General features: G+C 68.4%; 48 protein-coding genes and 8 pseudogenes (2 of these 56 only partly in view). 23 read left to right on the top strand and 33 right to left on the bottom strand.

Annotation, left to right across the window (positions count from 1 at the left end; genetic code table 11):
- A protein-coding gene (locus tag OG842_RS01495; RefSeq protein WP_443063954.1) for an IS701 family transposase crosses the window boundary here: on the top strand, positions 1-585 show its final stretch. 681 nt of this gene lie to the left of the window's left edge; the window shows 585 of its 1,266 coding nt (coding positions 682-1,266); its start codon lies off the left edge, out of view; its stop codon occupies positions 583-585.
- A 259-nt stretch (positions 586-844) separates the two neighbouring features.
- On the opposite strand, the pseudogene OG842_RS01490 reads toward OG842_RS01495, so the two are convergent.
- The 3 genes and pseudogenes from OG842_RS01490 to OG842_RS01480 all read right to left on the bottom strand — a co-directional run bounded on the left by OG842_RS01490 (position 845) and on the right by OG842_RS01480 (position 5,101).
- Positions 845-2,264 (bottom strand): annotated as a pseudogene (locus OG842_RS01490) (transposase).
- 169 nt (positions 2,265-2,433) lie between these two features.
- Positions 2,434-3,387 carry a DUF5996 family protein gene (locus OG842_RS01485; protein WP_266726724.1) on the bottom strand — a complete coding sequence of 318 codons (954 nt, stop codon included), beginning with the start codon at positions 3,385-3,387 and terminating at the stop codon, positions 2,434-2,436.
- 580 nt (positions 3,388-3,967) lie between these two features.
- Positions 3,968-5,101: an IS630 family transposase gene (locus OG842_RS01480; RefSeq protein ID WP_266726723.1), complete on the bottom strand. Its 1,134-nt coding sequence runs from the start codon at positions 5,099-5,101 to the stop codon at positions 3,968-3,970.
- A gap of 268 nt (positions 5,102-5,369) precedes the next feature.
- Here OG842_RS01480 and OG842_RS01475 point away from each other — a divergent pair, with 268 nt between their 5' ends.
- Entirely contained in the window at positions 5,370-5,780 is a 411-nt protein-coding gene (locus OG842_RS01475; RefSeq protein WP_266726722.1) for an SMI1/KNR4 family protein, read from the top strand.
- A 515-nt stretch (positions 5,781-6,295) separates the two neighbouring features.
- Here OG842_RS01475 and OG842_RS01470 read toward each other — a convergent pair.
- The 17 genes and pseudogenes from OG842_RS01470 to OG842_RS01390 form a co-directional block, all read right to left on the bottom strand.
- Positions 6,296-7,006, bottom strand: a complete 711-nt coding sequence (locus OG842_RS01470; RefSeq protein ID WP_266726721.1) for an enoyl-CoA hydratase/isomerase family protein — start codon at positions 7,004-7,006, stop codon at positions 6,296-6,298.
- A 326-nt stretch (positions 7,007-7,332) separates the two neighbouring features.
- Entirely contained in the window at positions 7,333-7,938 is a 606-nt protein-coding gene (locus tag OG842_RS01465) for a GOLPH3/VPS74 family protein (protein ID WP_266726720.1), read from the bottom strand.
- 608 nt (positions 7,939-8,546) lie between these two features.
- Positions 8,547-9,292: pseudogene (locus OG842_RS01460) on the bottom strand (SDR family oxidoreductase).
- A 249-nt stretch (positions 9,293-9,541) separates the two neighbouring features.
- The gene (locus OG842_RS01455) at positions 9,542-9,787 is read right to left on the bottom strand and encodes a hypothetical protein (RefSeq protein WP_266726719.1); all 246 of its coding nucleotides are present in this window, start codon (positions 9,785-9,787) and stop codon (positions 9,542-9,544) included.
- Entirely contained in the window at positions 9,784-10,152 is a 369-nt protein-coding gene (locus tag OG842_RS01450; protein ID WP_266726718.1) for a hypothetical protein, read from the bottom strand. Before OG842_RS01450 ends, OG842_RS01455 begins: the two co-directional genes overlap by 4 nt.
- 639 nt (positions 10,153-10,791) lie before the next feature.
- A complete protein-coding gene (locus OG842_RS01445; RefSeq protein WP_266726717.1) occupies positions 10,792-11,361 on the bottom strand; it encodes a hypothetical protein in 570 nt (189 codons plus the stop codon).
- A 270-nt stretch (positions 11,362-11,631) separates the two neighbouring features.
- Positions 11,632-12,720 carry a hypothetical protein gene (locus OG842_RS01440; protein WP_266726716.1) on the bottom strand — a complete coding sequence of 363 codons (1,089 nt, stop codon included), beginning with the start codon at positions 12,718-12,720 and terminating at the stop codon, positions 11,632-11,634.
- 1,404 nt (positions 12,721-14,124) lie between these two features.
- Positions 14,125-14,592 (bottom strand): MarR family winged helix-turn-helix transcriptional regulator, encoded by a 468-nt coding sequence (locus OG842_RS01435; protein ID WP_266726715.1) that lies wholly within the window; start codon positions 14,590-14,592, stop codon positions 14,125-14,127.
- Between the two features lie 401 nt (positions 14,593-14,993).
- Positions 14,994-15,297 (bottom strand): annotated as a pseudogene (locus OG842_RS01430) (NADH:flavin oxidoreductase/NADH oxidase); the annotation flags it as partial.
- 234 nt (positions 15,298-15,531) lie between these two features.
- Positions 15,532-15,951 carry an SRPBCC family protein gene (locus tag OG842_RS01425; protein ID WP_266726714.1) on the bottom strand — a complete coding sequence of 140 codons (420 nt, stop codon included), beginning with the start codon at positions 15,949-15,951 and terminating at the stop codon, positions 15,532-15,534.
- A 50-nt stretch (positions 15,952-16,001) separates the two neighbouring features.
- Positions 16,002-17,012 carry an aldo/keto reductase gene (locus OG842_RS01420; RefSeq protein WP_266726713.1) on the bottom strand — a complete coding sequence of 337 codons (1,011 nt, stop codon included), beginning with the start codon at positions 17,010-17,012 and terminating at the stop codon, positions 16,002-16,004.
- Positions 17,013-17,381: 369 nt separating this feature from the next.
- Positions 17,382-17,684 carry a hypothetical protein gene (locus tag OG842_RS01415; protein ID WP_266726712.1) on the bottom strand — a complete coding sequence of 101 codons (303 nt, stop codon included), beginning with the start codon at positions 17,682-17,684 and terminating at the stop codon, positions 17,382-17,384.
- A gap of 62 nt (positions 17,685-17,746) precedes the next feature.
- Positions 17,747-18,514, bottom strand: a complete 768-nt coding sequence (locus OG842_RS01410; protein WP_266726711.1) for an LLM class flavin-dependent oxidoreductase — start codon at positions 18,512-18,514, stop codon at positions 17,747-17,749.
- Positions 18,515-18,582: 68 nt separating this feature from the next.
- Positions 18,583-19,407 carry an aldo/keto reductase gene (locus OG842_RS01405; protein WP_266726710.1) on the bottom strand — a complete coding sequence of 275 codons (825 nt, stop codon included), beginning with the start codon at positions 19,405-19,407 and terminating at the stop codon, positions 18,583-18,585.
- A 15-nt stretch (positions 19,408-19,422) separates the two neighbouring features.
- Complete coding sequence (locus OG842_RS01400) at positions 19,423-19,779, bottom strand: nuclear transport factor 2 family protein (protein WP_266726709.1); 357 nt, start codon at positions 19,777-19,779, stop codon at positions 19,423-19,425.
- Entirely contained in the window at positions 19,779-20,201 is a 423-nt protein-coding gene (locus OG842_RS01395; protein WP_266726708.1) for a GlcG/HbpS family heme-binding protein, read from the bottom strand. Before OG842_RS01395 ends, OG842_RS01400 begins: the two co-directional genes overlap by 1 nt.
- Before the next feature lie 102 nt (positions 20,202-20,303).
- Positions 20,304-21,515, bottom strand: a complete 1,212-nt coding sequence (locus OG842_RS01390; protein ID WP_266726707.1) for an MFS transporter — start codon at positions 21,513-21,515, stop codon at positions 20,304-20,306.
- Positions 21,516-21,664: 149 nt separating this feature from the next.
- On the opposite strand from OG842_RS01390, the pseudogene OG842_RS01385 reads away from it, so the two are divergent.
- A pseudogene (locus OG842_RS01385) lies at positions 21,665-21,946 on the top strand (MarR family winged helix-turn-helix transcriptional regulator); the annotation flags it as partial.
- 11 nt (positions 21,947-21,957) lie between these two features.
- On the opposite strand, the gene OG842_RS01380 reads toward OG842_RS01385, so the two are convergent.
- Together OG842_RS01380 and OG842_RS01375 are read right to left on the bottom strand one after the other, a co-directional pair.
- Positions 21,958-22,404 (bottom strand): SRPBCC family protein, encoded by a 447-nt coding sequence (locus OG842_RS01380; RefSeq protein WP_266733371.1) that lies wholly within the window; start codon positions 22,402-22,404, stop codon positions 21,958-21,960.
- 1,601 nt (positions 22,405-24,005) lie between these two features.
- On the bottom strand, positions 24,006-24,434 hold the full coding sequence (locus OG842_RS01375; RefSeq protein ID WP_266726705.1) for an ester cyclase: 429 nt from the start codon (positions 24,432-24,434) through the stop codon (positions 24,006-24,008).
- 468 nt (positions 24,435-24,902) lie between these two features.
- Between OG842_RS01375 and OG842_RS45100 the strand changes: the two are divergent.
- From OG842_RS45100 to OG842_RS01360, 4 genes and pseudogenes are all read left to right on the top strand, one after another.
- Positions 24,903-25,031, top strand: a pseudogene (locus OG842_RS45100) (IS3-like element ISTesp3 family transposase); the annotation flags it as partial.
- Positions 25,032-25,415: 384 nt separating this feature from the next.
- Entirely contained in the window at positions 25,416-29,090 is a 3,675-nt protein-coding gene (locus tag OG842_RS01370; protein ID WP_266726704.1) for a S8 family peptidase, read from the top strand.
- Positions 29,090-29,725, top strand: coding sequence for a hypothetical protein (locus OG842_RS01365; RefSeq protein ID WP_266726703.1), 636 nt, complete (start codon positions 29,090-29,092; stop codon positions 29,723-29,725). Before OG842_RS01370 ends, OG842_RS01365 begins: the two co-directional genes overlap by 1 nt.
- Before the next feature lie 308 nt (positions 29,726-30,033).
- Complete coding sequence (locus tag OG842_RS01360; protein ID WP_266726702.1) at positions 30,034-31,023, top strand: helix-turn-helix domain-containing protein; 990 nt, start codon at positions 30,034-30,036, stop codon at positions 31,021-31,023.
- Between the two features lie 59 nt (positions 31,024-31,082).
- Here the strand turns inward: OG842_RS01360 and OG842_RS01355 are convergent, their stop codons facing one another.
- The 3 genes from OG842_RS01355 to OG842_RS01345 form a co-directional block, all read right to left on the bottom strand.
- Positions 31,083-31,511, bottom strand: coding sequence for a cytochrome P450 (locus tag OG842_RS01355; RefSeq protein ID WP_323185793.1), 429 nt, complete (start codon positions 31,509-31,511; stop codon positions 31,083-31,085).
- Positions 31,512-31,707: 196 nt separating this feature from the next.
- Positions 31,708-32,016 (bottom strand): hypothetical protein, encoded by a 309-nt coding sequence (locus OG842_RS01350; RefSeq protein WP_266726701.1) that lies wholly within the window; start codon positions 32,014-32,016, stop codon positions 31,708-31,710.
- A gap of 208 nt (positions 32,017-32,224) precedes the next feature.
- Positions 32,225-33,130, bottom strand: a complete 906-nt coding sequence (locus OG842_RS01345) for an alpha/beta fold hydrolase (RefSeq protein WP_266726700.1) — start codon at positions 33,128-33,130, stop codon at positions 32,225-32,227.
- A gap of 92 nt (positions 33,131-33,222) precedes the next feature.
- Between OG842_RS01345 and OG842_RS01340 the strand changes: the two genes are divergently transcribed.
- Positions 33,223-33,774: a helix-turn-helix domain-containing protein gene (locus tag OG842_RS01340; RefSeq protein WP_266726699.1), complete on the top strand. Its 552-nt coding sequence runs from the start codon at positions 33,223-33,225 to the stop codon at positions 33,772-33,774.
- 358 nt (positions 33,775-34,132) lie between these two features.
- Here the strand turns inward: OG842_RS01340 and OG842_RS01335 are convergent, their stop codons facing one another.
- The gene (locus OG842_RS01335) at positions 34,133-34,810 is read right to left on the bottom strand and encodes a GAP family protein (RefSeq protein WP_266726698.1); all 678 of its coding nucleotides are present in this window, start codon (positions 34,808-34,810) and stop codon (positions 34,133-34,135) included.
- A gap of 750 nt (positions 34,811-35,560) precedes the next feature.
- Between OG842_RS01335 and OG842_RS01330 the strand changes: the two genes are divergently transcribed.
- The 6 genes and pseudogenes from OG842_RS01330 to OG842_RS01305 all read left to right on the top strand — a co-directional run bounded on the left by OG842_RS01330 (position 35,561) and on the right by OG842_RS01305 (position 41,674).
- A complete protein-coding gene (locus tag OG842_RS01330) occupies positions 35,561-36,151 on the top strand; it encodes a hypothetical protein (RefSeq protein WP_266726697.1) in 591 nt (196 codons plus the stop codon).
- Between the two features lie 118 nt (positions 36,152-36,269).
- Positions 36,270-37,622 carry a Dyp-type peroxidase gene (locus OG842_RS01325; RefSeq protein WP_266726696.1) on the top strand — a complete coding sequence of 451 codons (1,353 nt, stop codon included), beginning with the start codon at positions 36,270-36,272 and terminating at the stop codon, positions 37,620-37,622.
- A 53-nt stretch (positions 37,623-37,675) separates the two neighbouring features.
- Entirely contained in the window at positions 37,676-38,800 is a 1,125-nt protein-coding gene (locus tag OG842_RS01320; protein ID WP_266726695.1) for a catalase family protein, read from the top strand.
- A gap of 328 nt (positions 38,801-39,128) precedes the next feature.
- Positions 39,129-40,085: pseudogene (locus tag OG842_RS01315) on the top strand (ATP-binding cassette domain-containing protein).
- Positions 40,082-40,876, top strand: coding sequence for an ABC transporter permease (locus tag OG842_RS01310; protein WP_266726694.1), 795 nt, complete (start codon positions 40,082-40,084; stop codon positions 40,874-40,876). Before OG842_RS01315 ends, OG842_RS01310 begins: the two are co-directional and overlap by 4 nt.
- Positions 40,877-40,888: 12 nt before the next feature.
- Positions 40,889-41,674: a MerR family transcriptional regulator gene (locus OG842_RS01305; protein WP_266726693.1), complete on the top strand. Its 786-nt coding sequence runs from the start codon at positions 40,889-40,891 to the stop codon at positions 41,672-41,674.
- Between the two features lie 139 nt (positions 41,675-41,813).
- Here OG842_RS01305 and OG842_RS01300 read toward each other — a convergent pair whose 3' ends face one another.
- Positions 41,814-42,161 (bottom strand): hypothetical protein, encoded by a 348-nt coding sequence (locus OG842_RS01300; RefSeq protein WP_266726691.1) that lies wholly within the window; start codon positions 42,159-42,161, stop codon positions 41,814-41,816.
- Between the two features lie 3 nt (positions 42,162-42,164).
- Between OG842_RS01300 and OG842_RS01295 the strand changes: the two genes are divergently transcribed.
- The 4 genes from OG842_RS01295 to OG842_RS01280 all read left to right on the top strand — a co-directional run bounded on the left by OG842_RS01295 (position 42,165) and on the right by OG842_RS01280 (position 46,710).
- Complete coding sequence (locus tag OG842_RS01295) at positions 42,165-42,893, top strand: DUF2625 domain-containing protein (RefSeq protein ID WP_266726689.1); 729 nt, start codon at positions 42,165-42,167, stop codon at positions 42,891-42,893.
- A gap of 46 nt (positions 42,894-42,939) precedes the next feature.
- A complete protein-coding gene (locus OG842_RS01290) occupies positions 42,940-43,212 on the top strand; it encodes a hypothetical protein (RefSeq protein WP_266726687.1) in 273 nt (90 codons plus the stop codon).
- A 431-nt stretch (positions 43,213-43,643) separates the two neighbouring features.
- Positions 43,644-45,773, top strand: a complete 2,130-nt coding sequence (locus OG842_RS01285; RefSeq protein ID WP_266726685.1) for a serine/threonine-protein kinase — start codon at positions 43,644-43,646, stop codon at positions 45,771-45,773.
- Positions 45,774-45,966: 193 nt separating this feature from the next.
- Positions 45,967-46,710, top strand: a complete 744-nt coding sequence (locus tag OG842_RS01280) for a hypothetical protein (protein WP_266733847.1) — start codon at positions 45,967-45,969, stop codon at positions 46,708-46,710.
- Between the two features lie 22 nt (positions 46,711-46,732).
- Here the strand turns inward: OG842_RS01280 and OG842_RS01275 are convergent.
- The 4 genes and pseudogenes from OG842_RS01275 to OG842_RS01260 form a co-directional block, all read right to left on the bottom strand.
- Positions 46,733-47,095 (bottom strand): annotated as a pseudogene (locus OG842_RS01275) (Scr1 family TA system antitoxin-like transcriptional regulator); the annotation flags it as partial.
- Between the two features lie 232 nt (positions 47,096-47,327).
- Positions 47,328-48,512: an IS701 family transposase gene (locus OG842_RS01270; RefSeq protein WP_266726591.1), complete on the bottom strand. Its 1,185-nt coding sequence runs from the start codon at positions 48,510-48,512 to the stop codon at positions 47,328-47,330.
- Between the two features lie 72 nt (positions 48,513-48,584).
- Positions 48,585-49,516, bottom strand: a protein-coding gene (locus OG842_RS01265) for an IS5 family transposase (protein ID WP_443063955.1) whose coding sequence is annotated in 2 segments (ribosomal slippage) — positions 48,585-49,138 and positions 49,138-49,516 — 933 coding nt in all. Because the reading frame shifts where the segments join, the coding sequence is not laid out codon by codon here.
- A 219-nt stretch (positions 49,517-49,735) separates the two neighbouring features.
- Positions 49,736-50,920, bottom strand: a complete 1,185-nt coding sequence (locus OG842_RS01260) for an IS701 family transposase (RefSeq protein ID WP_266726591.1) — start codon at positions 50,918-50,920, stop codon at positions 49,736-49,738.
- Between the two features lie 126 nt (positions 50,921-51,046).
- On the opposite strand from OG842_RS01260, the gene OG842_RS01255 reads away from it, so the two are divergent.
- Together OG842_RS01255 and OG842_RS01250 are read left to right on the top strand one after the other, a co-directional pair.
- On the top strand, positions 51,047-51,526 hold the full coding sequence (locus tag OG842_RS01255; protein WP_266733370.1) for a hypothetical protein: 480 nt from the start codon (positions 51,047-51,049) through the stop codon (positions 51,524-51,526).
- Positions 51,523-52,203, top strand: a complete 681-nt coding sequence (locus tag OG842_RS01250; protein ID WP_266726681.1) for a vitamin K epoxide reductase family protein — start codon at positions 51,523-51,525, stop codon at positions 52,201-52,203. The genes OG842_RS01255 and OG842_RS01250 overlap by 4 nt, the downstream gene beginning before the upstream one ends.
- Here OG842_RS01250 and OG842_RS01245 read toward each other — a convergent pair.
- Positions 52,154-53,485 (bottom strand): globin domain-containing protein, encoded by a 1,332-nt coding sequence (locus tag OG842_RS01245; protein ID WP_266726679.1) that lies wholly within the window; start codon positions 53,483-53,485, stop codon positions 52,154-52,156. The two genes, OG842_RS01250 and OG842_RS01245, sit on opposite strands and share 50 nt — an antisense overlap.
- Before the next feature lie 325 nt (positions 53,486-53,810).
- Between OG842_RS01245 and OG842_RS01240 the strand changes: the two genes are divergently transcribed.
- A complete protein-coding gene (locus tag OG842_RS01240; RefSeq protein WP_266733369.1) occupies positions 53,811-54,488 on the top strand; it encodes a response regulator transcription factor in 678 nt (225 codons plus the stop codon).
- Between the two features lie 27 nt (positions 54,489-54,515).
- On the opposite strand, the gene OG842_RS01235 is transcribed toward OG842_RS01240, so the two are convergent.
- On the bottom strand, positions 54,516-56,189 hold the full coding sequence (locus OG842_RS01235) for a sensor histidine kinase (protein WP_266726677.1): 1,674 nt from the start codon (positions 56,187-56,189) through the stop codon (positions 54,516-54,518).
- Between the two features lie 768 nt (positions 56,190-56,957).
- Between OG842_RS01235 and OG842_RS01230 the strand changes: the two genes are divergently transcribed.
- Both OG842_RS01230 and OG842_RS01225 read left to right on the top strand, forming a co-directional pair.
- Positions 56,958-57,125 (top strand): hypothetical protein, encoded by a 168-nt coding sequence (locus OG842_RS01230; RefSeq protein ID WP_323185688.1) that lies wholly within the window; start codon positions 56,958-56,960, stop codon positions 57,123-57,125.
- A 91-nt stretch (positions 57,126-57,216) separates the two neighbouring features.
- Positions 57,217-57,291, top strand: a pseudogene (locus OG842_RS01225) (ATP/GTP-binding protein) (its annotated part continues 120 nt past the right edge of the window); the annotation flags it as partial.

Genomic DNA, 57,291 nt, shown 5'->3' with positions numbered 1-57,291 from the left:
GTGGTGGGCATCTCGACCTCGACCACCGCACAGCCCGAGGACGCACAGCCGTCTGCCCCGGCCTGCACAGGCCGGGGCAGACGGCCGGTTCCTGCCTACCCCGAGCCGGCCCGGAGGGTGAAGAGCCTGGTCATCGCGGCCGGAAAGTCTTCCGCGCGGCCGGTGCAGTGGAGGGAGGGATCACGGCCGGGCAGTGGCCGCAGCGGGCACAAACGCATGTACTCGCGCTTCGTGGCCCTGCGGATCCGGCCCGCCGGACGCGAGATCCGCAAGGCCACGGCCGCCACCGAGCTTCCGGTCCGCTGGTTGCTGGCCGAATGGCCCGCCGACCAGGACGAGCCCGTGCAGTTCTGGCTCTCCAACCTGCCCGCAACCACCCCGTTGCCCGTCCTCGTGCGCACCGCGAAGCTCCGCTGGCGCATCGAGAACGACTACCGCGAGATGAAACAGGCCCTGGGCCTGGCCCACTTCGAAGGCCGAACCTGGCCAGGCTGGCACCACCACGTCACCCTCGTCTCGGTCGCCCACGCCTTCTGCACCCTGCAGCGACTGAGCCGATCCCCAAAAGAGACGGCGTCGGCCTGAGCCTCTACCGAGTCGTCCACGAGCTGCAGATACTCCTCGCGATCTGGACCGGCGCCTGCCCCACCTGTCACCGCAACATGCCAGACCCCGCACCAACATGACCAAGCACTACTAGGAGCGTGTCTCAGTACCGAGTGAGCGGGTCTGCTCGATGTATCGGTCGCGGCCGTCCCCTCGGCATCTGTGAGGCTCTGGCGGGTCCTGCCCGTCAGGTTTCCGGCGGGTGGGGCCTGTGATGTGACCGGGGAGGCCCGGCCGGTCAGCCGGCCAGAGCGGCGAGTCCGGCGGTTCCGACGTGTCGGAAGATCTTGCGGAGTTGTGGTAGCCGGCGAGCAGGCGCTACTCCGCGCGGGCGCCGTCTTTGCCCCGGAGGAGGAGCTGGCGGCCGTGCTGGCAGGTCATGATCTGGCCGAAGACGGGTTCGACGATGGCCTTGCGGCGACTGTAGGCGGCCTTGCCCGGTTTGGTCCGCAGTTTGCGGGCCATCCGTCCTTCGACGTCGCGTCCTTGGGGGATGCGTCCGCGGGGTGCGGGTGGGACCTGCTCGTCGTGGGCGAGTCGGCCCGTGGCCATGAACGTGTCGGTTCTGCAGGCGAGTTGGCGGTCCCGTACTGCTTCGAGGTTGGTCTCGGAGCAGTAGCCAGCGTCGACGAGTACCTGCTTGGGAGGGGTGCCGGTATTGGCGGCGGACTGGTCGAGCGTGGTGGTGTAGTTCAGGGTGTCGGAGGCGATGGTCGTCACGTCGGTGGCGGTGATGATCTGGTGGGCCTCGTCGACGACGGCCTGAGCGTTGTATGCCTGTATGTAGGCATCGTCGCTGTTCTTCATGATCCGCGAGTCGGGGTCAGTGAAGTTGGCCTGGGCCTTCTGCTTCGGGCGTGCCTTGTTGGCGGCCTGCTCGCCGGCGTCGGTGACGGCTTGTTCGTTGTTGTGATGCATGTGCGCTGCTGGGTGCGGCGTTCTTTGTCCTCGGCGTGGAGGCGCGCTTTCTCGGCGGCCTCGGCCTCAATTTGGGCGCGTGCGGCTTGCAGCCTGGCCAGGCGCTTCTCTCGGCGGTCGAGTTCGGTGGGCAGGTCGGTGTCCTGCCGTCGACGCCGAACCTGGAGTCCTCGTCGGTGTCGGTGGCATCGGCGAGCAGGGCGGCGGCCTTCACCTCCAGGAGGGCGATCCCGGCCTCGATCCGCTCCTCCCTGTCGACGACGGCCGTCGCTCATCGCCTTGTGCTTGTAGGCGTTGGCCTCCAACTTGGCGCCGTCCGGGGCAACGCGGCCCATCTTGACCACGCCCGGTTTCTGTGCGAGGTGCAGTGACCGGGTGAACAGATCGGCGAGCGCGTTAAGGTGGCGGCGGCGACAGCGGGCGATCGAGCGGAAGTCCGGGGCTTGGTCGGCGGCCAGGAATCGGAACGCGACGTCCTCGACGCACTTGCGCTCGATCGCCCGGGAGGAGCGGATGCCGGTGGTGTAGCCGTAGATCAGCAGTCGCAGCATCAGCCTGGGGTCGTGGGGCGGGTGGCCGCGCCTTTCGGTGTAGTCGGCAAGGAGTGGGGAGAGGTCGAGAACCTCGTCGACCAGGTCCGTGACGAACCTGGCGAGTTGGTCCTGAATCAGCCAGTCGTCCAGCGAAGGTGGCAACAGCAGGACCTGGTGCGGGTCGAACGCTCCGAAGGGCCTGTCCACCGCCGCCGGACGGTCCTGCCGTCGTTTCGCCTCGACCGGCTCGATCTCGAACAGCCCATCCTCACCACGCATACCGGGATCATCCCGTACGAAAGATCACGAGACGCGGGCGGGTTGCCCGTTGCTGAGACAGGCTCCTAGTCTTCCGGGTCGGGAATCTTGACCTGAGTCAGCCGTGCTGGTGCTGGACGAGCGCGGGCGGTGTCCTGCTCATGTACCAACCCTCGACGCGAGGTCCGACGAGGTCGGACGGCCATCCTGCCGTCTCGACGGCGGCATGGTAGACGGCGTCACCGAACGCCACAATGGCCTGGTGCGGGTCCGCTGTCTCCCTGAGCTTGGCCCAAGGCAGACGCACCAGACCAGCGTCGGGATGCCAGGCGGCGCCCTCGACACCCCAGGACCGGCCCTCGAGACCGTCCGGCTGGGGCCAGATGTATGCGTACATGCCCACGTTCGGCGCCTTGGCATCTCCGAAGGAGAATCCCACCGACACGTAGGCGTCGAGCTGGGCGTTCTGCATGAACGGCGGCTGGTGGGGCGGCGGCACTGTGTGCCGCGCGCGGTAGCGCGTGGCGGACAGGTCGAAGCCGCCCCACATCACACCGACCCGGGGGCGGTGTCCCAGGAAGGGGGCCTGCCACGCCTCGAGCCCGTCAGCGGCGAGGTTCAACGCTGTCCAGATCAGCCGGGCCGCGTGGCCGTCCCAGGTGCGTTCGACGTCATCGTCCTCAAAGCGCGCCGGGGCATCCGGAATCTCGCAGATCAACGAGCTGCGCGGTCGGTGTATGCCGAGCTCGTCTGCCGCATCGCAGAAGGACGCATAGAACGTGGCGACTGATCCCTTGGTCATTGGCACCGTCCGCGAGCCGTTGTCGGCCTCGATGACCACGCCACCGTCGAGCAGGTTGTAGTGCACTGTGAAGGTCACGCCTCGCTGCCGAAGGGTTGGCGTACTGAGCCCCCGGGGGGTGACACCGAGGACGATGTTTCCCCAGCCGACTTCGAAGGGCTCGTCGAGGGTGTACTTGCCTGCGACCTGTACCACCCGGTTCACGTAGTCAACCATGGGCGCCAGGTCCTCATAGACCAGCGTCGGCCACGCATTGAGACGTTCGCTCATAGAGAGCCTCCCAGCGTGTCGATGGGATCAGTAGGAGGGACGTCAGGTGATGCGCCCGCTCCCTAATCCAGCGACGGGCGGGCCTCGTACACCGAACTGTGATCCAGTACCCAATTTTCACACGCAGGTCAGGGTCCTGCCCACTCGGTGGCGCCGGGCGTCCGACGTGCTGGGCCAGCAGCCAGGATGCGGTGGACGATCGAAAACCCCGCCGAACCGCGCCGCTTCTTTGCAGGTCAGCTTCCTATCAGACGGTGGAACGCGGTTCACGGAGGGTAGAGCGCCGTCGATTCGAACGGGGTGGAGGCCGACGCCGCGGCCGTCGTCGTCCTGCTCACGGCCACGGCGTCCTCGGTCTGCAGGGACACGGCGGCTCCCGCCCGGGCCTGACCGAGCCGGCCCGCCGCACCATCGTCAGACTCGGCGTGGAGCGGCCCCCGCTGGCACGAACATGGATGCGCCGGGCACAGTTTGGTCCGCCTCGGCACGGGCGCGCTGCATCACGAAACCTAGGTTACTGAGCTCCTAGCTGGTAGGGCTTTGTGTCAGGTCGATGGCCGTTGGGCGTTCTAGTGCCGGATCAGGCAACGTTTGCCCTGTTGACGACGGCGCGTAGGCGTTGGTCGTCGGCGTGACGGTTTCGCCAGATGATGTAGCGGCGGATCATGCTGCCCTGTTCCTTGTGGGCGGCATGGTCGGTGCCGTCGAGGGTGAAGTAGCGCAGGGCCGTGAACTGGGCCTCGATCCGGTTGAGCCATGAGGAGTTCGTCGGGGTGTAGGCGATCTCGACGTTGTTAGCCGCGGCCCAGGTGCCGACCCGTTGGCACCTCTTCGTGGTCAGATGCGGGGAAAAGTTGTCGCAGACGATCGCGATCCGCACCGTCGACGGGTACAGAGTGCGCAGGTAGCGGCAGAACTCGAGGAACTGCGTCCGCCTCTTGATCGGCTTGATGTGGCCGTAGAGCTTGTCCTTGGCCAGGTCCAGGGCGGCGAACAGGTGCCGCACTCCGCCGTAGCGGTTGTAGGTCGCCCGTCGCCGCCGGCGTGGTTCACGGTCGGGGCTCTTGTGCTTGCCGCCGCGTTCGGCCCACTGCCGGCCCGGGTGGGGCATCAGGTTGAGCGGCCCGAACTCGTCCATGCAGAAGATGACTTCGGGTTCGCCGTCCTCGGGTATGACCTCGCCGTCGGCGATGGCGTACGGGTGCTCGACGCGCGCTTTCTTGGCCGCGTAGTCCGGATCACGGGAGGTCTTCCAGGTCTTCAGGCGTTGAAAGGAGACTCCCTCCTCGCGGAGCAGGATGCGCAGGCCCTCGTGGCTGATGTCGTCGACCACCCCCTCGGCGACCAGGAAGTCCGCCAGCTTGGACAGGCTCCAGGTCGAGAACGGCAGGTCGTGCTCGGTGGGCTTGGACTTCGCGATCTTCTTGATCTCACGGCGCTCCGGCAGCGTGAACGTCTTCGGCCGACCACCGGCGTACTTCGGATACAGAGAGTCGAAGCCGTCGGCGTTGAAGTTGTGGATCACGTCCCGGACCCGGTCGTCGCTGGTGAACGACACCTCGGCGATCTTCGCCACCGGCATGCCCTGCGCGGAGAGCAGCACCATCTGGGCCCGCCGCCAGGTCACCACCGACCCGGTGCCTCTGCGGATAATCCGCAGCAGCCGCCGCCCGTCATCGTCATCGATCTCTCGGACACGCACTCGTTCTGCCACCCGGACAGAATGACGCCCACGCTCCGTCCACCACAGCACCCGGACGGCGCGTCACATCACAACAGGGCAAACGTTGCCGGTCACGGCACTAGCTCCCTCCTGCCGATATGAGTCCAGGTGAACCCGCGGCGTGCCGGGGCTCCGAGGGGAACCGCCGTGCCGGTGGGCGGGGAGGCGTGCGGCTGTCATCCCGCCCATGAAGGAGAAGCCGAACGCCTCGGGGACGGGCCGCGGCGACCGGAGCCGGGGTCCGTCGCAGAATGGGGCCATGGAACTGGAACAGGGGGAGCAACCTGTAACGGATGACGAACTCGACGCCTTCGAGCGGTTCGTGGGCCGGCCCCTGCCGCAATCGTTCCGACGGTACTACCGGGTGAGCAACGGCGGGTGGTTTCCCGCGGGGGCCCCGAACTCGCTGGGGGTTCACGGCTTCAACGCGATCGCCCGCGGCGCGCTGCCCTTCTGCTTCGACGCGGGCGGGAACCTCTTCATGCTGGTCCTGGACGCCGAACGGTACGGGTGCGTCGATCTGTGCTTCGCCGACGGATGGACCCAGGAGTCGACCGGCCTGGACGCCGAGAAGTTCTTCCGAATCCTGCACGCGGACCTCGGTCCACAATCGGGTCCGGACTCCGGGAAGGCGGGCCTGGACCTGAGGAAGGTCGGGGGCCGGTCATGAGGGGTGAAGGGGAGCAGGAAATCACCAGAACGCTCACCCACCCATAGACCTGACCAGGTCCGCGAGGACGCGGTCGTCGCGCTGCCGGGTCGGGCGGAGGCCGCGGTCTGGATGTTCTGGTCCAGCGGGTGGGTTGGCCCCGCGGAACGTACGAAGTGACCGCAGGACCGGCCCATGAGCGACGTCCTGTCAGGGCACACCTGCCCGACCGTACGAGCGGCAGCGGTTCACGGCCCGGCGAGCTGCTGCATACGTGCTCCCCCAGCCGGCGGGCCCAGCGGGTGAGCCCACGGTTTGCGGGTTGGCCGTTGCTCCCGCAGGACTGCTCCCGGCCGTCCAGGCGTCTTGTTGGTCCTGATGCGACGACGTACGACGCGGTCCCGCTGCCGGCAGCACACCATCGGGTCCGAGCGGCACTGTTCGGCGATCGGCGCGTTTGCGGACGTTGCCGAGCCATGTGCCGAGCCCACGCCGCGGACCAATTGGCGATCGGCGGCCCGTCAGTCTCATCACGCTCACAGCTCCCCGAGCACCGCGCCGTACTCGAGTTCGGTGCGGGAACGCTTCTGCAGCCCGCGCTGCATGAGGGCGCCGACCCGGGCTGCGCTAGCAGGGTCACGTGCCAGGACCTGGAATTGGGCCGCGTCGACCTGGACGTCCTCCTTGGGCGGGAGGCCCGCCGCGTTGATCCGGCGCTTGGCCGGCTGCACGGCCGCCTCCGGGAATCCGGCGATGCGCTCGGCGAGGCGCTCGACGTAGGGGACCAGCTCCTCGTCCGGCACAGCCTTGTTGACCACGCCGATGCGTTCGGCCTCGCGCGCGTCGAGGTCCTCGGACCCCAGGATCACCTGCATGGCCTGGCCGCGGCCGGCGAGCCGCACTGGTTGCTGCACCGCGCCCGCGCCGGGTAAGACGCCTGTGCCCACCTCCGACTGGCCGATCACCGCACGCTCGGTGGACGCGAACCGTATGTCGCACGCATACAGCAACTCCGCACCGGCGCCGCGCGCCCGGCCTTCGAGGACCGCGATCGTCACGGGGCGCGCCTCACTGAGCCTGCGGAACAGCGTGCCGAGGCTGCTGTCGTCGGGCCCACCGGACGTTGCCGCCATCGCCGTGTACTCGGCGATGCGCTCAAGGTCGACGTGCGAGATGAACAATTCGCGGTCCCCGCTGCGGAAGACGACCACCCGCACACCGCCGTGGGCCTCGGTGTCGTCGAGCAACGCGATCAGGTCGGCTACGAACCGTTCGTGATCAGGTTGATCGGGGGATTGTCGATCGTGGCCCAGAGGACCCCGTTACGCAGTTCCGCGCGGATCGTCGAGTAGTTCCAAGGCATGGTCTACGGCTCCTCTGCCCGCGGCTTTCCCGGACCATTCCAGACGGTGATCTTCGTCGGTTCGCGGTTGGTCTCACCTCTGAGGTCGCTGACTGGAGCCGGTCCCTGCCTGACCGGTCTTGGTCCCAGGCCCTCGCCGGGTGAACGGCTGCTGCGAGCCGAACGGTCCTGGTGCTCGTGCACCGAAGAACTCACCGTCCGGCGTCCCGGTCATGGCTGTCGCCAGATGTTGTCGAAGGCCGCCTCTTCGATCTGCCGCTGTTGCCGTACGGCTGCGAGTTCCGTCACTGCTTCGTTGACGGCGGCCAGCACAGTGACGAGTGCGTCGGCACTGGGCCCCCCGAAGTCGTCGGCCGGCTCGTCGTGGACCCCCACTGCAGCCGCGAAGCCCGCGAGGACGGGCTCGCCGGACGTCCAGCGCTCGACCGCGTGGCGACGGGACGGTGAGTCGGCCGGCGCTGTCCGGTCGAACCTGCGGTGAATCCAGCGGTGCCGTTGCCGGGTGATCGTCCCTTCCGCCTCCAGTGCGGCGCGATAGGTCTCGGACAGGCCACGGCCTCGGCGCCACAGCCAGTCCTCGACGGACTCGTACGGCGCCTCCTGGTCGAGCGACGACGCGGCCGCGTCCAGCAGCCGATCGTCCATGGCCCGCTGCGGGGCGGGCACGATGCGGTCGCCGTCAAGGGTGACGGCGCCGGCGTTGACGAGGTCGATGAGTTCCGCTCCCGCGAGGGCCAGCGAGAGGTCGCCCTGTTCGACGGGACGGTCGGAGGTCAGGTCCAAGGCGGCGATCAGCAGGTCCCTGGGTGTGGTCATGTCGGACTCCATGTCAGAGGCACTGGTGGCGACGCGCCGCCGTTCCTGTCCGGGTCCGGGGCACTGGCCACCGGTGCGGGCTCTCGTGACCGGCTCGGTATGTCCCACCATCACCCTGTGCTGGGGGAACCTGATGCGCAGAACAGGGACCGTAGCGGCAACGGAAACCCAGGGCATCGACCCGACCGACCACCACCACCCGCGCAGCCGCGCGCCACGAGGCACGCGTGTGGCTAGGATCGTTCATGCGCTCAAAGTAGCATGCATGTAACAATATGTTACGTAAGGCTCTGTTCTCACGGCCAGTGCCCACCACGGACCACGGCTTCCACGTCACCGCGATGCGTGTCGCGGAAGTGGACGCGTATGTCGACACCACCGACGCAGGGCAGCGGTGGTGTCGAAGGCGCAGTCATCCCTTGCAGTGTGCTTGCGGTTGGGTTTCTCTCCCGGCGCCGGGCTCCCGCGTTGCCCGCCCGCTGCGCTCTTCGCCGCGGTCATTCCGCAGTGCCCCGCCGAACCATCCGCCGCCGTGGTCGCGGCCGGGACTTCCTGAGCCGGAACGTCGAAGAGTGGCATGCCCCTGCGTCGGGGCATGCCACGGGAGCTCATGCCTGCGGGGTGAGCCAGTCGCTGAAGTGGGTGCCGGCGGTCTGCGCGCCGGGGCCGGGAAGGAGCGTGGTCTCCTCCAGTTCGGTACCGAAGTACGTGGCGTGCGGATCGGTCACGACGGTGCGCGGGTCGTTCTTCGCCGCGAGGCCCTTGCGGATGATTCCGGTCAGTCGGAAGGTGCCAGGGCCCGCCACATCCACCACCCCGTTGACGGGGGCGCCGACAGCTGTGCGGCCCACCGCGGCGGTCACGTCGTCGGAGTGGATGGGCTGGATCTCGACCGGGGCCAGACGTACGGTGTCGCCGTCGGTGGCCTCGGCGGCGATGCCGTTCATGAACTCGAAGAACTGCGTGGCGTGGACGATGGAGTACGGAATCCCGGACGCCTTGATCAGCCCCTCCTGTGCCTGCTTCGCACGGAAGTACCCGCTCTCCTGGAGGCGCTCGGTGCCGACCACCGACAGGGCGACGTGGTGGGTCACGACGACCTCGGCCTCCACCTTGAGGAGATTTGCGGTCGAGGTACGGAAGAGCTCCATGCCGCCGTCGTACGCGAACGAGGGGGAGTCGGACACGTCCGCCACCGCCTGGGTGCCTTGAGGACTTCGGCGAGGCCCTTCCCGGTCAGCGTGTTGACGCCGGTGCTGGGCGCGGCCGGTACTGCCTGGTGGCCGTGCTCGTCCAGCTTGGCGACCAGCTTTGAGCCGATGAGTCCGGTGCCGCCAATGACTACGACGTTCATGATGGGAATCCTCTCGGGAGACCCGGAGCACATCCCGGGCATGCTGTGCGAGACCGTCATGGTCGGCGGAGAAGTGGTACACCGTGTCTGACGTCCCCCGGGCCGGCCCGCTGTGCACCCGGATGAGGGCGGGCCGGCCCGGGACGGGAGAGTGGCGGAGCAGATGACGTCACGTCAGCGCTCACGCAGGCGTCGACCTTGGCCGCCCCGCTTATTCCCGGTCCCGGTACCGGTGCCGATTCGGCCGCGTCAGCCGACGGAACTGTGAACGAGATCGATGTACTGCTGCGGGAGTTCTTCGAGCGACAGCTTCGTGATGCTCGCCGGTCCCGTGCTGTAGGAATCCTCGCCTTGAATCAATCCGTTCCCGTCGACCGGCCACAGCAGCAGCTGACGGTGGACGATGAGGTAGTCGGCGGATTCGTCGTCGACCGGGAATCCGAGCTGCGCCGCGTACGAGCCGGGATGGATCTGCTTCAGGAACCCCTCGGTCACCAGGCAGTGATCACGAGAACCAGTCGGTCGAGGGCGTACTCAAGGACGTTGCTCCGGGACGCGACGAAGGCCGAGTAGAACGTTCGCACACCGTCGGTGCCTTTCGGTCCGACGTCGTTGCCCCTGGACCAGAAGTGGTACGCGGGTGTGGGGCTCAGGGTTGCCATCAGTCGGTCGAGGTCCGCTGCCGCCTCGGCCTTCATATGTTCGATGACCGCTTTCAGTACCACCCGATGCCGTTCGTCTGTCGTGGTTGCCAGACGCTCTTCAAGTGGCGCCCAGGTGCGATTCGGGTCGTTACGTAACAGGCATGAATTGAGTTCCTTTTCCGTAGCAGGGATGGGGTTTTGAACCCGATGGTCCACGTGATCTCTGCTGATCCGACCTCGGAGCCTCGATTGTGACCCGGCCGCGTTGGACTCACAGCAGACGGTCGTCGGACGATTCCGGCGGAGCGCCCGACTCTTGTCGGGTAGCTGGATGCCGGGCCGCGCGCGGACCATTGACGACGACCGCTATTCAGGAGGAAAAGGGCTCACTGTGCTGCGGGACCCGGCGGCTCAACGACGTCGACGGACTGGCATGAGGGAACGGGTCAGAGATGGGGCATGAGCAGCTACGGATGTCTGAACTGGGAGCCGATCCGGCATCGATCTTGGTGGCCATGCGGTGACTGTAAGGGGCGAACGCGGGCGTTGCGACAGGATTCGGCGTGGCTTGCTCGGGGCGCTGGGCCACTCTGGGCCTCCTGCGGTCCAGCCGAGTTGGGTACGCCCAGCCCGTGTCTTCCGCACGATCAAATATCTGAACCAACCGACACGGCTCCGTGGCATCGGGGCTCTCCACCGAACGGGACGATGCGCGGCCCTGCTCGACTTCTGCACGCAGCTGCCGCAAGCGGTCCTTCATCGCCTGCTCGGCATCAGCCCCATGGCTGCCGAGCGTTGGGCCGCCGAAGCCGTCAGGACCGCCTACGCAGCGGAGGCTGCCCGTCGATCACGCCCCTACGTCGCGCCGATGGCAGCAGCCTGCGTGCGGCAACGTTCCAGCCCCACCATTACCTCTGCACCGCCCGGGCCGTCCCTGCTCGCCAGTAGTTCGCCGGCTGTAGTCATGGCGGCCCAGAAAACGGGCGGTGAGCCTCGCCCGTCCCGGAACCGGGTCTTGGCGAAGTAGAGGAAGATCTTCGTGAGCTCCCCGGTGCGAAACCACCCGAGCAGGCCGCCGGGACAGCCTCCGCGGGTGCCGGCGGCGGTGCCCAGCAGGTCGCGGATGTGCTCCTCGTGCTCGTCAAGCACTCGGTCCACGATGAACACGTGCCCGAACGTGAGAACGAAGGCGAGGTCCTCCTCCTCACCCACCGCGAATTCCACGAAAAGTGGCTCGACCTCGCGGAGTCGGGCCTCGGCGTCAGTCCGGGGCACGCCCAGGGCCAAGCACACGGCCAACGCACAGACACCCCACTCGCCTGTCCTCGTGGCTAGTTCGGCGAAGACCTCCTCCTCGCTCCGCCCTGCGGCGAGCATCTCCTGCGCCTCCGGAACCAGCGCGTCCTCGCCCTCCCCGTGATTCATGGCGAGAGGCTACCGCGAGGTGGGACGGCCGGGGCCGGCCGCGATCCCTCGGTCACCGAGGCAGCATGAAGCCGCCCAGTCAACGGGGGTGTGAAGCGCAGCGGAGCCGGATCACAGCCCTGTTCCGCACACTCGGATGTTCAAAGCTACCGATGGCCCCCTCGGGCACCCGGGCGTTCAGGAGTCCACGAGCGATCCCGATCAGGGCGGCAGGTGGAGGAGACGGCGGGCATGTCGGACCGGGGCCCGGTGGTCGGGGACTGTTTCTGTCTACGGGTGGGAGGTCTGCGGGGGAACGGTGGGGCGGGGTGCGCGGTCGAGGCCGGCGAGCAGGCGTTCGGCGTCGGTCATCAGTGATCCGTATACATGCCAGGCGCCCGGCTCGGTCAGGGTGCCGTGCTCGATCTCGCGGGTCATCTTCGTGTGCCACTGGGCGACGTCGTCGATGGCCCGGCGCAGTCGCTCGCGGGCCTCGTCCTCGGCCGGGCTCTCGGCCGGGCCGGGGACGGCGAAGCACGTCACCGCCTCGCCCGCCGCCTGCAGGGTCGCCGCGTAGCGGTCGAGGAACATCTGCCCCGGGCGGTGGTCGTCGACGGTGTCGGCCAGCGTCCGGGCGATGCCGCGGACCTGGAAGGTGATCCGATGCAGAGCGCGCAGAGCCTCGCCGTGGCCCGAGGGCTCGCGTCGTCCGCGTACCGCGACGCACCGCGTGTTCCAGCGCAGGCTCTCCTGGCTCTCACGGACGTCCTCGTGCGCCCGCACCGCCAGGTCCTCCAGGCGTCTGCCCTTCTCCAGCCAGGTGTGCGCGCGGTCGGCGTGCTGCCGTTCCCTCAGCCCCCGGCCCATGTCGACGAGCAGCTCCCCCATGGCCACGGCCAGACCGCGCACCGCGGAATCGGAGGCGCTCAGGTGCACGGGCGGCAGAACGAGGGCGTTCACCGCGACCCCCACCACCGCTCCGGTCAACGCCGCCAGGGTCAGCGCGACCACATGGCCCACGGGAACGGCCGTCGCCGCGGCCAGGGCCAGCACCGCCGTCGAGGCGACCTGCAGACGGCCGTCCGAACCCCGCCGCCCGGCAACGACCAGCGCGATCGCCGGGATGGCGGCGGCACTTCCCGCGGCCGGACCGAGCAGCCACACGACGGCCAAGGCCACCGCCAGCCCGGCCGCCCGGGCGGCCACGCTGCGCAGCGCCTGCGTCACCGACCGGTAGACGGTGGGGGCGCTGACCATGGCCAGCGCGGTGGCCACGGCAAGATACCGCTGTTCCCCCGGCAACCACCACGAAGCGGCCTGCCAGGCCAGGAGGGCCGCGATCAGGACCTTGGCGGTCCGTACCGCTGTCGGCCGTGCCATCGCGGATCGAATCGCTGCAAGCCGTACCGACCGGACGACTCGCGGCGGCCACCAGGCCCGGCCCGCATTCCGCCACCACACGGCGACGGCCTGACCTCGCGCCAGGACGTGTGCTGTCATGCTTTCGGCTCCTGCTTCATCCTTCATCCGGGACGGCGCTGTGCCGCTCATCCGATCCGCAGCCGCCTGCGTACCCCCCCTCGCGGAGCACTCGGCAGCCCTGCGGTCCTGCGGCCCGGAACGGTGATGCCCTCGCCGCGATGATCGGGCCGCTGTCGTGCGACAGCGGCCCGGCGATACAGGCCGCAATGAGACATGAAGACACTACTGGTAGATATGTTGAAATTTAAACTTCCAGTGTGTGGGGTATGTCATGGCTGCCGAGAGCCCGCAGGGCGTGGTTCGGCCCGGTCGATGCCGCCGTGCTTCGAGAGCTTGGAGCCCACCGCTCGCCGGCGTTTCGCCAACCGGGTCCAGAGTCGACCTCCGAAGCCGAATCGCATCGGCTCGGACCTCTCGAACCGGCATTCGCTCGGGGGCTGATGGCCGTGTGGCGATTCATTCCTCGCTCGCCGGACTTCCGACGGTCCCTCACTCGCGAGAGGTTGCGTATGCGGGCACGTAGATGCGCTTCGTGGTTGTGGTTGTGGGAACGCTCGCCCTGAGGGCGTTCGCCGTACCGACCGCGCAGGCGGCGGACGCCGGCGTCAAGGTACCGAACCTGGTCCTGGGCAAGGGCGAGCCCATCATCGTGCCCAGCCGCAGCGCACGGCGCCCGGCTGGATCGGCGGTACGTACAGGCCGACCGCGGTACCGGCGCTGGGAACAGTCGATCCCCCACTCCGGCCGTGCCGGGGCCTCCAGCCGCGACGGCGCCGCTTCCCGCGTTCGGCTCTGCGCGGGGAGGGGGAACGGGCCAGCACGCCGAGAACAGGGGCTTCGGCGCAGGCGGACGAACCAGACCGGATTCGGTGACACGCTTGCGATCCCGTTTCGATCCGGTCGACCATGGGGCGGCCGGTCGTTTCCGTGCGCGACGGGTGCTGTGACCGCATAGGTGCGCCGGGTAGTGGTCGTGGCGGTTGGGCACGTGGTGAAGCTACAGCGGGTCGTGCGCCGGGGCAAGATTGACTCGGTGCGTCACCGGCGCGTGATGATGCTGCTGGCCTCGGCCTTCGTTCCGGCGCCGAGCCCTGCCATTGGATGTGTCCATCGATCCGTCGGCGCCGCTTCCGGCCCCCTTGAAGCAGATCGCCCGATGCCTGCGGTTGTCCGGCAGGGGTCTGTCGGTGTTCGCGGACGGGGTGCGGGCCGCATGGCCTGGTCGTCGTCCGACCGGTGGCTGTACCGTCCCCGCGCACTGCTGGAGTCGGTCGCGCGGGAAGGCGATCGGGTTGCTCGGCCCTACGGGCGTCGCGACGGAGGTTTCACCGCTTCTACCGCCTTGACCAGCGAGGACAGTTCGGGGTTCTTGGCGGCCTCGTCGAGGGCTTCCCGGAGGGCGGTGTCATTGGTCGGCCGGGCTTCCTCAAGGAGTTTCAGGCCGGCCTCGGTGACGTTGGTGTAGATGCCGCGCCGGTCGGTCGGGCACAGGTATCGGGAGAGCAGGTTGCGGTCTTCCAGGCGGGTGACCAAGCGGGTGGTGGCGCTCTGGCTGAGCACGACCGCGTCGGCGACCTGCTTCATCTGCAGATGCCCGCCCTCGCCGTCGTGTTGGCGGCTCAGTACGTCGAGCAGTGAGTATTCCCGGACGCTCAGGTCGTGCTTGGACTGCAGGGCGCGCTCGATGCGTGCCTCGATCTTGCCGTGCAGGAGGGAGAGGGCGCCCCATCCGCTGGCGAGGGCGGTGAGTGCTGGGTCTGTGGCGGTCACGGGGTCCAGGTCTCCTTCCGAATGTGGCTGGAGTACAGGATAGACCATGAAGTGAAATATTGGCTAGAGCTCATATAGAGCTTATGCAATCATTCGCATCGGTCGCGAGCCGCCGACCACGGTGGTCGGCGCCGTTGTGCGGTCTTCTTCCAGTCGCATCCTCCTCACGGGGTGGCCTCCTGGTGCTGACGGCCGGCCGGACTGTCACATGGCAGCAGCGAGCTGGTCCTCTTGCCGTGCGGCGTCCTGTTCGTCCGAGTGAACGCGCCTGGCGAGACATTGAGCGCGGGGCAGGCCGGGAAGCGATCGGCGGGCCCGCCTGCATGGCGTGTTCCGAGGGGTGTATCCCAACAGGAAAATGGAGAGCGAGCCGGTGGGGCAGGGTGTCGTCCGCCGCTCGGTCATGAGCGGTGGTGCCGGACGGGGTAGGGGGCCTCGCTGCCGAGTTCGGCGGCGGCGTGGCGTGCCCAGTACGGGTTGCGCAGGAGTTCATGTCCGAGGAGGGCGGTGTCGGCCTGGCCGGAGGTGATGACGTCCGGTGCCTGGTCGGGCTCGGTGGTCAGGCCGACGGCTGTCACGGGCATGCCGGTCTCCCTTGCGGACCCGTTCGGCGAAGGGCGCCTGGTAGTGGGGTCCGGTCTCGATCTCCGCGCCGGGTGCGTTGCCGCCGGTGGAGATGTCCATGAGATCGACGCCCGGGTCTTGAGGAGCGAGCGCGCGGTGCGAGCGAGGGTGCCTGGCACTCGGCCTCCGGGGGCGGTTGATCGGGGTGGTGAGCGCCTGGTGGTCCTCCGGCGGCGCAGCGATCCGCTCCGGCGCCGTGTGCGACGTGCCGGCCGTCGCGGTGGGTGACTCTGCGACCCGGGTACACCGCAGCCCGGGTATGCGGGGTGCGTACCCGGGCTGCGCGGTGGGGCCTGGTGATGGATGGCCCCGGTGTCAGGCCGTGAGTGTGTTGTGGAGTGCGTCGAGGCCGTCGCGGTAGATGGAGGTAAAGAGGTCGGTGACTTCGTCGTCGGTGGCGTTGTCGGGGTTGAAGCGACCGGACCACTGGACCTCGGCGATGTCGTCGCGGCCGGGAACGGTGTGGACCCGGATGGTGGAGACGTAGCCGTTGACCGGGAACGGGGCCTGGAGGATGGCGTAGCTGTAGTGGCGTTCGGTTTCGTTGAAGTCCACGAGGCGCTCGATGATGACCTCGCCGTTCGGGTTGTTCAGCCGACGGACCCGGCCGCCTTCGAGCGGGGTGCTCTCGGGGATGTAGGGGAGCCAGTCGGGCAGGGCGTCGAAGCCGCCGATGAGGCTCCAGACCTTGTCGGGGGAGGCGGGCACTATGCGGCTGACGGAGGTGGAGGCCATGGTCTTTCTCCTGGATCCTGGTGCTGTGGTGGGGGTTACGGGGTGCGTGGTCAGGCGCCGTTGGGCAGCGGGGCGGCCGGGCTGACCAGGCCGGCGGTGCGCAGTTCGTGCCAGAACGCGGCCGGGACGGTCTCGTTCAGGGCGGCGATGTCCTCGGCGATGCGGCTGGGCCGGGTCGCGCCGGGAACGGCGGCGGCGGCAACCGGGTGGGCGAGGGAGAACTGGAGGGCGGCGGCCTTGATGGAGACGCCGTGCTTCTGGGCCAGGGCCTTCAGGCGGGAAACCTTCGCGACGATCTCCGGCGGGGCCTGCTGGTACTCGAAGTGGGTGCCGCCGGCGAGGACGCCGGAGCTGTAGGGGCCGCCCACGACCATGTCTACGTTCTGTTCCTGGGCCATGGGCAGCAGCCGCTGCAGGGCGTGCTCGTGGTCGAGGAGGGTGTAGCGGCCGGCGAGGAGGAATCCGTCCGGCTGCGGCTCGTCGAGGGCGAGGGTCAGTTCGATGGGTTCGGTCTTGTTGACGCCGAGGCCCCAGGCCTTGATGACGCCTTCGTCGCGCAGCCGGGACAGCACCCGGAAGGCGCCGGTGCGGGCCTCCTCGAACTTCTGGAGCCACAGGTCGCCGTGGAAGTCCTGGGCGATGTCGTGGACCCAGACGATGTCCAGCCGGTCGGTGCCGAGCCGCTTGAGGCTGTCCTCGATGGAACGCTCGGTGGCCTCGGCGGTCCATACGTGGAGCATCTTGTTGGGATTGCCGTGCTCGAACAGGCCGCCCTTCTCGCCGAGGTCGCGGGCACCTTCCTCCAGTTCGTCGAGGATGACCCGGCCGACCTTGGTCGACAGGACGTAGGCGTCGCGGGGCTTGGTGGACAGGACCTCGCCCAGGCGGGTCTCCGAGAGGCCGGATCCGTAGAAGGGGGCGGTGTCGTAGTAGCGAATGCCCTGGTCCCAGGCGGCTTCGACGGTGGCGCGGGCCTCCTCGTCGGGGATCGCGCGGAACATGTTGCCGAGTGGGGCGGTGCCGAAGCCGAGCTTGCCGGGAAGGATTTCCTTGAGGGTCATGACGGTGCCTTTTCGATCAGTGGATGCGGGGTGCGACGGCATCCCCGGCGTGGGGGGCGAGGCGTGAGCGAATGGATGCCTCCGCGGTCGGCGGCTCTGTCGGCGGAGCCGTGGCAGTGGATGCACGGTGATGTCCTGCCGGAGCCAGGCGTGCGGCACAGATAGATGCAGAAGCGCCTTGCGAGTAAGAACAATAATTGCAGACGCTAGGTAATGCAAGTGGCTGCCACACCGAGACCGGTCGATCCGGGCGCCAGGCCCCGACGGTCCGCCTCCTGGGCCGGCCACGATGATGCTTCTTCAGAGCCTGTGCGGCCGGCAGTGTCCGGCGGGATCCCGGCATCCCGTACTTCGACGAGCGCTGCCACCTCAGGAAGTGGCCGTGCCCGGAGCATCGGTCCCGTCCGCCGTGCCGGGGGAGGGGAAGTGCGGCAGGACCGTTTCGGCGAGCTCGTGGAGGATCTCTTCCACGGGGCGGTTGCCGGGACGGAGGTTGAAGGAGACGTGGGCGACGCCGAGTTCGCCCATCGCCCGCAGATGGTCGATCAGAGCCTGGTGGCCGGTGCGCAGCCCGAGCCGGATCGGGGTCGCCGCAGTGGAGGGGCCCCGGTGAGGTCCAGTCGCATGGGGGTGAGGTACGGCTTGGGCGTGCCGGCGGTCAGCTCCTGCCACTCCCGCGCCTTGAGGCGCAGGGCCCCCAGTGGACGCGGGTGGTTGAGGGACGCGTCCGCGTTCTACGAGATCCACTCGGCCGACTGCTGGGCGTGCCCGGCGATGGCGACAGGCACGGACGGGCCCGTCGGCTTGGGCAGGACATCCAGATGACGTCGGGCGTCGAGGCCGAACTCGGCCAGCTCCATGCCCGCACCGTCGGTGTGCCGGGCCCACGCGGCACGCAGGATCTCCACACTCTTGCGGAACGTGGCACCGCGGCCTTGGAAGTCCGCCCCGAACAGGGAGTACTCGACGGGCCGGTCCCCGCTCGCGAGGCCGAGGACGAACCGGCCGCCGGAGCGCACGTCGACCGTGGCAGCGGACTTGGCGACCAGCAGCGGCTGCCGCAGCGGCAGGACCACGGCCGCGGTCCCGAGCACGGCCCGCTCGGTCACGGCCGCGAGGTGCCCGACGTGCGTGAACGTCTCGAAGACGGAACCGGCGTCGCCGAACTGCTCGGGATCGTAGAGGGGGACGTCCCGCACCCAGAGTCCGGCGAAGCCCAGCTCGTCCGCCAGGCGAGCGAGTTCGGCATGGCGGGTCAGGTCCGGGACACCGAAGGGGCGGCCCGCGGCCCGGTCGGCGCGCAGCCGGGTCGCGCCCCAGTCGTTGTCGAGGGCAGCTCGAGGCCCGGAGTCGGCAGGCCCGCGGCGTTCACGAGCCGGTCCAGGGCGGTGGGGGCGACGGACATGACAGACACAACTTTCAAAAGAGCAGCGACGGAGCGGGGGCGACGCGGAGGTACGGAGTTCGAGTTCGGGCTCGCGCGGGCGGGACCTGCCATCCACGCCCGCGCGAGCTGTGGAAACCCGGCGGGACGGCGTGGAGCATCGCCCCGCCGGGCCGGTCGGAAGGGTCAGTTGAGCTCGTCCGGGTGGGGGCCGGTGCGCAGGTCGCGGTCGAGGGTGGCGATGGTGGCCATCTCGTCGTCGCTGAGGGTGAAGTCGAAGACGTCGAGGTTCTCGCGGATGCGGGCGGGCGTCACCGACTTGGGGATGACGACGTTGCCGAGCTGGAGGTGCCAGCGCAGGACGACCTGGGCGGGTGACTTGCCGTGGCGGGCGGCGATCGTGGTGATCGCCTCGTCCTTGAGGACGGCGCCCTGTGCCAGCGGGCTCCACGCCTCGGTGGCGATCCCGTGCCGGGCGTGCACGGCGCGCAGGTCACTCTGCTGAAGGCCGGGGTGCAGCTCGATCTGGTTGACCGCCGGGACCAGCTCGGAGCCGGCGATGAGCCGGTCGAGATGCGCGGGCTGGAAGTTGGACACGCCCGCGGCGCGGACCCGCCCCTCGGCGACGAGCTTCTCGATGGCCTTCCAGGACTCGCCGTACAGGTCGCGGGCCGGGGTCGGCCAGTGGATCAGGTACAGGTCGAGGTGGTCCAGGCCCAGCTTGGCGAGGCTGGCGTCGAAGGCCCGCAGGGTGGTGTCGTAGCCCTGGTCGGCGTTCCACAGCTTGGTGGTGATGAACAGTTCCTCGCGGGCGATCCCGGAGGCGGAGAGGGCGCGGCCGACGCCGGTCTCGTTGCCGTAGATCGCGGCGGTGTCGATGCTGCGGTAACCGGCCTCCAGGGCGGCGGTGACGGCGGCGGTGGTCTGGTCGTCGGGGACCTGGAAGACGCCGAAGCCGAGCTGGGGGATCTCGACGCCGTTGTTCAGCTTCACGGTGGGGAAGGTGGTCATGGTGCGTGTGGCCTTTCAGACGGTACGGGGTGTACGGGTGGAGAGGGTGTAGTGGACGGTCTGGGCGCTGATGAGACCGTCACGGAAGACGAACGTGTCGACGCCGTCGGTGACCTCGTGGGTGGCGGTGGTGGCGGTCCACTGCAGGAACAGCACGTTTCCGGCGAACCGCGGAGTCAACTGCCAGTCGGCGTCCGGGAGATCGGCCAGGAGCCGGCCGATTCCCTCCCGTACGCCCTGGTGACCCGTCAGGATTCGCTCGGGGGTGACGAAGACGGCGTCCTCGGTGTAGTTCGCGGAGATCAGACCGAGGTCCCCGGTGCCGAGCCGCTTCCCGTGGTCGGTGAACACTTCCTGCGGGGTGCGGGACATCAGGACAGCTTCTCGACGGCCGCGATGGCGAAGCCGTGGTCCTGCTCGGGGGCACCGCCACCGACGCCGATGGCGCCGATGAGGCGGCCGTCGCGGTGGACGGGGACGCCCCCGGCGATGAACAGCAGCGGCTTGTCGAGCGCGGTGGGCAGGGAGTGGAACGGCCCCTCGGGCTTGACGAGGTCGACGAGGTCCGCGGTCGGCGCGTCGAGCTGCAGGGCGGTGCAGGCCTTGCGGGTGCTGGTCTCGCCGGAGATCAGTACCGCCCGGTCGTCCCGGCGGAAGGCGAGCAGGTGTCCGCCCGCGTCGAGGACGGTGACGCTCACGGTGACTCCCGCGGCGTCGGCGGCGCTGCGTGCGGCGGTGACGAGGGCCTCGGCGTCCTGCGTGGTCAGCGGGGCGACGGGGATGGTGGTGCTCATGACGGATTCCTTCACGGGTGGGGGATCGGGCGGGGACCAGACGGGGGATCGGGTGTGGGTGGGAGGGCTCGGGCTGCGGCGGCGCGTCCAGGTCGGTACAGGTCAGTGCAGGACGGTTTCCGGCGTGCTCCGGCGCCCGTCGGACCCTGCGACGACGCGTGTGGCGGTGCGGGTACGGCGGTGGAGGTGGGCGGCGAGAAGAGCGAGCAGCAGGGCTGTGCCGGAGAGGATGGCGCCGACCCAGTTGGGGGAGGTGTAGCCGAGGCCCGCGGCGATCACGACACCGCCGAGCCAGGCCGCGAGGGCGTTGCCGAGGTTGAAGGCGCCGATGTTGGCGGCGGAGGCCAGGGTCGGAGCGGCCGAGGCCTGGTCGAGCACCCATTTCTGCAGTGGCGGGACGGTCGCGAAGCCGAGGGCGCCGATCAGGGAGAGGGTGATTGCGGCCAGCACCTTGTTGTGGGCGGTCGCGGTGAACAGCAGCAGCGCGGCGGTGAGGGCCGCGAGGGTGGTGAGGAGCATCGGCATGAGCCTGCGGTCGGCGAACTTGCCTCCGAGGAGGTTGCCCAGGAACATGCCGATACCGAAGAGGACGAGCAGCCAGGTCACCGCGCCCTCGGTGTAGCCGGCCACCTCGGTCATCATCGGGGTGATGTAGGTGATCGCGGCGAAGACACCGCCGTAGCCGAGGACGGTCATGGCCATGGCCAGCCACACCTGCACGTTGCGGAATGCGGCGAACTCCGTGCGTACGGTCACTGAATCGGGTCGACCCGTTTCGGGCACCAGCTTGGCGACGCCGAGGAAGCCGATGACGCCGAGCGCGGCGACGACGACGAAGGTGACGCGCCAGCCGGCGGCCTGGCCGATGTACGTACCGCCGGGGACGCCGACGATGTTGGCCACGGTCAGGCCCATGAACATCAGGGAGATGGCCGAGGCCTTCTTCTCCGGAGCGACAAGGCCGGCTGCGACCACGGAACCGATGCCGAAGAACGCGCCGTGCGCCAGGGAGGCCACGATCCGGCCGATGAGCATGACGCCGAAGCTCGGTGCGAAGGCGGACAGTGTGTTGCCGATGACGAACAGCGTCATCAGGAACATCAGCATCTTCTTGCGGGACACCTTGGTGCCGAGAACGGTCAGGAGCGGCGCGCCGAACACGACGCCCAGGGCGTAGCCGGAGATCAGCCAGCCGGCGACCGGGATGGTCACGCCGAAGTCGCCTGCGACCTGGGGCAGCACGCCCATGATCACGAATTCGGTGGTGCCGATCCCGAAGGCCCCGATGGCGAGAGCCAGGAGCGCGAGAGGCATGGGGAGCTACCTTCCAAGTGCTTGCGGTGGGCGCTTACGTCACATGACAATAGTTGCATGCGCTGGATAAAGCAAACGCGCACTGACCCGATATGCATCTATCGTCGTGTGCAACTATTGAAGGAGCGGTCCGATTAAGGAGGCCCCCGTTGACTGCTACTGCCCCCGCGCTCACCGCCACGGCTCAGGGCTGGTGCGCGCTGTCTCTGCTGCACGGAAGGATCGAGTCCCACCTCGAACGGGCCCTGCAGGCCGGTCATGGCCTGAGCGTGCGCGAGTACTCGCTCCTCGATGTCCTCGGCCGCCAGCACGACGGGGAGGGCGGACACCTGCAGATGAAGCAGGTCGCCGACTCCGTCGTGCTCAGCCAGAGCGCGACGACCCGCCTGATCACCCGCCTAGAGGACCGCGGACTCCTGGAGCGCTACGTCTTCCGCAGAACTCAGACGTTTCCGCCATGCTCGCGCACCGCGATCCGGGCCAGCTTCGTCAGCATCCATCCGTTGCGGATCCCGACAACGTAATCCACCGGGAGACCGTGCATACGCGTGCCGGGTCCCCGTAGGGGGTGCCAGTCGAGAACGAAGAGAGTGTTCTCGCCCCAGGGGATCAGATTCATGGCAATGCGGGCCGCGCCGAATGGACCGGCTTTCGCCTCCAGTTCGAGGCGGCGCTGCGGTTCACAGATGCGGACGACGCAGGTGTCGTCGAGCGTAAGGGGACCGGCCCCGACGCGGACTTTCAGGCGGGCGCCCACTTCGGGCCAATACGGGTCCGCGGCGAGGACCTGCTGGGTACCAGTCACCCATTCCCCGTAGCGGTGGCTGTCGGACAGCAGGCCCCAGACCTCGGACGGCGAGCTCAGGATCAGTCGGCAGCTCCGGGCCACGCTGATCACGCCCCTTCTGGAGTACGAGGAGTGCGAGGAGTGCGAGGGGTATGAGGGGCACGAGAGATGTTTCCGGTCATGCCTCCTCCGGAACGGGCCGCTCGGCAGGCCCCTTCACTGCTGCTCGTGTGGAACAGCCAGTCGAGCGCACTACGGAACTGCGGAAACCCTTTGACCGACACCGCTTTCACCACACCATGAACGAACTCATCCCTTCACACGGCCTGGTCAACCGCTGCTTCCAGTGAGTCCGGGCCATCGCCTCCCAAGGCGACAGCCCGTGGACACCTCCGCTGCTCAGCCGCGGCCGTCCTCGGCCCGACAGCTGGAAGCGGCCGTGCCGGGCTCCCGGACCGGCCGTACACGGGCTTGGCCTCCAGCCTCATGCCGACCGCACCACCTCCACAATCCGGAAGGCCCATACGGGGCTGAACCGGGCGGACGGGCTTCCCCGGCGTTGACGCACTTGAGGTTGCGGCGGCGATGAAGACCGCAGCCGACGACCGTGCCCAACGCCAGCGGCTGGGGTAGTGCGCCGCCGGAGGCTCGACTACGGGCTACGCGTTTTCCTGAGCATCCAGGAGACGCACGGCGCCCGGTTCCGGACGACCGACGTCCTGTTGCTGCATGACCTCCTCCTGCCGGCCACACCCCTGCTGAGGCTGCTGGCTCAGCTCGATACACCGGATGCGGACCGTACGCCGAACACTGGTTCCGCGAGCGCACAGTCGGCCTCCCCGAACCGATGCTTGGCGAACTCACCACCTGGTTCGAACCGAAGCTGTCCGGCAGCACCACCGCGCCGCGCGCCAAGGCGCGACCGCACCGTTGGATTCAGCGGATGGTGACGAATGCGCTGCTCGCCCTGCGCGTATCCACTGCTGTACGGGGAGGAGCCGTTCCCACCCGAACCGCTGCGCGTGCACCCACCTCCCGAGGTCCTCGCCCTGGACGATGATGTCGCCCGCGGCCGCCGGGAGCGGGCCGCCGGCCTGGACGATGAGGTGGCAGCGCTGCCACCCGGTGCCCTATACCGGGCACCGGCCCGGATCGACCGCATCCAGCTCGTCCTGTGTCGCGCTTCGGTCATCGCGTCGGCTGCCGAGGGGACGGGGCGGCAGGCCGCGCACAGTTCCACGTTCTCCCGCGCACTACGCGCTGCCGCGCGGGCGTTCATCGACCACACCCCGATCGTATGCACCTCCCAGCTCGCGGTGGTCGGAGGGAGGAAATGTCCGTGCACCGGGGTGTGCTCCTTGGCGACGGCGACGGCGACGGCGACTCCGTCCGTCCAGGCCGCCTCCTGGGAGGGGCCGTGCACTGTCGGTTCCTCTGACGTTGATCTTCACATGAAGCTTCGACGGATGACCGCTGTCGTCGCCGTGGTGCTCACGCCGGCCACTGCCGCCTCCGCCCAGGTGCTTGCCGTGGGCGTGCAGCCACGCTTCGGTGTCATCGGCCCGGAACTGCGGGCTCTCGTTGGTGTCGCCGACCGGTGCCGCCGACCGGTGCCGTTCTGGTACGCGGGCGAGCCGGTGTACCAGAACGTCGTGAGACGGACACTGATGAGCAATCGTCAATACCTTGGGGCCGGGCCTGGATCAGTGCTCAGTAGCTGCTTGCTGTAGCTGTGCGGCGATCCCCTGCCGGTCGATCTGGATCCAGTACTCGACAATCAGTCCGTCCTTGACGCGATACACCGCACTGGTCACCGCCGTGACCTGCGCGCCCGTTGGCGGATGGTGGCCGACCGTTCCGACATGCCGCCCGTTTTGGGTCCAGCGGGCGTAGACCCGATCTCCTTCGGCGATGAGCTCGTCCACGGTCAGTGTGAAAGCGCCGTATGCGTCGAGCATCTCCTGCACGTGCTCGGTGTACTGCTGTGGTGTTCGCTCCACAACCACCGGCGCCTCCGAGACGACCTGGTGAGCCTGGACACGGTCGGCCAGGAAGTGGCTGGCTCGGTCAGGGTGCAGCCCCGAGCGCACCTGCAGGAGGAATTGGCGGACGGTTTCCTTGGCATTGACCACGGGCAAAGTCTGACATCCCGTCTATGCTGCGGCAGTCTCGGGGCGCTCGACGCGGCGACCGTTCTCGAAGCCCGACAACCCCACTGGACCGAACAGCACGACGGCCACGCCCACAACGATGCCCCCAACTTCGTGAATGACCGCCCGAAGAATTGGGCCGTCTTGGCTCCGGCGAAGCGGCCGACGACGTACTGGCCGACCACCCGACTCGCCCGATCCCGCTCAACGTCACGCGCCCCAACCCCAACTCGCTGCGCCCCTACGAAGCTCCGGAGACCGCAGCGGCAACCATCCGGGCCGGAGGCCTCGTCACCCTCGGCGCGGGGCCTCTCCTCTTCGGCGGCCCCTGTGCCCCGGGCAGGCAATGAGGTGTGCCTGGAGGCCGGCTGTACCCGCAACAACGGCGACCGCGTAGGCATCTGGAAGTGTGCCGACCACACGAACCAGAAGTGGGTCATCCAGCGGGGCTACCTCGCGACCGACACCGATCGGCAATCACGACGTCTGGCCGGATGGGCGATCACCGACCACATGGGCACAGAACTCGTCACCGAAGCCTTGGCGGCCGCGATCCGGACTCGCGCCAGCTTCGCCGGCCAATCGCCGGCGACACCACGCATGCCTGGACCAGGACGCGGGGAACACCGCCAAGGGCGGCAAGACCTACCACTTCGACGGCATCGGTTCGCTGGGTACACCGCATCATTGGCGCAGCTCCACACTCCGGACGCGGCGCCAGCCGTTCTCCCTTCCCGGCGTTTTGGCGTTCCTCCGCCGGTCTACCGGCCGATTGCCGTGGCGGGTCTGCGACATGGAAGAGATCCGCCACTGCCAATCGGTTGTCTCGGTCCGTGCAGAGCCCGAAAGTAACTGCCGAATGCAGCAAGTACTTCTTTCTCACGAAGAGTAGGAGACGCTCATGCATCCGCCGCGCCATTTTCACGGCGAAACCGAAACCACCGCAGCGCAGGAGGCCTCGAGATGAGGCGTCTCAGGCGACGGTTGGTCACCGCGGCTGTCGGCATCACCGTCCTCGGGGCGGTCATGTCGAGCACCGCAGCGAACGCCTCCAACCCGGCTCCGGCTCCGTCTTCCCCCGCTTCCCTCAACCTGCCCGCGTCGGTCCGCGACAGCCTGCTCAAGGCTGACGCCGGAACTCAGGCGGACCTGTCACTGACGCTGGTGACCGGCGACAAGGTGCAGATCGGCCTCACCAAGGACAGGAAGCCGTTCGTCCGTGAGATCAAGCCCGCGACACGGGCCGGGAAGGAGTCGGTTCTCTTCCATACCGTCACCAAGAACGACCAGGTCTACGTCGTACCGGAAGACGTGTTGCCGCTGCTCCGGGCCGACCTGCTGGACTGGGAACTCTTCAACCTCGCCAAACTGGCCGATTGGGCGGCCGAGGGCAGAACCGGTGAAGTCCCGGTGATCACCGCGTACAGCGGAAAGGCCAGTGCCCGGACAGCGACGACCGCCGCCGGCACGACCGCCAAGACCGTCCTGCCGAGCATCAACGCCCGCTCGATGACCATTCAGGGCAACGGGCAGTGGTGGCGAGAAGTGCGGGAGAAGAACACCGGCAAGTCCGTCGCCTCGCAGGCCACCGGCCCGCTGGCCGGAGTGAAGAAGGTTTGGCTGAACGAGCTGACCACACTTCAGCTCGACAAGTCCGTACCACAGATCGGCGCGCCCGCAGCCTGGGAACGCGGCTACAACGGTTCGAACGTGAAGGTCGCGGTGCTGGACAGTGGCATCGATGCCACTCACCCCGATCTCGCCGGCCAGATCGCCGAGGCGATCGACTTCACCAACAGCCCGAGCGGCCCGGTGGACGGACATGGACACGGTACTCACGTGGCGTCCACGATCGCCGGTACCGGCAAGGCCTCCGACGGGCTGCGTCGTGGTGTGGCGCCCGGTGCGAAGCTCTCCATCGGCAAGGTGTGCGACGACGAGGGCAGATGCGCCGGCGACGCGGTCATCGCCGGCATGGAGTGGGCCGCCAAGTCCGGTGCCGACGTGGTGAACATGAGCCTCGGCGGAGGGGCCAGCGACGGAACGGACCCGTTGAGCAGCTCGGTCAACGCTCTCAGCCGCACCTACGGCACCCTGTTCGTCATTGCCGCGGGCAACAGCGGCCCGAACCCCGAGACGGTCGGATCGCCAGGTGCAGCCGACGAAGCGCTGACCGTCGCGGCCGTGGACAAGAGCGACCAGATGGCTTCCTTCTCCAGCCGCGGACCTCGCGTCGGGGACGGCGCGGCCAAGCCGGACATCGCCGCTCCGGGCGTCGCCATCGCCGCGGCCCGCGCCAAGGGCACCTCGATGGGCAACCCCGTGGACGACTACTACACGTCCGCCAGCGGCACTTCCATGGCCACGCCCCATATGGCCGGTGCCGCTGCGATCATCGCCCAGCAGCACCCGGACTTCACCGGGCGGCAGATCAAGGCGCTGCTGATGGCGACCTCCAAGGACCTCGGGTACGACCTGTATGCGCAGGGCGCCGGCCGGGTGGACGTGGCCCGCGCGATCGATCCGAAGATCATTCCCGACGGAAACCTGGTCTTCGGCCGAGCCGAATACCCGCACTCGCCGGTGTCCAGGACGGTCACCTACAGCAATTGGACCGAAGAGCCGATCACTCTCACGCTCTCCGCCTCGGCTTCCTACGCGGGCAAGCCCGCACCGGCGGGGCTGTTCACGCTCAGCGCCGACCAGCTGACCGTGCCCGCCAAGGGCTCGGCCGATGTGACGGTGACCATGGACGGCAAGGTGGTGGACGATTCGGGGCAATACGGCGCATACGCCGGCGTCCTGACCGCCAAGGACAGCGCGGGGACACTGCTCGGATCGTCGCGGATCTCGACCTTCGTGGAGCCGATCCGCCACGATCTGACCATCAAGGTCACTCCTCCGGCCGGTGCCACCGATGTCTCGTACGGCAACGCACTGATCGTCCCGGTCGACGAGGACAAGCTGAACCTGTACGAAAAGCCGCTGACGGCACCGGGTGGCGAGACGATCAAGGCACGGGTGTTCTCCGGCACTGTCACGGCAGCCATCGCGGTGACGTGGCGGGACGCGGCCGGCGAACTGAACCAGGCCGCACCGATGGTGCCGGAGGTAGAGGTCACCGGCGCGACCACGGTGGAGCTGGACCTTCGCAAGGCCAAGCCGGTCAAGGTGAACACCCCGGAGCCGACTGAGACATACCAGGCAGGCTTCAAGACCGAACGGATCTCCGTGGACCGAGACTGGGGAATCACGGCGCAGTTGGCCACTGAATACGGCCCTGGTGAACCGAACTGGTGGGCACTGCCGACCGCCGGCAAGGTCAGCCTCGGCACACTCAACTTCCACAGCCAGCATGTCCTGGTACCGCCGTCAGTGACGATGCGGGTCACAGGGAATGGTGACTCCTTCGACCTGGGCGCCCGCTACGCGACGCCGGACACCACCATAAACGGCGGCAACCAGAGCTGGACGAAGGACGGCAAGCGCGTATCCACCCTCGTGCGATCGACGATTCCCCGACTGCCCTCCAACGGGAAGAAGCCCGTCGTCTACGCGGGCACCGGCTCGGCCGAGGAACTCGCCGACGTCGATGCCAAGGGCGCGCTGGTGCTGCTGAAGCCGACCGACATCTGCGGGACGACCTGCGACTTCACCGCACTTCGCAAACGAGTGGCGGCGGCCGCCTCCGCAGGCGCGGTCGGGGTGCTGGTGACGGGCGAAACCGATCGGGTCGCCCTGCTGAAGTACGAGTCATTCCGACAGTACAAGTGCGAAAACGGCCCCGACAGCTGCCCGCCCGTCGATCCGTACGCAGCGCTGCCGATCGTGACCGTACCCCCGGCCCAGGCCGCCACGCTGATCCGGCGGATCGAGAGCGGAGCGAAGTCCGGCGTCCAGATCAGACTCGGCGGCAGCCGCGAAGTGTCCAAGGCCTATGCTCTGGCCTTCGACTCCCCTGGTCGGGTTCCCGGCAACCTGCCGTTCCGGGTCCAGTCCCGGGATCTCGACCGTGTCGATCACCGCCTCCACGCCGACCAGCCCGGCGCGATTCCCCACTTCAGCTGGAACCGGATGACCGAGTCCGGTCCGGTGACAGAGGAAACAATGCTGCCCAAGCCGGACAGTCAGCGGCAGTTCACCACGTTGGTCGGGCCGCGGAACGACAACGCGATCGACCGCTTCGAGATGTCCGTAAGGGACTATCTCGCGCCGTCCGTGGCAAGTCCGTCGGGCCCGTCCGAAACTCGGGACCTGGCGTTTGGCAAGAAGAACACGATCGACTGGAACGAGGGTCCGTCCCTTCCCGGCGCGGTGCCCCAGGTCCGCACCAAGTCGGGCTTCACTGCCGACACCGGCCTGCCGTGCGCCGGCTGCCGGGAGGGCGACCGCTTCTGGCCCACCCTGTACCTGACCAGCGGCGGAGGCGGTCGCCAGGCCATGATGGGCATGCTGAACGACACGGGCATCGCCCATTTGATCTACGGGATCCAGGCATGTGAGCCCCCCGCCTGCGGCGTAGGCCTCTTCGACGACGCCGGCCACGAACTCCAGCAAAAGCTCCACCCGGTCGAGTTCGTCTTCGAGCTCGGCGAGCCCGGCAATGTGCCGGACCTGGTGTCGAGGAGTGGGCGGTGATGACCGAAGTGGGAAAGGAGACTGCTCCGATGGACGCGGCAGTGCCACCGAGGTGGCGCCGGAAGGTGAACCTGGGAGCGTCGGCAGCCGTAGCAGTGCTCGCGCTGGCGGGGTGCAAGGCCGACGTCATCGCGTACGACCTCCCTGCGGAATCGGCCCGATACTCGTTCCAGGCGGAGACCAACGGGGTCAAGACCACATGGGAGTACACCTCCGACCGTCCGGCCAAGTCCGACACCCCGACGTCACAGCCGTGCATCGCGGACGCCGTCGTCAAGGAACCCGGCCCGTGCCGTCCGGAACCGCTCATTTTCCTGCGGTACGACCTGGGCCTGGACCTGGACAACACCGCAAAGGCCAACAGGCTTCACCCCATCACCGTCACCGGCTACTACCAGGACCGGCTCAGCACGCCACCGACCGTGACCGAGTTGCGGGCACAGGCCAGCTTCGACGGCGGCAAGACCTGGCAGCCGGTGATCACCAAGGCCGGCGGGAAGAACACCTTCATCGCGCGTATCAAGCATCCGAAGCGTGACCACGCTCCTGGAGGAGTCGCGTTGCGGATCACCGCGACCGACAGCGCGGGGAACAACGTCAAGCAGATCATTCCTCAGGCGTACCGACTGCGCTGAGGCGAACCCGATCCGGAGGGAGCACGGCCGGGGCGAGAAGTGAGCTTCGCACCGGCCGTGACCCCCGTCTTTCGACGCAGCCTGCACCGAATGCGGAGAGGGACTGCGCCCACAGACCGTTCGCGAGCGACTGCTCCGTACGCGTACCGCTTGATCAGGCCGTTGGTCCGGTGCTGCTCGCACCGGACCAACGGCATATCCGGATCCGCATTGCGCTGGCCTCGCCCTGGTGGCAGAGGGTGGCCGGAGAGCGCGTTCCACGACACAGACGCCAGGCCGGAGCACCAACGGACAGACGGAGAGACATCATGCTGTCAGACGTGCTGGGACTTACCCCCGAAGAGGCGGACACCTACCGCATTCTGGTCTCGGTGGCCTCCGCCACACCCACCGGACTCGCCGAACTCATCGGCTGCGACATCCGTCAGGTGGTGGGCATCCTCAACAGGCTCGAAGACCAGGGACTCGTCGCGCGCAGCCTCGGCGACCCCACTCGGTTCGTCGCCGCCCCACCGGCGGCGGCGCTGCGGGCGCCCCTGATCCAGCGACAGAACGAGCTCAATCTGGCGAAACTCGAACTCGAATCCCTCGACGAAATCTACCGCGCGGCCACTCTCGGGCGCGGCGCAGCGGAGGTCGTCGACGTGGTCCACGGCACCGAGGCCATCCGCGAACGCGTCGGACACATACAACTCGGAGCACGGAAAGAGGTCATGAACTTTGCCAAGGCACCGTTCTTTTCGTCCGGCAACATGACCGACGAAGCGGTCATCGAGCGGGGTGTCCGTTACCGCGTGATAATCGAACGCTCGATGCTCGACGAGGGAGCTCCGTCGTTCGAAGAAATCATCCAGGCGCGGGCTGCCGGAGAGGTGGTCCGGATCGCCGAATCAGTACCGCTTAAACTCTTCATCGTGGACAGCGAGTTGGCCATTGTTCCACTCCTCGGCTCCACCAATGCCGCAAAGGCGGGAGCCCTGCTCGTGCACGAGTGCAGCCTGCTCGACGCGCTGATCGCACTGTTCGAGTCCGAATGGGAGAAGGCAACGCCGTTCGTCGCCTCTGCGAGTACCTTGCAGAGCGCACCCGCCACCGATGATCTGGGTGCACAGATACTCAGCCTGTTGCTGACGGGTCTCACCGACCAAGCGATCGCCACCCAACTGCGCACCTCCATGCGTACGGTGCAGCGCCGGATCCGCCAGATGATGGACATCGCGAAGGTGCAGAATCGGATGCAGTTGGGCTTCCGTGCGGCACAGCTGGGCTGGCTCGACGCCGATCAGGACGGCAGCTGACTCCCGGAACACCGGACCCGCCGACCGAGAACATTCACGTTGGTGTGGTGCGCGGCAAATCAAGAGGGTGAGTTGTAACCCTTTCTGGAGTCGCATCCTGGGCCTTCTGCTGTGTCGATCACGCTGTCTGAGGATGTGCGTGCCGAGTCGGCGCGTCGGGCGGGTACGCGGGACCGGAGGGCGGCCATGCGGGCCCGGAGCATTCTGACGTGTGCGGAAGGTATGTCGAATGCCGCTGTCGGGCGGCTTGTTGACGTCCAGGCCGAGACGGCGGGCAAGTGGCGTCGCAAACTCGCGGCCGAAGGACCCCTGAGCGAGGGGAATCGCGTGAACAGCGCCCGGAAGGTCGCCGCGAGTGCCACGCGGGCGAGCTTCGCGCCGATGCAGAGCCGGGGGCCGTGGCCGAAGAACAGATGCGCATTGGGGTCCCGGGAGATGTCGAAGGCGTCCGGGGCGGCGAAGACCGACGGGTCCCGGTCCGCGGCCAGCGGAAAGCGGCGGCCGACTCCTCGTCATGGCGGAGGGCCCAGCCCATCGAGTCGACGCTGGGGCGCGGACAGCCCTGCCAGGTGGTCACCGGCCACGCTGCGCCGCCCGGAAAGTCGACGGCTGTTACGCCCGCACCGTGTGCTTCATGCTTGCCCACTTCTGCCACGGGGCCGCCTGCACCGGGACGGTGGCCCCTCACCACTTGAGGGCCTCCGCCCGGGCGTCGTCGAGCCCGTGCTCGGCCACGGGTACCGCTGGACCGTTCAGGGATCCGTTCTCGTCCTCGGCGGTGCCCTGCGCGTCCTGGTCTTGATCGAGGTCGTCGAGGCTGTCTTCTCCTGGCCCCGTGGCTGCCGTGCTGAGTTCTTCCTTCTGCTCCCGGGGTCCGGAGTGCGGGGCCGGGGGAGTGCGGGCGGGTGCGTTGCGGGGGAGGAGATGCTGCTCCTGGGCGGTGGCCTGTCCGGCGCGGGCACGGTGCATCAGCAAGGCCGAACCGGCGCTCAAGGCACGTCCTGATCGGCGATGGCGATGGGATGCCGTTCCGGCCCGCGCGGTGGGCACTCCACCCGCCTGGGGGGACGAAGGTGGGCTGGTCCGGGTGTCCGCGTGCCTGGAGCCCGTTCTCGCGGTGGTGTCGGTGAGGCCTGAGCGGCGCGGCCGTGGGTGGGGGAGCGGAGTCGGATACAGGGTGTGCGGCAGGTGGGTGGTGCTGTCATCGACGCGCTCTTGCGATGAGGTCGTTGACTGCCTGGATCACCGCGTCCGCCCGCTCCTCGTGCAGCCACCCGTGCCCCGCGTCGTCGAGAACCCGCTGCTCTCCTTGCAAAGACTCGGCGGCCAGCTCGGCGTGCAGGGAGCGCTTGCTCTCGTTGATCTCCCGCAGCAGCTCAGCGGGCCACAAGTGGGCCTGGGTGGCGTCGTGCCCCATGGCCGTGAGCACGATGAGCGGCACGTCGGGGGTGGCCGCGGTCTGCCGGAACTCACGGGCGACCTTGTCGTAGAGGTTTTGGTTCTCGCGCGAGGCGACCCGCCAGGTGGCGAGGTGGCGCGCGGCCAAGGGCTCGCGCACCGGCTCTGGCCAGGCGGCGAAGTGCTGGATCATCTGGGCGTGGGACTGCTCCAGCTGTTCCGGCGTGGGCTCGGCCGTCTCCTGGCTATCCATCTGACCCAGCATCTCGTCGAGCTGCTCCCGCACCTGCCGGGGAGCGCAGTTGGCCAAGTCCTCGTGGAAGGGGTCGAGCAGGAGCAGGCCGGCCACCTCGTCGGGGAAACGTCTGGCGTAGTGGCGCGCGTAGGCCCCGCCCAGGGAGTGGCCGATCAGCAGGTGGGGGCCGGGAAGGCCGGTGGTGTGGAGCAGTTCGCGAAGTTCGTCGGTGACTTCCGCTGCTGTGCGGGGCAGCTCAGCAGGGTAGCTCCAGCCGTTGCCCCCGCGGTCGTAGAGGACGCTCGTGGTCAACTCGGCGACGTGATTGTGGATGTTCAGGTAGTCCAGGCTCATCAGTCCCACCCCCGCCAGGAATACCGCGGTAGGGCCGCCCGCGCCCGAGCGGTGCAGCATCAGGTGCCGATTGCCGCCGATGTCATGCAGGCGTCCAAGGGGAGGTGGTGTGGGTGTCATGGGGTGCTCCTGTGCAAGCGGGTGCGGCGGGCCTGCGCCCAAGGCTTTATTCTCAAACGTGAGAACGGTATCAGCTATGAGACCATGTGCCCATGGACGCGGTCGACCTGCTTCTGCACCCCGTACGACTGCGCGTCGTGCATGCCATGTCCGGCGGCCGGACACTGACCACCTCGCAGTTGTGCGCGCTGCTGCCCGACGTGTCGAAGGCCACCGTGTACCGGCATGTGGGCCTGCTGGCCGACGGCGGCCTGCTGGAGGTCGAAGGCGAGCAGCGGGTGCGCGGCGCCGTCGAGCGCCGCTACCGACTGCGGCGTGAGCGGGCTGTGATCGACGCCGACGCCGCTGCTTCGGTTTCGCTTGAGGACCACCGGCGGGCGTTCGCCGTGGCGATGGCGACCCTGCTGGCCGAGTTCAACACCTACCTCGACCGGCCCGGCGCCGCTCCTGCCGTCGACCTGGTGGGCTACCGCCAGCACGCGATGTGGCTCAGCCGGGACGAACTCACCGCGCTGATCGACGAGATGCGCGACGCCCTGGTGCGCCGTATCACCAATGAGCCCTCACCGGAGCGCACCCGCTACTTGATCAGCCCGATCCTGTTCCCCGCCGAGGAACCACCCGCGGCCGGCGGCGAGAACTAGGGTCTGTTCTTCGGTCACGACCGCAGTCAGATGAGGAGCGCAGCGGCAGAAGTGACGGTGCCGAGGCAGACATACCCTCGCTCGCCCATCGGGTGGCGACGGCTCTGAACTGCTTGAGCTTGCCGATGGCCCGTTCCACCGTGTTGCGATCTTCGTACCGGCCCTTGTCGAAGCCCGCAGACCGTCCACCGCGTGAAGCCCGGCACAGGCGAGCAGCCTTGTGATCGTTCTTCTCCGGGATGACGTGCCGGATGGGGTGCCATCGGCTGACCAGAGCAAATGCCGCTTGCGGACCGTCTTCCATGGTCTCTGTCGTACGTCTGTGATCGGACTGCCTTGCCACGTGTGGGTATGACGTTCAGGAGGCGAGGATGGAAATGCCGTCTCCGAGCAGCTTCAGCCCGAGGACGAAGAACAGGGCCGCCATGACGGCCACATTGTGCTGGGCTGCCCAGTCCTTCCAGCTGCCGAGCGTCGTTTTTGCTCGCTCCCCTCCGAGCAGGAAGACCCCCAAGGGGGCCAGCAGGCCAAGGGTGGCGATCAGGACGAAGATGGCCAGCGATGCGATCTGCTGCCCGACCGGCAGTCCTGCTGAGCCAATCGTGGCGCCCGCAGCGATGGTCAGCGGGGCGTTCTTGGCGTTGAGTGCGGCCAGGGCCGTTCCGAGTCCGAAGACTTTGACCGGTGTGAGGCGATCGATCGCGCCCATCCACTTCGGCAGCTGGGCCTGCGAGGGATCCCTGGGGCGCCGGTGCCACTGCCGGGCGCCGAAAAGGACGAGGAGCAAGCCCAGAGCAAGCTTGAGGGCTCCTACCCAGGTGGCCGGGTGATTGTGGGCGGAGGCGCCGGCGGGGGAGGCGATCAGCAGCATCACCGCGCCCAGTGCCGACAGTCCCAGGATCCAGCCGACGGTGAACAGCAGTCCGTTCAGACGTCCCCGAGGAGTGGCGAGGACAAGGATGATCGCGATGATCGGGAGCGGGCTGATCGCGACGCCGGCCGCGAAGCCCAGTACGTCACCGAGAACCGTGCCCATGATTTCCTCCAGGTGGGGGTCCGGGTGGTGACCGAGTTGAGCAAGGTCAGGCGGGAATTCATGACCCGACCGTCTGCTTGCGCAGCCACAGGACTGGCATGGATGTGTCCGGGGCGTGTCGAAATGGCACCGGAACTGGTTCGCCACCTCTCCGGAGAGTGATCCTCAGCGGTCGGTATCGTCCGCTGCTCGGCCCGATCTCCCGGACCGCTGAGCTTTCGCCGCTCGATTCCGCTCACCGGGCATCCGGAGCAGCGCCGCGGGTGCCTGGCCGGCCATGTCGCTGCCCTCCCCGACCAAGCGGATGGAGCTGCCCAGAACACGACGACGATTTCGGCAGGTCGCTCCGTTCCATGGTCCTGCGCCCTTGCGGATCTGTCCTCGGGAGCCTCTTGGAGCGCGAAAGCCTTGGCCTGCTCGTTTCCGCCGTGGTGCCCATCGGGTTCGACAGCAGACCGGCACCCTGAAAAGCTCTCACCCTGCACCGTGACGGACTGCGGACGAGGCGCCCGGACGGCAAATCGGGCATGGACCGTAGCCGGCCGGAGGCCGGAGTGAGGGCGGCCGAACCGATCAGCCTGAACCGCAGTGCCGGAGTACCGCAACATACCGTCCCCGGGTACCCCCATCGCCCCGGGCCGGGGATGCGACGCGATGCGTATGCGGTAAGGATGAAGAGGTGAGGGCGATGGCGCCCCGTATTCGGGCGCTTGGCGCCCCTCGCACCGATCTGCGGCAGGAGAATCTCCCATGACTGCGACGACGGGTGCAGCCCAGTCGGCCCAGCCCGAGCGCCCGGGCAGGAAAGATGGAGTCTGCAGCGAGTTCACCGTCTTCACCAGGATAAAGCCGGGCCACGCCGATGCACTGCGTGAGGATCTCGCCGCGCTCGCCGACTCGACGGCTGACGACGAAGCCCGTGCGGCGCTGCGCCAGATCGGCACCCTGCACGACGCACGGCACGTGATCTTCGACAACGACACCCGGTTCATGTTCGCCAGCGTCTTCGACGGCTCCTGGGACACCTACATCGACGACTTCGCCAAGACGGTGGTCGGGGCCCGCTTCGACAAGGTCTTCTCGCACACCGAAGGTTTCCCCGGCGTAGCCGATCCCGGGGTGAAGGACTGGTTCGTCTCCCAGCAGGAGCCTGCGGGAGTCTTCGTCAGCTCGTACCCCGACCTGACCGTTCAGCAGATCTGGAAGGACCAGCGCGTGGACGAGGCGTTCCAGGAGGTGCTGGACACCCCCGAGTTCCGGGCAGCGCTGAACAACCCGGCGAACGCCGAGTTGCTGGCCACGCCCGCCTTCCAGAAGCTGATGGAGGAAGCCGCTGCCTAGAACCCGGACACAGCCGACCCTCACAGCCGACCCAACACCGTTGGCCCCGCGTCGATGCACGTTGGTCGACCGCTGTGGAGCTGTCCAGGCAGAGAATGATGCGGAGGCAAAAGCAAACATGAACACGGCGGACAGCAGCAGCGCAGCCGGCGTGGGCGTCGAGATCGACGACGTCCAGAGCGGAGCACTGCGTCCACGGCCGGTGCCGTACGAGGGAAAGTTCATCTTCCTGCGCGTCGACGACCGCCACGCCGGGCGCGCCCTGCTGCGGCGGCTGCTCCCGTTGACCTCGGGTGGCCTGTCCGGCGTGGACGGGAGCCAGAACGCCTGGGTGGCTGTGGCGTTCACCTACCAGGGCCTGAGAGCTCTGGGGGTGCCACAGGAGTCGCTGGACAGTTTTCCGCGGGCGTTCCGCGAGGGCATGGCCGCCCGGGCGGAGCTGATCGGCGACACGGGCGAGAGTGCACCGGCCCACTGGGAGGCACCGTTCGGAACGGGCGACGTTCACATCGCCCTGAGCGCCCTCTCCTCCGATGCAGCCCACTTGGACAAGGAGCTGGAACGCGCCCGCGTCGCCTACCAGGACACCCCCGGTGTCCAGGCGATCTGGCAACAGGACGTCCACCAGCTCCCGACCGGGCGTACCACCTTCGGATTCCGCGACGGCATCAGCCACCCCAACATCGACGGAGTCGGGCTGCCCGGCTCCAACCCGCAGGAAGCCCCCATCAAGGCCGGCGAATTCATCCTCGGCTACCCCGACGAAACCGGCAGCCTGCCGCCCATGCCCAGCCCCGACGCGCTGGGACGCAACGGAACCTACGCGGCCGTACGCAAGATCCACACCAACGTGGCGGCCTGGCGCCGATACCTGCGCGCGAACACCTCCAGTGCCCAGGAGGAGGCACTCCTGGCAGCAAAGATGGTCGGACGCTGGCCCAGCGGAGCGCCGCTGACGCTGACCCCGGAACACGATGACCCGGAGCTGGCGGCCGATCCGCACCGTGTCAACAACTTCCTGTACCGGGAGAACGACGACCGCGGGTTCCGGTGCCCCGCCGGTGCGCACATCCGGCGCACCAACCCCCGCGACTCCACCATCATCGGCGACGCAAGAATGCACCGCCTCATCCGCCGTGGCACCACCTACGGCCCACCGCTGCCCGAGGGCGTACTGGAGGACGACGGCGCCGAACGGGGCCTGGTAGGAGTCTTCATCGGAGCCCATCTGGAGCGACAGTTCGAATTCATCAAGGCCGAGTGGGTCAACGACGGCAACTTCATCGGCTATCCGGGCGAGAAGGACCCGGTTGCCGGGCACCACGACGGAACGGGCAGCGCCACCATCCCGGACAAGCCGATCCGGCGCCGCCTGCAGAACCTGCCCAGCTTCGTCGTCACCCGCGGCGGCGAGTACTGCTTCCTGCCAGGCCTGCGCGCCCTGCGCTGGCTCGCCGAGCTGGAGGACTGACGGCACTTCCTGCCCCCGAGACCAACCACGGTCTTTGAGAAGAGGTCGAAGTCATGGCAGCACAGTTCGTCCCCTACACGCCGGACGTCGAAAACGACGACCCGCACTTCGACCGCAACGTCCAGACGGTGATCGAGAAGACCGAGAGCTACATCACCGAGTCAGTCAAGGCCGGTGGCACCGGACGGGCCCTTCGCGACGCCCACGCCAAGGGCTACGGGCTGGTCCGAGGGGAAGTGGAGATCCTGGACGGGCTTCCCCCCGAGTACGCCCAAGGCATCTACGCGACACCGGGAACCCACGATGCACTCATCCGCTTCTCCAACGGCTCGCCCCACGCCGGAGCCGACGCACGACTGGGCGCCGCCACCGGACTGGCACTGAAGATGTTCGACATCCCCGGCCCGACCCTGCTGGAAGACGAACCGGACACGGGCACATTCGACTACGCCAACATCAACGGACCGGTCTTCTTCTGCAATACAGTCGAGCACTACCTGTTCATCCAGGAACTGTTCCTGAACGCGCCGGCCTACTTCTCCCAGGGCCGACCCGGCGCACATCGCTTCTTCACCGAGTTCGTGACCGGGAGGGGAACGCTGGATCAGGACAACTGGGCCTGGGACGAGTTCCTGGCCTTCCTGCGCCTGTCCAAGACGCCTCCGGCGAACCTGCTGCTGTCGAGCTACTGGACGATGGGTGCGGTCAGGCACGGCGACTACATCGCCAAGGTGCGCATCACCCCCGACCCGTCCTCCTCCGCCGCGGTGGTCCGGCGAGCCATTGACCCGACCTCCGCGCAGGAGGTCTTCCGGCCGGCTCTGCAAGCCGAACTGCAAGAACGGCCCTACGCCTTCGACATCCAGGTCCAGCTCTGCACCGACCTGGAACGCATGCCGGTGGAGGACACCACCGTGGAGTGGCCCGAACTGCTCTCGCCGTCCGTCACCGTGGCGAAGCTGCGGCTGCCGCAGCAGGACATCTCCGGCCCGCAGAACCTGGAGAAGATGGACTCACTGTCGTTCACCCCATGGCGGGTCACTGCCGAGCACGCACCCCTGGGCGACATCATGCGGGCCCGCAAGGAGGTCTACCGGCACTCCTCCATCGCGCGCCACAAGCTCAACCAGCAGCCGCGCACGGAGCCCCGCAGCGCGGACGAGGTACTTGGCGCTTGACCGGGTACAACGGCGAGCCGGTCGAGGCCGGGCACTCGAATGAACTGGGCTCGGACGTGAAGGGTGCCCCTTGCGGTCGGTGCTCAACGAGGCCACCCACCACCCTGTTTCCTCCGCGACCGCAGAAGCGGCGCATACCGGGATACGTTCGAGCGTGTCCGCTGAGGACGCGCCGCGCTCTTCTTGGCGGCGCGTAACCAAGCACTTGGCGCGCTCGTACGACAGCCGACCGGCCGGTGTGAGGCAGAGGCCGACGTCTCGGGGCTGCGAGGCCGTATAACCGCAACAGTTGACCCTGACGCAGGGGCAACCTCTCAGCATGGTGGGCATGACAACGAGAACCAATGCGATCGAGATTGCCGGGCTACGCAAGTCGTACGGCGACCATGAGGTAGTCGCTGGAGTCGACCTGGCCGTCCCCGCGGGCACTGTCTACGCCCTGCTCGGGCCCAACGGGGCCGGCAAGACCACCACAGTCCGGATTCTGTCCACGTAGCTGCCTGCAGACGCCGGTGAGGCTCGGGTCGCCGGGTACGACATACGCCGCGAGGCAGACCAGGTGCGTGCGTCGATCGGAGTGACCGGGCAGTTCTCCGCTGTGGACGAGTTACTGACCGGGCGGGAGAATCTGCGGCTGATGGCCGACCTCGGCCACCTCGACCGGCGCCATGCGAAGAGCGTGGTGGAGCAACTGCTGGAGCGATTCCACCTGGTTGATGCCGCCGACCGGCGCGCGGTGACGTACTCCGGTGGTATGAAGCGGCGGCTGGACCTGACGATGACCCTGGTGGCAGGGCCGCGGCTGATCTTTCTTGACGAGCCGACCACCGGCCTCGACCCGCGCAGCCGCCGTGACCTGTGGGGGATCGTGCGGGAGCTGGTGGCCGACGGGGTCACGGTCTTCCTCACCACCCAGTACCTGGAGGAAGCCGACCAGCTTGCCGACCGGATCGGTGTGCTCGACGGCGGCCGACTGGTCGCCGAGGGCACCGCGGCCGAGCTGAAGCGGCTGGTTCCCGGCGGTCACGTCGAGCTTCAGGCCGCCGACCGTGAACGGCTGGCCGAGTTGGCACGCCAGTTCCCCGAGGCGAGCCCGAACGCCGCGGCGCTGACCCTGACCCTGCCGCACGACGGCAGCCTCACCACGCTGCGACGGCTGTTGGCCGAGGTCGACGACGATGCGGTCACCGGGCTCGCCGTGCACACCGCGGACCTGGATGACGTGTTCCTGGCTCTCACCGACCACTCCACCGCCGACGAGTCTCCCGAGGAGGTGCCGGCATGAATACCGCGACGTATGCCGTCCGCGATTCAGTGACCATGCTGCGCCGCAACCTGAAGCACATGGCCCGGTACCCGTCGCAAACGCTGATGCTGATCGGCCTGCCGCTGCTGTTCCTACTGTTGTTCGTCTACGTCTTCGGCGGCACGATGGGCGCCGGTCTGCCTGGAGCCCCGGCGGGGGACCGCGGCGACTACCTGACGTTCATCACTCCCGGGATCTTGGTGATGGCGGTGGCGAGCGTGTCCATCAGCACGGCCGTCTCGGTCGCCACCGACATGACAGGCGGGATCATCGACCGGTTCCGGACCATGGCCATCGCCAAGGTCTCGGTGCTGACCGGCCACGTCCTGGGCGCGATGGTCCAGACTGCACTGGCACTCGCAACGGTATTCGGCGTCGCGTTCCTGCTCGGTCTGCAGACCGACGCCTCGGCGATGCAGTGGTTGGACCTGATCGCTCTGCTCGCGCTGTTGTCGTTCGCGATGACCTGGTTCACCGTGGCGCTGGGGCTGGCCAGTCCGAACCCGGAGGCCGCGAGCAACTGGCCGATGATCTTCATCATGCTGCCGTTCGTGGGCAGCGGGTTCGTGCCGGTCGAGTCGATGCCGACCGGGCTGCGGTGGTTCGCGGAGAACCAGCCGTTCACTCCGATCATCGACGCCTACCGCGGTCTGCTGGTCGGCTCGCCCGATGGTTCGGACGTGCTCTGGGCCATCGGCTGGTGCGTGGTGATCGGACTGGTCGGCTACCTCTGGTCACGGCGTCTCTACCGGACCCGAGCTGCGAACTAGGAGACTGGTGCGATGCTGACCATCGGCGAGCTGGCGTCGTATGCCGGAGTGACTGTGCGCGCGGTGCGGCACTATCACGCCAAGGGGCTGCTGCCGGAGCCGGAGCGGGACCACTCCGGCTATCGGAGGTACGGCGCCGGCGCCGTGTTCGAGTTGACCAAGATCCGGACCCTCGCCGAGGCCGGGGTCCCTCTGGCGCGCGTGCGGGAGCTGCTGCAGGCCGACGAGGAGGAGTTCGCCGCGGCAGTGGCAGATATCGACAAGCGGCTGCGGGCGGAGATCCGGGAGCGGCAGCGGCACCGCGAGCGGATCGCCCGCCTCGCCGCCGGGGACAGCCTGGCACTGCCCCAGGAGGTAGTCGATTACCTTGACCGGCTGCGGGCGCTCGGGGTCGACGAACGGATTGTCCAGGTCGAGCGCGACGGCTGGATCCCGCTGGCAGCGCGTTCACCCGAGCGAGTCCCGGAGTGGATGGCACGTAAGCGAGAGCAGATCGCCGACCCGCGGGTCATCGACTTCTATCTCACCCTGAGCCAGGCTCTCGACCGTACCGACGACGACCCACGGCTGGTCGAGCTGGCCGACAAGCTGGCCGCCTACATCACGCAGATGGCCAACGAGCAGGGCGAGTTCTACGTCGACGACACCGGCATCGAGCCGCCGTTCGCCGAGCTGCTGGATACATATGTGTTCGACACCCTGCCGCCGGCCCGTCGGCTGATCGCGCTGCTGACGAAGCGAGGCTGGACCAAGCTTGAGCGCGTAAACCCAGCACGGGGTGCGGCCGGAACACGGTAGGAAGACGCTGCGGTGCGGCGTTCCGGGCAGGTGGGGCACTGCTGGTGTTCACTGCCCCAGCCAGCCTCTGCGGCGTCCCAACGCCACGCGCAACTGAAGTTCCGTGGGCTGAACCTCAAGGCCCGTACCGTCGCATACGTCAGGGACTTGGAGGGTCGGTGAAGAGGGGCATGCCGAGGTCGACCAGCTGTGGCCGGCCGTCGGCGGGGGTGCGCTTGAGGCTGTGCAGCTTGGCGTTGGCGGCGTCGAGGCTGACCTGGAGTCCTTCGACTTCACCGAGCCAGCCGTTGGCACGGGCCTCGCGGACACGATCGCGGAGGTTCTGGATGATCTCGATCAGTCGGGATCGCCGGCGTGGGTCGATCTGGAGAACGGGGCAGCGGATGCATGCTTCTCTGAACTTCGGGAGCCTGCGTCGCCCTCCGTCCATGGGAATCTGCCCCTCGGACCTGGCGTCGGAGACGTCGGGCAGCACTGGGATCATCATCGGGTGCGTGGAACTGATGAGCTGATCAACGTGGACGACCCGGCCTGGCCCGAGCTGCAGGAGCTGTTCGCGGCCAGCACTGTTCCGATAAAGGCGCTGCCCGTTGACCGGGGCGAGAGCCGTCGGTGCCTGCTGCAGATGCAAGTCACGGCGCGATCGGTGCTCGGCGCCGTGGCGTTGAACAGCGGCGGCCTGGTCCTCGATGACGGATGGGTGCGTGTGTTCGGCGGCGGGTCGGGCGAAGACGACGGCAGTCTGCCAAGCCTTGCCCAGGTCAATGCGTTCCCCGCCAATTTCGATCCTGCCTGGCATCTGGCGAAGGGCCTGGTCGTCGGCCACGACGTGTTGGGCGGGGTGTTCGCGCTGAACGGCCACGATCCGGAAGTGGCGGGTCGTCCCGGTGTCCCAGGACAGATGACCTACTTCGCCCCTGACACGTTGGAGTGGGAAGCGATGGAGATGGGTCACTCGGTATGGATCTCCTGGATGCTGTCCGGACGGCTGGAGAAGTTCTATGAAGGGCTGCGCTGGCCGGGCTGGCGTGAAGAGGCGGCCTCGTTGTCCTTCTCGCAGGGCATCTCGGTGATTCCGTTCTTGTGGTCGCAGGAGGCTCAAGCGGATCTTGCGGCCACCAGTCGACGCGCCGTGCCGATGCGTGAAGTCCTCGGTGTCGCCGCTGACTTCGCCCAGCAGATGGGCCCGGTCGATCCGGGATTCCTTGGTGCGGTGTAGTTCAGAGGGCTGACCCTTTCGATGAATTATCGTCGATTGGGAGGTCATGGCGCTTTCCCTGTTGGTCTCGGAGGGTAGGCAGGCCAAGGTCGACGGCAGTGCCGTTGCGGGGCCTGCGGTTGATTTGGGCGAGCTTGTCCTCGGCGCCGGCGAGACTGACGCGGAGTCCTTCGACCTCGCCGAGCCAGCCTTCGCGCTCGGCCTCCGCGATGCGGGCGGCGAGGTTGTCGCGGATTTCCTCCAACCGGCCGCGCTGGGCCGGGTCTGGCCGGAGGAGCGAGCAACGAACACAAGCGTGTTCATGGACACAAGGACTTGAAATCGAACGAGAGCGAGAAGACGCAGCCTGAGCTTGGTTCAAGCGGTCCTTGTCAGACCCCGCGTTTAGAGTTCGACGAGATGGGGCCGGTTCCGAGGCCGCCAGCACTGGAGAACGGCAGCCTCCCTGGTCTGCGCGGGGGTGGTTTCGGCCCAACCGGCGTCCAGGCATGTCGAGGGCCACAAGCGCAGCCTGCCAGCCCGGCCCCATCTCAGCGGACGGGCGCGCCGTCGCCAGGGAGTACCACCGACGGACACCGCCGAGTCCTCGCCGTACTCACCTACCTGCGAACCTGACCACCCACACCGACAGCACCGCGGTGGCAGGGGTCGTCTCCCGTCGCCGGTTGCACGGAAACCTGGTGGGCATGAAGCGGTGTGACATAGAGTCATCTGTGATGCATGGGGGGCGGGTCGGTGATGACCGGGCATATGGATCCACAACACATCGGTCCGTACACGGTGCTGCGCAGGCTCGGCGGCGGCGGAATGGGTTTGGTGTATCTCGGCGTCGGCGGAACGGGGAGCGCCCACGGTCTCGCGGCCGTGAAGGTGATCCGCCCCGAGTACGCCGAGGACCGGCAGTTCCGGCGCAGGTTCGCCCACGAGGCGCGGGCCTCGGCACGGGTCTCCGGCCCCGGAATCGCGTCGGTGCTGTCCGACGGGGTGGACGAGAATCCGCCGTGGCTGGCTACCGAGTTCGTCCCCGGCCCTTCACTGGGCGAGGCCGTCCGTGCGTACGGGCCGCTGGAAGTGCGCCGGCTCGGTCTTCTCATGGCGGCGGCCCTGCGGCGGATACATGTGTCCGGGCTGGTGCACCGTGACCTCAAGCCGTCCAACGTGATGATGGGCGGCGACGGCCCGGTGATCATCGACTTCGGGATCGCCCGCGCCTGCGAGGACACCCGGCTGACCCGGACCGGTGTCATCGGTACGTCCGGATACATCGCTCCGGAGTACCTGCAGCACGGCCGGTTCGACGCCCGTTCCGACGTGTTCGCGCTCGGCGCGGTGCTGGCGTTCGCGGCATCGGGGCAGTCGCCGTACGGCACAGGCCACCCGGCGGCCGTCGATGTCCGGGTCCTGTCCGAGGACCCGGACCTGACGGGTATCGATCCGCCCGTGGCCGATCTGCTGCGCGCCTGTCTGGCCCGGGACCCCGCCGAACGCCCCACACCGGCAGGGCTGGAGACCGCTCTGGCCGGTCTGCCCGGCGGTGCGCCGCCTTGGCCGCCGCCCGCGCTCGCCGCGGAGATCGCCCGCCGGACCAGGGAGGCAGTCGAGCAGGTCAGGTATGAGCCGACGGTGGTGGACCCGGCCGCCGATCCGCTGCACGGCGCCCGGACCCGTACCGCAGCACGGCCCGCGCCGCCGGTGTCGCGACCGCAACCGTCGTCGCAGCGGGGTTCTCGGCCGGACCCGTCGTTCAGGCAGGGCTTTTCTCCGCCGACGGGCTCCGGTCGCCGGCGGCTGCCCCGCCGAAAGCTGCTGCTCGGCCTCGCGGCGTTGTCGGCGACCGGAGCCGGGGCCTACACATTGGCCGGAGTCCTCCAGGAGGAGCAGCCGGACCCGCGGCAGAACTGGCGCTTCGCACCGGGGAGCGAGATGGGCAACGCGACGATGTCGGGTGGCACGCTCTATCTCGGGAGTTACAAGAACAGCAACCTGTACGCGGTCGACGCGGCCACCGGCCGCCAACGGTGGTCCTACACCGCGGAGAGCCGCATGGCCGACCAACCCGCGGTCCTCGGTGGCACGGTCTTCGCGGCGAGCGCGGAGGGCAAACTCCATGCGGTCGATGTCGCCACCGGCAGCCGCCGCTGGTCCGTACAGCTGGCCAGTCTCGGAGGGGTCTCAGTGGCGGCGGGCGACAAACTCGTTTACGCCCGCGCCACAGACGGCTACCTGTACGGCTTCGACCCCGCCACCGGCCGCCACCGCTGGCGCTTCCAGACGGGGGAGGGCATGCCCACGGGCCGGACACCCGTCGCGGCAGGCACCGTTTTCGCCATGACCAACAATGGCGTGCTGCACGCCGTGGAGGGCTCCACGGGCAGGCCCCGATGGAAATTCTCCGGCACCGGCGACACGACCACCGGCTCGCCCGCCGTCCACGGCGGTACGGTCTGCCTGGGCACTGAGGAGCACTGGGTGCACGCCCTGGAAACCGCGTCGGGCCGGCAGCGCTGGAAGCGCCGGCTCGGGGGCACCATCAATGACGTCCACGTGCGGGGCAACGCCGTCTACGTTCACTGTCAGGACCGGTTTCTCTACGCCCTGGACGCGAGGACGGGCAAGCAGCGCTGGCGGTGCGAGATCGGTGCGGGTACCGAGGGAGTCGCCGTCGTCGGGGACACCGTCTACGCGGGGAGGTCCCATCCGAGCAAGCTCCTGGCTCTCGACTTCCGTACGGGAAAACCTCGCTGGGAGGTGCCGCTGAGGGATCCGTCCGCCTTGCCGTGGAGCGAGGACGAAGCACGGATTTCCTCGGAGATCCACATCAGCGGCCGCAACGCGTACTTCACCGCTCTCGGTCTGTACTCGTTCCGCATCGATTCCTGACTCGCCGCGGCTTCGCCGACCTCCAGGCCTCCGGATCCGTGTACCCCGTGCTATCCCGTCAAGTGCCTCCGTATCCGTGCCGGCCCGTCCCGCGCCCGCCGACAATGGCAGCGGCGCCCCACTGCGCAGGCCGGCGAGCGGGTGCGCACTGCGGCGGAGACGCGGTGAAGCGGTCGAGACAGGGAGCGAGACGATGACCGGCACGGCGGCGCAGTTGCGCGGGATGCGGGACCTGGCTGTCCAGATCATGCACGAACGCGATCCCGACGCGTTGCACACCCTCGTTCTGACGGAGCTGCTGCGGGCCTGCCACGCGGAAGCCGCCGTGTGCAAGGAGGCCGACTGGCAGCCGGACGAAGGCGCGGTGTCCATCGTCACAGCACCGGCAGCACGATCCGGTTTCGACCATCCGCAGGCCAGCCGGCTCATCAGGATCGGCCGCCCGTTCGCCGAGCACTACGCCGCGACGGGAGACTCCGCCCCTCGGCAGGCGGATGCGCTGGGCCGTCTCCAGCACCTGCGTGATGTGCGCCCCTTCACCCCCTGGAGGGCGCTTGGCCTTCGGTATCCCACTGCCTGGCTTCCACTCACCCGTACGCGGCTACGTACTGTTCCGGCCGGACGCGGGCTTCGGCCCGGCGGGCCCTCGCTGCCGGGGCGGTCTCGCGCAGGTGGTCGGCGGTCACCACTGGGTGTCCTCGCCGCCGTCGGCTCCGCCGTCCTGGTCTTCGGTCTGCTGGGCGAGGAAGCGGGCGTAGCCCTGGTCCGCGCGGGCCAGCAGGGCCGGGGAGGGGACGCCGCAGGCGGGCGGCTGGAGGCCGCGGCCCTCCGGGGCCGGGGCGGTGGTGTCGGTGTGTGTGCATGCGGCCCCGGCTCTCCGGCTGGTGGGCCGTCGGTGCCTTCGACGCCACGCAGCTGCCCGCCGTGCACTCAATAGAGTTGCGGGTAATTGCGGAGGTTCACTCCAGGGCGTCGATCGCCGCCTGGATGAGGTCGCGGGCGGCATCGCCGTGGACGGCCATCTCCGCGAGTCCGGTGAACGCCTTCGCGTAGTCGGCGAGCTCGCGCGGCTGGGTCACCTTGATCTCCGCCGTCAGCGTCTCCACCACGGCCATGGTGTCGTCGTGGACGTAGAACGCTTCCAGCGGCCACACGGTACGCCGTGCGGTGAACGGGATGATCCCCAGTGAGACGGACGCGAGCGGCATCACGGCCAGGAGGTGGCGCAGCTGCCCGCGCATCGTCTCGGGGTCGGCCGTTTGGTAGCGCAGGACGGATTCCTCCATGAGGACGACGTAGCGGTGGCTGCCCTCGTATGTGAATGAAGGAAGTTGCCGTTCGCGTCGGGACCGCTACCACCGAGTTCCCCGGCCGCCAGGGCCGATCGGCCCTAGTACTGCAACGGTGTTTGTCGTGACGGGTGGTCAGTCGGTGGGGCGTGGCCTCGTTGTTTGTAGTGGCTGGTTCGGGCTTGGTGTTGTCGTTTTCGGCGCCAGGTCGACCAGTGCAGGATGTGGTCGACGGGTGCGTGCCGTCGGTTGGTGAGGCGGTGGATCAGGCGTCTGATCTCGGCGAGGCTGAGGTGGATGAGCTGGGAGGATCCGTTTCTGCTTTCCCGGTGTCGAGCTGGCGGGCCCGCAGGACGGTGAGGCAGGCGTGGGCGGCCATGGCCAGGGTGATGTGGCGGTGCCAGCCGGGGTAGCGGCGGACCTGGTAGTCGTCCAGGCCGCACTCCTGCTTTGCGGTCTGGAAGCATTCCTCGATCGCCCAGCGGCTCCCGGCGATGTGGATCAGCTCGTCCAGGGTGGCGTCGGCCGGGCCGTAGGCGATGTAGTAGGAGAGCTCTTGGGGACGGGCAACGCTGCGACGGGCGATCACCCAATGCCGGCGGTCGGGCCGGTGCCAGGGGCGGACTTCGACGCGTGCCCAGTCATAGACGCGGGGCCCGTGGGAGCCCTGGCCGCACGAGCGGCGTTTCCATTTCTGCCGGGGCAGGGCGGGAAATAGATCGCTCACGGGGTGGTCGATGGCCCAGCGGGTGACGACCGTGTCGTGGCGGGTGGTGGCCATGACGTGGAAGACGTCCGCCTGTTCCAGCTCAGAGCGCCAGCCCTTGCTGTAGCCGTAGCCGGCATCTGCGGTCACCCAGCGGAACGGGATCTTGCCGGCGATCGCGCGGCGGACCATCTCCTTGGCCATCGCCACCTTCGTCGCGAAGCCGACCTCGTCGTCAATGCCGGCCCGGCGGCACCGCTCTCGGTCGTCCGTCCAGGAGGCAGGCAGATACAGACGGCGGTCGATCAGCGTTCGTCCGAGCGGGGCCGCATAGGCGAGGAAGACACCGACCTGGCAGTTCTCCGTGCGGCCCGCGGTGCCGGAGTACTGCCGTTGCACCCCGGCCGAACCGGTGCCCTTCTTCAGGAAGCCGGTGTCGTCCACGATCAGCACCGCACCAGGATCGCCGAGATGCTCGACCACGTAGTCACGCACATCGTCCAGAACCTCGTCGGCGTCCCACTCGATCCGGTTCAACAGCCGGTGGATGCGGTCCGGACCTGCGTGGCCGGCTTCTTCGGCCAGCGTCCAGCCGTTCTTCCGCTGCAACGGGGCTACGAGTCCCCGCATATAGGCAAGAGCTGACTCACGAGGCTCCGATCTGCCGAATCGGTGAAGAAACCGCCCTTGCACCGCACCCAACTCACCGGCCCACGACCTGACCTCAGCAAGATCCCCACCCATGACAACACCAACGATCGACCTGCCTACCCGTCACAGCAAACACCGTTGCAGTACTAGGCACTGTTTCTCGGATCACGTGCGAAGCCAGATCATGAGAGCCGCGAGGGTGACGGTGCCGAGGTAGATGTAGGCGCGTTTTTCATAGCGCGTGGCGACGGCGCGGAAGCCCTTCAGCCGGTTGATGGCGCGTTCGACGGTGTTGCGCTTCTTGTAGCGCTCACTGTCGAACCCGGTGGGGCGGCCGCCGCGTGAACCACGGTTGTGTCGGTTCCGTTGCTGGTCGATGCGTTCGGGGATGGTGTTCCGGATTCCGCGTCGTCGCAGGTAACGGCGGTTGCTCCGGGACGTGTACGCCTTGTCCGCCAGAACATGGTCGGGCCGGGTGCGGGGCCGTCCGACTCCGGCCCGGGGGACGGAGACCTGCTCCAGCACCCGCTCGAGCTGGGGTCCGTCACCGTAGTGTCCGGGAGTCAGGACGAAAGCGAGGGGCCTGCAGCGTCCCTCGGCGGCGAGGTGGATCTTGGTGGTGAATCCGCCGCGGGAACGCCCCAGACACTCGCCGATCTGACCACCGCCTCCAGGCGGACTGCCAGATTCCGCAAGACCGGATCGACCTGGTTCGTCCCCCGCCCGGCCCCCTTTTGAGGAACGGCGGCCGGGGCCGCTTTCCTCGCGCCGGCGGCGTGCTGGTGGGCCCGCACGGCTGTCGAGTCCACCGACACGTCCCAGTCGATCGCGCCCACCGCGTCCTCGGCTGCCTGGATGCGAGACAGCAGCATCTGCCACGTTCCATCGGCTGACCAGCGGCGATGCCGCTTATAGACCGTTTCCCACGGCCCGAACCGCTCCGGCAGATCCCGCCACTGCACGCCGGTCCGCACCCGGTAGAGAACCCCGTTGATGACCCGGCGGTGGTCGCTCCACCGACCTCCACGCGCACCACCAGGAGGTAGGTACGACTCCAGCTGATCCCACTCCGCATTCGTCAGATCACCACGGCCCATACAGCCAGCCTGCCCCCAACACCCCACCCGCGTCAGGAGATCCGAGAAACAGTGCCTAGTACTGCAACGGTGTTTGTCGTGACGGGTGGTCAGTCGGTGGGGCGTGGCCTCGTTGTTTGTAGTGGCTGGTTCGGGCTTGGTGTTGTCGTTTTCGGCGCCAGGTCGACCAGTGCAGGATGTGGTCGACGGGTGCGTGCCGTCGGTTGGTGAGGCGGTGGATCAGGCGTCTGATCTCGGCGAGGCTGAGGTGGATGAGCTGGGAGGATCCGTTTCTGCTTTCCCGGTGTCGAGCTGGCGGGCCCGCAGGACGGTGAGGCAGGCGTGGGCGGCCATGGCCAGGGTGATGTGGCGGTGCCAGCCGGGGTAGCGGCGGACCTGGTAGTCGTCCAGGCCGCACTCCTGCTTCGCGGTCTGGAAGCATTCCTCGATCGCCCAGCGGCTCCCGGCGATGTGGATCAGCTCGTCCAGGGTGGCGTCGGCCGGGCCGTAGGCGATGTAGTAGGAGAGCTCTTGGGGACGGGCAACGCTGCGACGGGCGATCACCCAATGCCGGCGGTCGGGCCGGTGCCAGGGGCGGACTTCGACGCGTGCCCAGTCATAGACGCGGGGCCCGTGGGAGCCCTGGCCGCACGAGCGGCGTTTCCATTTCTGCCGGGGCAGGGCGGGAAATAGATCGCTCACGGGGTGGTCGATGGCCCAGCGGGTGACGACCGTGTCGTGGCGGGTGGTGGCCATGACGTGGAAGACGTCCGCCTGTTCCAGCTCAGAGCGCCAGCCCTTGCTGTAGCCGTAGCCGGCATCTGCGGTCACCCAGCGGAACGGGATCTTGCCGGCGATCGCGCGGCGGACCATCTCCTTGGCCATCGCCACCTTCGTCGCGAAGCCGACCTCGTCGTCAATGCCGGCCCGGCGGCACCGCTCTCGGTCGTCCGTCCAGGAGGCAGGCAGATACAGACGGCGGTCGATCAGCGTTCGTCCGAGCGGGGCCGCATAGGCGAGGAAGACACCGACCTGGCAGTTCTCCGTGCGGCCCGCGGTGCCGGAGTACTGCCGTTGCACCCCGGCCGAACCGGTGCCCTTCTTCAGGAAGCCGGTGTCGTCCACGATCAGCACCGCACCAGGATCGCCGAGATGCTCGACCACGTAGTCACGCACATCGTCCAGAACCTCGTCGGCGTCCCACTCGATCCGGTTCAACAGCCGGTGGATGCGGTCCGGACCTGCGTGGCCGGCTTCTTCGGCCAGCGTCCAGCCGTTCTTCCGCTGCAACGGGGCTACGAGTCCCCGCATATAGGCAAGAGCTGACTCACGAGGCTCCGATCTGCCGAATCGGTGAAGAAACCGCCCTTGCACCGCACCCAACTCACCGGCCCACGACCTGACCTCAGCAAGATCCCCACCCATGACAACACCAACGATCGACCTGCCTACCCGTCACAGCAAACACCGTTGCAGTACTAGTGGTGCACGGCCTCCAATGGGTTCACTGCGATGCATCGCACCCCGCGGGTGCGCGAGGAGGGAAACATGGTGATCGCAGTCGTCGGGCACAGGGACCTCGGCAACAGAACCCTGGAGTTGGTGGAATCCGAACTGAGAGCACGGCTGGACCGTTTGGTGGAAGGTGCCGCCGCTCTGGTACGGGTCGGGGCGGGACTGCCGTTGGTGTTCGGGCGGGCCGCCCGGGAGGCCGGGCGGAAGCTGACGGTGCTGCTGCCGGCCCAGGGCGCGGTACCCGCCCTGCTGCCCGAGCGGGACCGGTCGGCCGCGGGCGAATTGCTGGTCCTGGCCGAGCACGTACGACTGCTGCCTTTCGATCCGGCCGACCGCGACGCGTGTGTCGGCGCCGACGAACGGCTGGTGGCGACCTGCCGGACCGTGCTCGCGGTGTGGGACGGATCGCCGTCGGACGGCCGGGACGCCACCGCGCATCTGGTCGCCTTCGCGCGTGCACGAGGAATCCGGGTGGAAATCGTCTGGCCCGCCGGTTCCGTGCGGGGGCAGGCATGAAACTTTCGGAGCGCGGTACGGGGAGGGTGACGGAAGGCCCCGAGGCCGACGAGCGGGAATGCACCAGCGTGTCCGCGACGGGCGACGAACGGGAGTACGCCGGGGCGGAGTGGGCGTTCGGATGGCTGCTGGTCGTCACCGCCGCGCTCGGGCTGCTCGGCTCGCTCGTCATCACCATCGACAAGTTCGAACTGCTCGCCGACCCCGGCTTCGTGCCCGCCTGCTCGCTGAGCCCCGTGGTGTCCTGCACCAGTGTGATGCGCAGCGAGCAGGCGTCGGCGTTCGGCTTTCCCAACCCGCTCATCGGGTTGGTCGCCTTCGGCACGGTGCTGGGGACCGGCGCGGGCCTGCTCGCGGGTGCGCGCTACCGGCGCTGGTACTGGTTGGGAATGAACCTCGGCACGCTGTTCGGTGCCGGCTTCTGCATGTGGCTGATGACCCAGGCATTGTTCGAGATCGGCGCGCTCTGTCTGTGGTGCGTGCTCGTGTGGGTGGCCACCGTCTTCATGTTCTGGCACACCACGGTGCACAATCTTCGCCACGGCGTCCTGCCCGCGCCGCGTTTCCTCGTTGCGGCGGTGCTGGAGTTCCCCCTCGTGGTGCCGCTGACCTGGTGTCTGGCCATCGTCATGCTGATAGCAATCCGGTTCTGGTCGTACTGGCAGACATTTCTGTGACCGCGACCACGCCGGTGGCGTCATGACGGATCTGCTCGGCCGGTACCCCGGCGGCAGCCAGCCGAGCGGCGACGGCCTGCGCCAGCCCGGTCGTGGCGGCCTCGGGGGCTAGGGCCAGATAGGCGTGCTGCCGGGCGGCGGCCCCGGGCTGCGGGGGCAGTATTCCGTTCAGGGCCCGCAGGCCGGCATCCGCGAAGCGGGTGTTCGCCGTGTCGGCCGCGATGACGGTCAGCCAGGGGCGCTTGCGCCTGAACGCTTCCAGATACGCCGCGTCGTACATCTCTCCGGCCGTCGCTGTCTCCCCTGCGGAACCCAGCAGCAGCCGTACCCGGCGTGCGCGAGTGCGCTCGTCGTCGATCCGCTGGAGTATCGCCTTCATTGGGGCCCAGCCCGTCCCGGAGGCGATCAGCAGAAGGTCCGCGGCCGGAAGTTGATCCGACAGGGCCAGTGCGCCACGCGGGGCGCTGAGCCGGACGGCGCAGCCCTCCCGCGTACCGTGCACCAGAGCATCGCTCACCCCGTCGGCGCCCCGGGCCCGTACGTGGAACTCCAGTTCACCGTCCGGATGCGGAGCGCGGGCCAGGTAGTACGGACGCCAGGCCTGCTCCAGCAGCGGCGACTCCAGGGACGCGTACTGTCCGGCCTCGAAGGCGTAGGGCTGGTGGGGCCGTACCCGCAGTACCGCGAGATAGGGGGTGCGCAGTTCGTGCGAGGTCACTGTCGCCTCCCAGCTGGGTGGTTCGGCGATCGCCTCGTCCGCGCCCCTGACCATCGCCGAAACGGCCAGCCGCAGCATCCGCAGCCAGGCCTGTTCCAGCTCGTGGGTCCACCGGGCGCCCGCGCGCACGCGCAGCGCCTCGATCAGCGCCGCCTCGAAGGCCTCGAAGTGCGCGGGGCGTACACCGAGCTTGCGGTGATCGCGCCCCAACTGTGCGAAGACGCGGATCATTTCGTCCGTGCGGTGCAGATTGCCGATCAGATAGCGGAAGATCCCGGCGAGATGGGCCTGTTGGAAGGCCATCGACTGGGGGAACAGCGACCGCAGATACGGGTGCCGCTCGAACAGGATCCGGTACAGTTCGGCGATCAGTTGCTCCAGCGGGTTCACCAAGGGCAGCGAGTCGCCGATCAGCAGCTGGTCGGCCGTTCCGTCGTACGCCTGCGGGGCCTTCGTGCTCCACTCACCGGCACGGTTGCCGGACGGGGCCAGGATGCGTCGCCGAAGCCGCATCGCGTCATGCCGTGCGAGCAGTGCGTGGTAGTCCTCGCTCGGGGTGTTCATGGGCCGGTTGCTCCTCGTTGCAGCACAGTGGGGTGGCCGGAAAGGAAGATCTCCGGGGTGCCCGGACGATCTTGGCGGCGTCAGTATGGCACCGCGCACCACCCGCTGACCGGCCCCTGGCCACAGGGCCTTTCGGCCCTGTTCAGGCACCTTTTTCCATGCTGCCGGACCCCGGCGGGAACAGCCCCGCGGACGGGCACATACTGTTTCCGCCCCTCTCCCCGAACCGATCGAGCATGTGGTGAATGAGTTCGCGAATACCCCACCGAGCACGACCCCGACGAGCACGGAACCGCCCCGGCCCGCGGCCCCCGTACGCGTCTTCATCGTCGACGACCACGAGGTCGTCCGGCGCGGCGTACGCGATCTGCTGGAGGCCGAGGACGACATCGAGGTCGTCGGCGAGGCGTCCGACGCCCGGGAGGCGCTGGCCCGGGTACCGGCCAGCAGACCGCAGGTCGCCGTGTTGGACGTACGCCTCGGCGACGACCGGGGCGGTGATCGCGCCGGCATCGAGGTGTGCCGGGAGCTGCGCGCGCTGATGCCCGAACTTGCCTGCCTGATGCTGACGTCGTTCGACGACGACGAGGCACTGTTCGACGCCATCATGGCGGGCGCCGCAGGGTACGTGCTCAAGCAGATCAACGGAGCCGATCTGATCACCGCCGTACGCAGGGTCGCGTCGGGCACCTCGATGCTCGATCCGCGGACGACCGCCCGGGTGATGGAGCGGCTGCGGGGCGGTGAGCGGCCCCCGGCGGAGGCGTCGGAGGGATCGGAACTGGACGGACTCACGCCCAGGGAACGGCAGATCCTCGATCTCATCGGCGAGGGACTCACCAACCGCGAGATCGCGGAACGCCTCTTCCTCGCCGAGAAGACCGTCAAGAACCGCATCTCCTCAATCCTCGCCAAACTGGGCGTGGGCCGCCGGATCCAGGCCGCGATGCTCGTCGGCCGGGTCAAGGACCGTCAGGGGTGGCCCCAGGCCCCAAGGGGCTGACGGGTACTCGGACGCCGGTCCCGGGCATCAGTCGTGCAGCGGTGCGCGCCAGATGATCCGGGTGCCGCCGTCCGACGGCCGTTCGACGGCCAGGGTGCCGCCGCACAGTTCCGCCCGCGTACGCATGTTGGCCAGCCCTCCGGGGTGCTCGGGCGTAGACCCTGTCCCGGCCACGGTCGTGACACCGTGCCGGATTCCGATGCCGTTGTCGGTGACGGTCAGGGTCACCGTGTCGTCGGCCGACAGCACGATGTCGATACGCGTGGCACGGGCATGGCGGGAGGCGTTGGACACCGCCTCGGCGGCGACCGCCACCACATGTTCGGCCAGCTCCTCCGGGACCGTGGTGTCCACCGGCCCGTCGATCTGCAGAGAGGGCCGGAAACCGAGGGCGTGGGCCGCCGTGCGAGCGGTCTCCGCCATCCGGTGCCGCAGCCCTCCGCGGCCCGGACCGTCCGCCGTCCGCAGATCGAAGATGGTGGACCGGATGATCCGGATCGTGGTGTCCAGATCGTCCACCGCCCGGCTGACCCGCTCGGCCGCGTCCGGCCGGTCCGCGATAGCACGCGTGGTGCTCTGCAGGGTCATCCCGGTCGCGAAGAGACGCTGGATCGCCAGATCGTGCAGATCGCGGGCGATCCGGTCCCGGTCGTGCATGACGGCGAGTTCCTCGGACTCGGCCCGCCTATGGGCCAGTTCCAGGGCGATGGCCGCCTGGTCGGCGAAGCCCGAGACGAGCGCGACCTCGGTGTCGTCGAACGGCGGGCGGTCCACCGGCCGCCCCAGGCGCAGAACACCCCTGGTCTCCGCGTCGACCCGCAGAGGCACCGTCACCACCGGGCCCAGACCGTCCTCGGCACCGTCGCCGAACGGGTGCGCCCGGGGATCGGTACGCACATCGGCGCAATGCACCGGCGTTCCGGTACGGGCGGCGAGTCCGGCCAGTGAACCCCGCGCGGGTACGGACAGCCCCGTGACGCGCTCGGAGTCCCTGCCGTGGGCGACGGCAACGGTCAGACGTGCCTCGGCCCCGGATGCCTCCGAAGTCCCGGAGCGGGGCGCGGGGGGTACCGGCAGCAGGATCGCGGCCCGGTCGGCCCCCGCCACCTCCATCGCCCGCTCGGCGATCAGATGCAGCACCTCGTCGGCGTCGGTCCCCGAGAGCAGGGTGCGGGTGATCTCGCCCAGCGCCTCCAGCCGCCGCTCCCGGCGACGGCTCTCGTCGTACATGCGGGCGTTGTGGATGGCGACCCCGGCCGCGATCGACAGGGTGGTCACCACCGCCTCGTCGTCGGCGTCGAAACTCATCCCGCCCCGCTTCTCGGTGAGGTAGAGGTTGCCGAACACCTCGTCCCGCACCCGCACCGGCACTCCGAGGAAGGTGCGCATCGGGGGATGGTGGGGCGGAAATCCGAAGCTGCGCGGATGGTTGCTGAGATCGGTGAGCCGCAGTGGTTCCGGGTGCCGGATCAGCTCACCGAGAATGCCGCGCCCGCACGGTGTCTGGCCGATCTCAGCGGCGAGCTGCTCCGATATGCCGACCGGCAGGAACTCCAGCAGCTTCTGCCCGTCCCCGACGATGCCGAGCGCCCCGTACTCCGCGTCGGTCAGGGTCACCGCGGCCTCCACGATCCCGCGGAGCACCTCGGGCAGCTCCAGGCCCCGCCCCAGGCTCATCACGGCATCCAGCAGACTGCGCATCCTGTCCGGCCGACTGGGCTGGGGCCAGGCCGCCGGGCCGGCACAGGAGGGGTCGGGCAAGGCCCTGGGTGCTGTCTCTGTCATCGGGCGCCGCTCTCAGGATCCGTGTGCCGTATGCCGGGAATCGCTCACCGGATCACCGCAGGGCTGGGACCGGTCCACGGACGGTCAGCCTACGGCAGCCGCAGGGCGGTTACGGCCGTGCGCCGCCGGCCCGGTGATGCCGGTCGGCTCCCTCACGCCCAGGCAAGTAGGGCCGGTCGGCCCGGCGGAACGTACCCCGTCGGTCCCTGGAGGGCTTCGAGGGGTGCGGCCAGCATGGTGCGGCCGGGAAGGTCCGGTCCCGTCCCCTCGTGATCCACCGGACCTTTCCGGCCGCTCACCGCCGCCTGTACGGCCGGGCGAGGTGGTGCTCGGATCTGCCACTCGCCCCGAGCAGTACCTCCCCACCCGTGCTCCCCCGCCACCACATCCCGAGCCCGAGAGGCAGACGCAGGAACTGAGCGGGGCATCCGCAGGGGCGGGAAAGGACAGCCTCGACGACCTCGGCCAGGACGCGCAGGACGCCAGCGCAGACGAGACCCCGGCCGGTCCGGCTGCACGTGTGGCCGGGTACGGGCTCTATGACGCCCGGGCGGAGGCTCTCAAGTGGTGACGGGCCACGGTCCTGGCGCGGGCGGCGCCGCTGCGCAGTGAGGCGTGGATGAGCGGGACAGACACGAGGGGAACACGCCCGCCGGCGGGAACCCCGCCCGCGGGGCATGGCCGGTGACCACCTGGCAGGGCTGGCAGCACTTCGCCACCACGCCTCCCCCCGGTACCGCCAGCCCCGGTGGCCCGGCGCGCAGCGACGAGGAACACCTCGCCTACCACTCCGCGTTCGTCACCACGCGCACCCCGGCCATCGATACCCTCACCACCAGCGTGCGGACCTGATGGTTCTGGGGCGCCGTCAGGAGGCCAGCGCCCGCCCCTCGCTGATCGTCACCGCCCCGCAGCAGCCGGGAAGACCACTGCCCGGCTCCGCGTGGGGCGTGCCGGTCACCTCGCTCATACTCAAAGGCGCCCGCTCCCGGCCTCGTCCGTACGTCCGCTGGTGCCG

Source organism: Streptomyces sp. NBC_00376, assembly GCF_036077095.1.
GTDB lineage: Bacteria > Actinomycetota > Actinomycetes > Streptomycetales > Streptomycetaceae > Streptomyces.
The sequence above is the reverse complement of the archived record's forward strand: the minus strand, read 5'-3'. Positions and strand labels throughout refer to the sequence as shown.

Bases quoted from the DNA above. Each gene is read 5' to 3' on its own strand.
- OG842_RS01485 (WP_266726724.1), bottom strand. From the start codon at position 3,387: ATGAGCGAACGTCTCAATGCGTGGCCGACGCTGGTCTATGAGGACCTG.
- OG842_RS01475 (WP_266726722.1), top strand. From the start codon at position 5,370: ATGGAACTGGAACAGGGGGAGCAACCTGTAACGGATGACGAACTCGAC.
- OG842_RS01465 (WP_266726720.1), bottom strand. From the start codon at position 7,938: ATGACCACACCCAGGGACCTGCTGATCGCCGCCTTGGACCTGACCTCC.
- OG842_RS01445 (WP_266726717.1), bottom strand. From the start codon at position 11,361: ATGAATCACGGGGAGGGCGAGGACGCGCTGGTTCCGGAGGCGCAGGAG.
- OG842_RS01440 (WP_266726716.1), bottom strand. From the start codon at position 12,720: ATGGCACGGCCGACAGCGGTACGGACCGCCAAGGTCCTGATCGCGGCC.
- OG842_RS01425 (WP_266726714.1), bottom strand. From the start codon at position 15,951: ATGGCCTCCACCTCCGTCAGCCGCATAGTGCCCGCCTCCCCCGACAAG.
- OG842_RS01420 (WP_266726713.1), bottom strand. From the start codon at position 17,012: ATGACCCTCAAGGAAATCCTTCCCGGCAAGCTCGGCTTCGGCACCGCC.
- OG842_RS01405 (WP_266726710.1), bottom strand. From the start codon at position 19,407: ATGACCACCTTCCCCACCGTGAAGCTGAACAACGGCGTCGAGATCCCC.
- OG842_RS01400 (WP_266726709.1), bottom strand. From the start codon at position 19,779: ATGTCCCGCACCCCGCAGGAAGTGTTCACCGACCACGGGAAGCGGCTC.
- OG842_RS01395 (WP_266726708.1), bottom strand. From the start codon at position 20,201: ATGAGCACCACCATCCCCGTCGCCCCGCTGACCACGCAGGACGCCGAG.
- OG842_RS01390 (WP_266726707.1), bottom strand. From the start codon at position 21,515: ATGCCTCTCGCGCTCCTGGCTCTCGCCATCGGGGCCTTCGGGATCGGC.
- OG842_RS01370 (WP_266726704.1), top strand. From the start codon at position 25,416: ATGAGGCGTCTCAGGCGACGGTTGGTCACCGCGGCTGTCGGCATCACC.
- OG842_RS01365 (WP_266726703.1), top strand. From the start codon at position 29,090: ATGACCGAAGTGGGAAAGGAGACTGCTCCGATGGACGCGGCAGTGCCA.
- OG842_RS01360 (WP_266726702.1), top strand. From the start codon at position 30,034: ATGCTGTCAGACGTGCTGGGACTTACCCCCGAAGAGGCGGACACCTAC.
- OG842_RS01345 (WP_266726700.1), bottom strand. From the start codon at position 33,130: ATGACACCCACACCACCTCCCCTTGGACGCCTGCATGACATCGGCGGC.
- OG842_RS01340 (WP_266726699.1), top strand. From the start codon at position 33,223: ATGGACGCGGTCGACCTGCTTCTGCACCCCGTACGACTGCGCGTCGTG.
- OG842_RS01335 (WP_266726698.1), bottom strand. From the start codon at position 34,810: ATGGGCACGGTTCTCGGTGACGTACTGGGCTTCGCGGCCGGCGTCGCG.
- OG842_RS01330 (WP_266726697.1), top strand. From the start codon at position 35,561: ATGACTGCGACGACGGGTGCAGCCCAGTCGGCCCAGCCCGAGCGCCCG.
- OG842_RS01325 (WP_266726696.1), top strand. From the start codon at position 36,270: ATGAACACGGCGGACAGCAGCAGCGCAGCCGGCGTGGGCGTCGAGATC.
- OG842_RS01320 (WP_266726695.1), top strand. From the start codon at position 37,676: ATGGCAGCACAGTTCGTCCCCTACACGCCGGACGTCGAAAACGACGAC.
- OG842_RS01310 (WP_266726694.1), top strand. From the start codon at position 40,082: ATGAATACCGCGACGTATGCCGTCCGCGATTCAGTGACCATGCTGCGC.
- OG842_RS01305 (WP_266726693.1), top strand. From the start codon at position 40,889: ATGCTGACCATCGGCGAGCTGGCGTCGTATGCCGGAGTGACTGTGCGC.
- OG842_RS01300 (WP_266726691.1), bottom strand. From the start codon at position 42,161: ATGATGATCCCAGTGCTGCCCGACGTCTCCGACGCCAGGTCCGAGGGG.
- OG842_RS01290 (WP_266726687.1), top strand. From the start codon at position 42,940: ATGGCGCTTTCCCTGTTGGTCTCGGAGGGTAGGCAGGCCAAGGTCGAC.
- OG842_RS01285 (WP_266726685.1), top strand. From the start codon at position 43,644: ATGGATCCACAACACATCGGTCCGTACACGGTGCTGCGCAGGCTCGGC.
- OG842_RS01280 (WP_266733847.1), top strand. From the start codon at position 45,967: ATGACCGGCACGGCGGCGCAGTTGCGCGGGATGCGGGACCTGGCTGTC.
- OG842_RS01270 (WP_266726591.1), bottom strand. From the start codon at position 48,512: ATGGGTGGGGATCTTGCTGAGGTCAGGTCGTGGGCCGGTGAGTTGGGT.
- OG842_RS01260 (WP_266726591.1), bottom strand. From the start codon at position 50,920: ATGGGTGGGGATCTTGCTGAGGTCAGGTCGTGGGCCGGTGAGTTGGGT.
- OG842_RS01250 (WP_266726681.1), top strand. From the start codon at position 51,523: ATGAAACTTTCGGAGCGCGGTACGGGGAGGGTGACGGAAGGCCCCGAG.
- OG842_RS01245 (WP_266726679.1), bottom strand. From the start codon at position 53,485: ATGAACACCCCGAGCGAGGACTACCACGCACTGCTCGCACGGCATGAC.
- OG842_RS01235 (WP_266726677.1), bottom strand. From the start codon at position 56,189: ATGCGCAGTCTGCTGGATGCCGTGATGAGCCTGGGGCGGGGCCTGGAG.